A 57671-nucleotide genomic window follows, 5' to 3' on the forward strand; every position below is an offset into this window, starting at 1 on the left:
GGTTTACGAAGCAGGGTGAATACCTACAGGGCGAGAAGGCTGATGTCGATTTTTTCGTAAAAAATTCTGGACCGGATACTGCACCGGGCGTCGTCCTCGATGTGAATCCGTCGGGAATCACCGATCTGAAGGGGCCGGATGGTGAGCCGTGCACACGTAGCAATGCCGACGGGTCCGTAAAATGCCAGATCGGGGAAATAAAGACCGGAGAGTCGAAAAAAATTAGGGTTTCGGGAATTGTGGCAAATGTAGGGGATCTGTCAGTCGAGGGCAAGGTTTCGTCGAGTGCTGTCGGCCCGAATAATCCGCTTGGCTCGATAAAGTATAAAGGCGCTTCCACGAATGCGCTTGATCTCCGTGTGCATACCAAGATCCTGGACGGTGAAACCGGAGGCCAGCTGGAGGAGGGCAGTGCAGTGAAGCCAGGGCAAAAGCTACGGCTTGTCGTCGATGCTGATAATTACGGACCTGCGTCCACTGAAAATTTCTTGGTGAAGGTCCCACTCCCTCCGAACGTTAAGCTGAATGAGGACGTTGCCGGCTACGACAAGACTTCCGGAGTGTGGTCCATCGGGGCGATGGACGCCAAGAAGAAGGCGGCCTTGACGCTTCCGGTGACGGTGCCTGGCAACGAGAAGAAGATGACCCTCAGGGCAGACATCGACCAGGAGTCGTCGTACAAGGATCGCGTGCAGACGGGCAATCCGGTCAACACCTCCCAGACGTCCGTGAACGTCGCGCGGGAGGCTCAGTTGAAGGTGGCTGTGTCGGCGGTGCCATCTGCTAGTGGTGAGTCGGGGGACTATACGCCGGGTGAGGCGGTCACGTATGAGATCGATGTGGCAAATGAAGGTCCGTCAGATGCCCCGGGTGTAAAGATCGGGCACGTCATGCCAACGGGCATGACGATGGGTACATGGGCCGGTCCGGAGGGAACGCACTACGCGAAGGGGGTGTGGACCATCCCGACCGTCGAGGCCGGAGATACAGCCAGGTTGACGGTGAACGGGGTCGTCCCCGCTGATGAAGAGAAGACGGTGCACCGGGTGTGTGTCGTGGGGACCGATCCTGGTTTCCCTGGTGAGTACAAGCCGTGTGACGAGAACAATGACATTGCAGGCCATATGGCGGTCAGTGAGCTGAATGTCGTGCAGCGGGCAGGTGTGCGCCTGACGGTCGTTCCGGACGGGAGTGCGGGTGTGCGCCCGCTGCCGGGGCAGAAGGTGGCCTGGACGGTGAAGACCTCCAACACCGGCGTGTCGAAGGCGAAAGGTTTGGAGATCGAAGTTCCGGTTCCTGCCGGGGTTGGTGAGGTCCAGTCCGTGCTGACGGGCGGGGGCTCGTACGAGGACGGTCTATGGAAGCCGGCTGATGTGCCGACCGGTGGTACGGCGGGGTTGAAGCTGACCGGCACGGTGCTGCCGGACCATGACGTACTGGATTACCAGGCGACGCTGAAGAAGTCGGAGACCGCGCTGGATAAGTCCGAGCCGAACAACAAGGTCGGTGACCAGGTGAAGCACCCAGTCGAGGTCCGGCAGGTAGCGGGTCTAGATGTTGCGATCGCGGCGGTGGACGGCAAGGACTCGGTCAAGGTGGGTGAGCAGGCCAGGGTGAAGGTCACGGTCGCCAACAAGGAGGGTCCGTCCACGGCCCGCGGGACCGTTGCCGAGCTGAATATCCCGGCGGTGGAAGGTCTCACCCATGACGGCGGGGCTGATTTCAGCACGGACGGGACGTGGAAGGTCGGTGATCTGAAGCCTGGTCAGGAGAAGTCATTGACGCTGACGTTCACTCCGAAGGAGGCGAAGAAGTTCACCTTCGATGTGCTGGCGGTCCATTCGGATGCTGCCAACCCGCAGGAATGCCAGGACATCTGCGCGAGTACGCAGGTGAAGGTCGCAGCCGACGAGCCGAACGACGACCCGGACAAGCCGAACGACCCAGACAAGCCGAACGACCCCGACAAGCCGAATGACCCGGACAAGCCGAATGCCCCGGACAAGCCCGGTGATCAGACCCCGCCGCCGGGTGATGGTCAGAACCCGCCGGCCGATGACGGCGGTGGCAAGGGCGGGGACGACGGCGGGAAGTCCCTGGTCGATCAGGTCCTGGCCACCACCGGCAGCAACGCCCTGTGGTGGGGTGCCGGAGCGCTGGGCGCCGCCGGAATCGGAGCGGCCCTGATCATCGCAGCACGACGCCGCCGCTGACCCCTCTCTCGCGGGCACTGTCACGTTGTCGGTGGCGGTCTGGGATGATCTTCAGGTTGTCGGTGTCCTGAAAGGGCGGGGTTCGTGTCGTCTGTGGTGCCGTCGTACGCGAACCATCGCTACCCGGTGGAGATCATTTCGCACTGTGTGCGGCTGTACTTCCGCTTCCCCCTCAGCCACGGCAGCTGTAGTTCGGGATCACGGCTGGTCGTGGAGGTGGTGTCGTTGCTGGTGGCAGGCGGTGGCGACGGCTTGGTGGTGGCGCCGCCAGGCGATCCAGTGCAGGACGTGCTCAGTGTCTGATTGGATACCTGGCGATCATGTGGGGCGTTGCTCGGGTGGCCAGGTGAGGTACAGGTGGCCCCACCGGGCCCGCGCGGCGTCGGCGGTCAGCTCATACGGGCGGCCGACGTCCGCCCCCGTCGCCCCCGCCGCGCGGTCGGCGATGACAGCGACGCGGACCAGTTCCCGAGCCAGGTGCGCGGCATCGGCGGCGGCCGTGCTGTGCAGCCCCGGGGCCGGCCGCTGTTGCTCGGCCGCGTCGGCCAGGACGAGCTCCAGAACCTCACACCGGTTACGGATCTCTCCGGTGATCTGGAGCAACGCCACCCGGGCCCGGAACGTGGCCTTCGCCCTGCGCCGCCCGCGGTAGGCGGCTGCCTGCACAAACGAGGCCGCGAGCAGTACCGGCGCCGCGCCCTCCTCCTGGAAGCACTGCCCCGCACCACCCACATGTGTCGCGCATAACCGAAGGATTCCCCCGACACCAGGCGACAGACAGGACCGTTCTCGCCGTTCGGATTCAGCGTCACCGAGACGCCGAAACGGAACGGCGACTACTACCCCTGCTGTCACATCTCCGGCCTGACCTGCGGTTTCGAGGTATCCAATCAGGCACTCAGCTTGTCGTTTATCCAGTTCGGCGGGGTTTGGTCCCGATTTTGTGGTGTGCTGGTCGGGTGTAGGGCTCGCCGGTGGCGAGGACGCGTCCGACGTCGTAGCGGGTGGCGGGACGCTGGTTCTTCGAGCCGGGAGGTCGGCCGGGGCCCGGGCGGGTCGGTTTTGGTGCACGGGCTGGTGTGCCGGTCCGCGCGTGCAGGTTCCTGAACCCTCTGCGGACGCGGGCCGGTGTCAGCCTGTTCGGTTCCGCTGGCTTCTCCCACGGCCGGCGGAGGTCGGCGGCCAGCGGGCGGGCAAGGCGGAGCCGGGCATGTGCGGCCAGGATGATCCAGGTCCAGCGGTCTGCCGCGTCCGAGCTGCGGAGCCGGGGCTTGGTCCAGCCGAGGGTCTGTTTGAACAGGCGGAAGGTGTGCTCGAGGTCGAATCGTCGGAGGAAGGACTGCCAGCAGCGGTCGACGTCCGCGGTGGTGGCGCCGGTGCCCGACCACCACAGCCAGACCGGCTTGTTGACCCCGCCGCTGGGCAGTTTCTCCACGGTCAGGCGGATGACGGTCCCCTCGATCACGGGCAGTTCAGCCCCGTGGGCGAGCCAGGCGGCCCGCCGGGTCAGCCTGGGGTGCAGCCGGTCCCACGCCCGCGCGGTCGCATTCCCGTAGAGGCGGGTGTCCGTGGCCGTCACGACATGCTCAGAGCCCCAGGTCTCGGGCTGGCCGAAGACGAACTCGCCGCCGTGCCTCGGTGGGCGTCCGCCGGCGGGATGCTGCCTGTGGAACTCCTCGCGGGTGGGAGCCGGCCGGCACATCACCCGGTCCGAACGCATCCGTCCCAGGATCTCGACGGGCAGGCCGGCCAGCAGGTGAGCGATGCGCGGAGCGTCGTATCCGGCGTCCAGCACGACCAGGATGTTCGGGTCGCCTGGCTTCCACTGGCCCGCTGCAACGAGTCGCTCGAGGACCTCGCGAATCTGGAACGTGGTCACCGCTGCCACGTCAGCGCCGGGCCGGAGACGGACCGCATCGAGCACTGCCGTCCACGAGGTGCGGCCGCTCTCCAGCGCGGCCACTACCGAGTACGGCCAGCCGGGCACCATCTGGTGTTTGCCCACGCCACGGCCGAAAGTGTGGCAGAAGGCCCGGTCAGCGCAGGTATTGGCGTCCGGCCTCAGCCACGGCGAGACGTCCACCGCCAGGACCAGCCTGCCGTCCGCCGCCCTCGGCAGTGGCATCCCGGCCAGGGCCCGGCGCAGCCGGGCGACATCGATCCGGCCCTGGTTGAGACCGCCGTACAAACCACCGTGACCACGGCGGTGTTCAGGCGCGAGCGCGAGATCTACGAGCGTCCGCACCGGTCCGTCCGTGCACAGCAACGCGTCGCACAACTCGAACAAGGCATCGCCCCGCACGGTCAGACACGCGTACAACTCCGACCGGAAGTGTGACACTTCCGCGAACGCGTCCCGCAGGACGTCCTGCTCCATCAGACTCATGACCACGGCCTTCGCGCTGATCCGCTCTGTGACGGAGCCCAGGATCAAGCGAAGGCCGCCTTCGCGTCCGCTGAACTGCGAAAACGCCGACCAAGTGCGAGTCGCGTTCGACATCGGACCATAAACGACAAGCTCAGCGGTTCCTGTCCGCGTTCACCGGGATCTCACCCCACTTCCGACCCCACCGGCACCTGATGACCGCCGGCCGCCACCGCTTCGAGATGACCGTCAGGTTCACCATCTGGGACCAGATCACCGGTGCCACCGGCATGCCCGCCACAGCCTGAGCAGCGGGCCGCCGACGGCCCCCGCACAGCCTGACGCACAATCAAACGATCACACCACCGACAACGTGACAGCGCCCTCGGCACGCTCGGCTTGGCTCCCGAGCACCGTGGTGCTGCCATCTCGGGCAGTGTGTCGAGGGGCACTTCGAGGGGGCGGATGCTAGAGCACGGGGGGGGTGATTCCTGCCAGATTCCCGATGTTCCCGTAGCTCCTGGCGTCGTGTGGGTAGCGTCTGCGGTCATCACTCGGCCGGCGCGTGGACACCGGCCGGGGCTGTCCAGAACAGAGGGAGCGGGTACTGATGCTGAGTGTGGAGACGTCTCTGAAGGAGGCGATGACCTCGATCGAGGGGAGCGTGGCGGTCGCGCTGGTCGATTACACGAGCGGAATGGCGCTGGGAACGCTGGGAGGGGGCAAGGACCTCGATCTGACGGTGGCCGCGGCGGGGAACACCGACGTGATCCGGGCGAAGGTCCGCACGATGGAGATGCTGGGTCTCAAGGACGACATCGAGGATCTGCTGATCACCCTCGGCAGCCAGTACCACCTCATGCGGCTGATCAGGGGCCGCGGGGGCAACGGCCTGTTCCTGTACCTCGTCCTGGACAAGGGTCGGGCGAACCTGGCCATGGCCAGGCACCAGCTCAAGCGCATCGAGGCCGAACTGGAGCTATAGCCGTCGCCCTGCTTCCCGGCTCCGCATGCCCGTGAGTTGAAAGAGTCTTCAACTCGGCACATCTGAATGTGATCAGGCCGGGGCAGGCCGGGCCGGGAGACGGGAAGATGGCTGGAGCCGGACACCAAAGATCCGGCAGGTCAGCTGCCGGCCCTGAAATGGTCGAACCGCGGGTGGAGAGTGTCGTCGCATGCAGGTGCCGCTGTACCAGGCCAAGGCAGAGTTCTTCCGCATGCTCGGACATCCCGTCCGGATCCGCGTTCTGGAGCTGCTCCAGAACGGACCCGTACCTGTACGCGAGCTCCTCAACGAGATCGAGATCGAGCCGTCCAACCTCTCCCAGCAACTCGCGGTACTCCGCCGGTCCGGCATCGTGATCTCCATCCGCGACGGCTCCACCGTCAGCTACGCCCTCGCCGGCGGCGACGTGGCGGAACTCCTGCGCGCCGCACGCCGCATCCTCACCGAACTCCTCGCAGGACAGAACGAGCTCCTCGCAGAGCTCCGGCACACCGACGCCTCGGCGCAAGCGGGCCCGCCCGGGCCGTGACCGCCCGACCCGAGATCCCTGTGCCCACGGGTCTGTCCACCCGTCACGGCACACACCGCCGGCCCGCGCCATCCCGGCCGGGCGGAGGCCCGGCCAGGACCTCCGGGCGTGAGTAGGTGGCGTACACGAAATCCCGGTGAGAGCGAGCGCAAACGATTCTGCGGGCGCAGGAGCCACGGCTTCCTGGGCCACTGTCTGTTCAACATCAAGGCCAGCAGCCCAGGGGGCACTGTCACGTTGTCGGTGGGGTCTGGGGACGCCGACGCCCTCCACACCCAGCGCGAACACGCGAAATGGCTGATGGACGTGAAGAACGCCCACTACCTCATGGTCGTCAAGGGCAACCAGCCAGGCCTCCACGCGGCCATCAAGGCCCTGCCGTGGAAGTGAGGTCACCGCGCCGCTACGACCGCGAGCGCGGGCACGGCCGACGCGAGACCCGCTCGATACGCACCCTCACCGTCACCGGCCTCGACCTGGACTTCCCCCACGCCGTCCAGGCAGTGAAAATCCTGCGGCACCGCACCGACCTGAAGACCGGCAAGGTCACCCGCCAGACCGTCTACCCGACAGGAAGCGGGGCCGGGCACGTCCCGCTGAATCGGCCCCGGGGTCTACAGGTTCACCTCGATGTAGTCGATGTCGGTGAACTCCACGAGGAGGCCCGGGGCGCGGTTCCCACCGTCCTTGAAGTAGGCCTCCTGGAGGCCTTCCGCAGCTATCTTCTGGAGCTGCGTTTCGGGGGCGCCGGCGTCCTGGGCGGCGAGCAGCCGGGCCGCGTGTTCGGGGGCCAGGTGCTGAGTGATCCGGCGCATCCGGCCGTCGTCCGACGTGCCGGGGGCCGCGGTGAAACCGAACCGGGCGCGGGTCTCGATGACCATCCCGGTCTGCTTCGCGGCCTTGTCCCGTGCGCGCTTGCGCACCAGGGGCTGCCACCTGCGCCGCACTTCGGCCGCCAACCGCTCCGCAAGCCCCTGCTTGGGCTTCTTGATCTGGTCTTTGACGTACCGCTCCACGGTGCGCTGCGCGACGCCCAGGAGGGCCGCTACGGCCTTTGTCGAGCCCTTGTGTTGGCGGACCAGGTAGCGGACCTGGGCGCCCGCTGACTTCGGTATGGGGCGGGTGAAACCGGCCTGCGCGGCGCGGTCCAGGCTGTCTCCGACGATGCCCATGAGGTTCTTCACTTCCGTCTCAGATGTGCGCTTAGGCAACACGCGTTCGCACGGGCCCCACTGAGCGTCCATCAGGCACACGTCGGACCCGAGGGCCTGAGGTGCGCTGGCGGGCGCTCAGTGGGGCGTACAGCGGCTAGAACGGGGCGGGTGCGTGCTGCCCCTCGGCTGCCTCGACTGCTGCAACGGCTGCTCGCGCGGCGGCTTCCCACTCCGCCACGACCCGGGCCCTGACCCTCTCTGCCTCAGCGCGGCACCGGAAGCAGAGTCCCAGGGTGACGATCTGCCGCCCGCACGGTTCTGCCGCACCGTCAACTCCGGGGCAGGTGCCCTCCGGGGTCGGCGGTGCTTCCACCGCCGCGTGGTGCACCGCCAGGGCGCAGGGCTCGCACATCCTGCCGTGGCGCAGTCGGTGACCGCACGTTCCCTCGCAGCGAGGCCACCCCGCGCACTCCGCGCACAGCTCCTCGCCGTCCTCCGGCGGCCGGCCGCAATCGGAGCACTCGTACCCCGTTCGGTGGGCAGTCGCCTCGGCGACCGTCCGACCCGCTACCCCGGTACTGGAGTGATCCACCGGATTGTCAGCCGGCCCACCCTGCGCCGGTACCCAAGAGGCGGTCGGGGAGGGAACGGGTCCGCGCGCAGCCTCGCGCAGCCGTGCGGAGACGATCGCGCCGACCGTACGGGTCAGCGGTACGGGCAGGTCGCGCCCCGTGATCACCTGCCGGATGCTCGCGGCCTTCCAACCGGCCTCCAGCATCCCCGTCACCATCAGGCCCTGATCCGCCAGGGTCTGACCCGTCAATAGGTACTCCGGGTGCCACGCGCCGATCTCCGTCAGCAGCAGCACCCCAGGGCTCCCCACCACCGGCCCGCAGTCAGCAACACCACCCGGGCCCCGAGCAGCCTCGGCTGCTGCTGCGCTGTTGTCATTCAGCGGCGCGGCGTAAGCCGCTGCCGCTCCCCCGGCCGGCTGCGCCTGGTCCTGGTCCTCAACCACAACTCCGCCGCCGCCGTCCGTCCCTCCATCCGTGTTCGCGCGCACGCCTCCACCTACAGACACGGACGGACGGACGGACGGAGGTGCTGTCGGGTTCTAGAGAGGGGTTCTGGACCTTACTGACTTCGGCTTTTCAGGGTGAGGGTGGTGCGTCGAGGGTCAGGCCGGTGCCGGCTATGAAGCCGTCGAGGGTGTGGGGCCGGTATTGAAGGCGTTTGAGGCGGTTGCGGACGAGGGCTTCGAGGCGGTCGAGGGCCATGACGGCGAGGTTGGCGAGGCTGCGTTTGACGTGGGCCCATACCCACTCGACTGGGTTGAGTTCGGGTGAGTAGGCGGGCAACAGGAACACGGTCAGCCATTCACGCTCGGCGACGAAGTCGCGCATCCTGCGGGAGACGTGGGTGTTCAGCCGGTCCCAGACCAGCACGATCGGTGCCCTGACCAGCTGGTGGACTCCGTCGACGAGCGCGATGAAGTCCCGCTCGCTCATGCTGCGACGTGTTCCCTTGCCCGCGGGATGGGTCCGTAGGCGGTGACACAGCCGGGTCCTCGAGCCTGGCCGCATCGCGATCAGCCCGGCCACCGACAGCCGTCCCGACCGCCGGCCGCTGATGGTGACGACCGGAGTCACTCCTCGCCGGCCCCAGGTACGCCCCCGGGGCGGCCTGCGGGTGAACCCGGCTTCGTCTTCGAAGCAGACGTAGCCCCCGCAGGCCGCCCTCGCCCTTTTACCTCCGGCCAGGTCGCCTCCCGCCACATACTCACGGCCTGCTCATCGCGTTCGGCGACCCGCCGGGCGGGGACCTGCGGGCTGAAGCCGAGCCGGTGCATCAACCGGGTAGCGCCCGAGACGCTGTAGGTGACGTGGAACTTCCGGCCGATCAGCGTGGCCACCCTCGACGCGGTCCACACCTGGTCCTCCACCCAGCCATGAGCGGCCGGGCCCTGCTCCAGATACGCGGCCAGCTTCTCCAGACACCGCGGGGACAGACGGCACCGTGGACCGCTCGGACCGCGGGAGGCCAGAGCCTGAACACCACCATCCCGCCACAACTGATGCCATTGATAAGCCGACTTCACGCTCACCCGAAGCCGCCGTGCGACCTCCGACGGATTGATCTTCTGCTCGAACAGCTCAGCCGCCTGCATACGAACCGTCTCCCGGCGCCGACGTCCCGCAGGAGTCAGCCCGCCCCCATCCGCATATTTCACACACCACGGATACAGCCACCCACCCAGACCCATCAGGGACTTCGCAAACATTCACCCCAAAGAGCTGAAGTCAGTATAGCCGAGTTGGGATTCACGGCCGAGATCGCGCGTAAGGGCGTGCCAGCCCCGATCCAAGCCGGCAAGCGCTGGGTGGTCGAGCGCACGCACTCGTGGATGAACGACTACGGCAAGCTGCGGCGCTGCACAGAGAAGAGCGGCAGCATCGTGGACTTCTACCTGTACCTGGCCGCCGCCCTCGTCACGCTCCGCATGCTCATCCGTCGAGCAACGAGCCGCTACCGCTGGGCCGACCGCCCCACCACCCGACGCCTCAAGTGATCCATTTGCCGGTCGGTCTAAATCGAACGGTGTTTCTGGGGTTGTTGGGGGTTCAGCGGCGGCCGGCGGAGAGCCGGCCGTCGAAGGTGATCTCGAAGGCGTTGAGAGCGGCCTTCCGTCGCTGTGACCAGCGTTTGCGGCCCTGCCCGGTCGGGTCAAGGCTCATGATGGCCATGTAGACGCACTTGATCGCGGCCTGCTCGTTCGGGAAATGTCCGCGAGCCCTCACGGCCTTGCGGATCCGGGCGTTCACGCTCTCAATGGCGTTCGTGGTGCAGACAACTCGCCGTATCTCGGTGTCGAACTGCAGGAAGGGAACGAACTCGGCCCACGCGTTCTCCCACAGCCTCACGATCGCCGGATACTTCTTGCCCCCGGCGTCACAGAACTCCAGGAACCGTTCCTCCGCGACGTCCTGCGTGGGTGCTGTGTAGACGGGCTTCAGCGCCCGCGCGATCTTGTCCCAGTCCTGGCGGGCCGCATAGCGGAACGACGCCCTGATCAAGTGAACGACGCAGGTCTGTGTGATCGCCTGGGGCCAGACCGTCTCGATCGCATCCGGCAGGCCCTTGAGCCCGTCACAGACGACCATGCAGACGTCTTCCGTTCCGCGATTCTTGATCTCGGTCAGCACCTAAAGCCAGTACTTGGCGCCCTCACCGCCGTCGCCGGCCCACCATCCGAGGATCTCGCGGGTGCCCTCGACGGTGACCGCGAGCACTACGTAGATCGGACGGTTGGCGACCTTGCCGTCTCGCAGCTTCACGTGCACGCAGTCGATGAACAAGACCGGGTAGACCGCCCCGAGTCCAGAGGCCGGTTCTGCCATTCCTGCATGCCCTCGAGCACCTTGTCGGTGATCGTGGAGATGGTGGTCTTGGAAACCTCGGCGCCGTAGACCTCGGCCAGGTGGGCGGAGATCTCGCCGTGGGTCAGGCCGCGGGCGGAGAGCGACAGCACCATCTCATCGACACCGCTCAGCCGGCGCTGCCGCTTCTTGACGATCTGCGGCTCGAACGAGCCCTCCCCGTCACGGGGAACTTCATTCTCGACCGGGCCGACCTCCGTCGTCACGGTCTTGGCTCGGGTGCCGTTGCGGGGTGTTGCCCGAGGTCGCCTTCTCGTGCTTCTCATGCCCGAGGGGGTCGGTGATCTCGCCCTCGAGGGCGGACTCAAGGATCCTCTTCGTCAGCTGCTGGAGCAGTCCGCCCTCGCCGGTGAGCTTGATCCCGCCGGCCTGGGCCCGGTCGACCAGCTGGCTGATCAACTGGTCATCCAGAGCGTCCGGCACCAGCCCCGCTGGCTCCGCTTCTTCCACGGCCTCAGCCGACACGGTCACGTCAATCATCAGGTGTCACTTCACGTTCAAGATCCACCGTTGACCGTACAGACCCCTACCCGGTAGAGATCATTTCGCACTGCGTGTGGCTGTACTTCCGCTTCCCCCTCTCCTTGCGCGAGGTCGAGGAGATGATGCTCGAGCGCGGGGTGATCGTCTCCTACGAGACCATCCGCCGCTGGTGTCGGAAGTTCGGTCAGACCTATGCCGATGCCTTGCGCCGCAGGCGTCCGCGGCCCGGTGACAAGTGGCACCTCGACGAGGTCTTCATCAAGATCGGCGGGGTGCACAAGTACCTGTGGCGGGCTGTCGACCAGGACGGCAACGTCCTCGACATCCTGGTCCAGAACCGGCGAGACAATGCTGCGGCCAGGCGTTTCTTCCGGAGACTCCTCACCACCACCGGGCAGGTGCCCCGGGTGATCGTCACCGACAAGCTCGCCTCGTACGGGGCGGCGCATCGGGAAGTGATGCCGTCGTGGAGGACCGTGCACACAAGGGGTTGAACAACCGGGCCGAGAACTCACACCAGCCCACCCGGCAACGCGAACGCGCGATGAAAGGATTCCGCAGCCCCGGCTCCGCGCAGCGGTTCTTGTCCGCGTTCACCGGGATCTCACCCCACTTCCGAACCGGACGCCACCTCATCACCGCCGGCCGCCACCGCCTCGAAATGACCGTCCGCTTCACCATCTGGGACCAGATCACCGGCGTCGCCGCCATGCCCTTCGCGGCCTGAGCAACCAGCCGCCGAAGGCCCCCCCCCTACCCTCCTGCAGTCACACTCCGACAAGGTGACAGTGCCACCATCGACGAGCACCGCTGAAGAATCGATGTCGACAACGTGACAACGCCCGTTTGCGGTCGTAGGAAAGAGGCTCAGTTCCGTCTCAAGATTGCGCAGGGGAGATCTGCGGGGTGCCGCTGTAGCGATACGACGCGGGGGCGCTGGCCTTCATTTTCGACTGACCGATCGGAGTGAAGTTCACGGCTACATCGACTTGCGTTCCATGGGTTGCGGTAAATGTCGCCGTTTCGTCGAAGTGGACTTTCTTGTTTACTGAGTCAAGCGTGATACTTTCCGGCAGTGGAGGGGCGCCCACCTTCTTCAGAGGCGGATTGCCCCCACCAGCAGCAGGGTGATTTGCCCAATAAATATCCGGCCCGAGGACGTTGTACAGAGAGTCGTCAAATGTGAGCGGGAGGAATCCAATCATTATCCTTACACGGCTTACACCTCCGAGTTCGGCGCGGAGGGTCAGATTTCCACTACTTGTCACTCTCTGGAGTCTAGCCGTGACTGTGGCTTGGGTGTGTGCCGGGACCTTGATGTTCTGTGCAGGAAGCGTATAGATTTCAGCTTCTGTCGAGGTCTGCATGGTGGTGTCACTGTAAGTGATCGCCTGATGGAACTCGGCCTCACCTTTCACCAGGAAATTGAATCCGGCGGTCACTTTTACGCCGGTTTCAATGCCGCGAGTTACCGAGGTGCTCAGAGAATTCGTGATCGTTTTGGCAAACGACTGCGACCTGAGCGTCTGTTCCATGTCGCCGTTGTTCGTCAGTGTTGCCGTACCGAAGAACAGTGTGTCACCCAGCGTCGCAACTGTTTCCCCGACCTGCTTTACGGTGGGATTTGTGACAGTGATATCGCTGTTGTTTACGGACAATGTCACACCCCTCGGGATGGGGGAGAATACAGTAAAGTATGGGGCCTGCTCTGTTGTCACCTGGTTCAGCTGAACCATTCCCTGATCGGCGTAAGCCGATGGAGCCATCAAACCGGCTACAAGCAGCCCGGAAAACCCAAGCGTTCCAATAGTCCGAGAAGTGAACCGAGACGTTTTGGGCATTAGTTTTCTCCAACCACCTTGAGACGCGACACGTCACAGCGTCACGCACTGCGGGGGATGGAACAGGACGCACACTTCAACGAGTCGACACCTACTGTCACGCTCTTCAGCGCGAACGACTCGAAACTCAGACTGTCGCGCTCACGCCCCGCTGGGAACGGCCGACAGGACAGCCCTAGTGTCTCGTGATCCTGTTCATGTCAGTTCGAGTTGTTATTGACAAGTTTCTTCACGTTGGTCGCGACGAGTCTGACCTTCGCAAGGATCTCGCCGGCAGTCGCGGTCCAGGTGAACGGCTTCGCCGTCGCGTTCCAGGAGCTGATGTAGTCACGGATCTGCGCGATCAGGACGTTGACGCTGGAGAACGTGCCGCGTCGGATGGACTGCCGGGTCAGGATTCCGAACCAGATCTCGATCTGGTTCAGCCACGAGGAGCCGACGGGGGTGAAATGGAAGTGGACGTGCGGGTTCTTGGCCAGCCACTCCTTGACCTCCGGGGTGGTGTGCGTGGAGAGGTTGTCCAGGACGACGTGGATGTCCTGCCCGGCGTGCGGCTTCACCGCCTTCTTCAGGAAGGCCAGGAAATCCCTGCCGTTCCGGGTCGGCTTGCACTCGCCAAGTACTTCGCCGGTGATCACGTTCAGGGCGGCGAACAGATTCGTGGTGCCGTGCCGGACGTAGTCGGCGGTGCGCTTCTCGCTCGCCGCGAAGACGACCGGCAGCACCGGCTGGGTCCGGTCCAGCGCCTGGATCTGCGTCTTCTCGTCGATCGAGAGGACCACCGCGCCGCCCGGCGGGGCCAGATACAGGCCGATCACATCGGCCACTTTCGCCGCGAACGCGGGGTCTTTCGAAAGCTTGAAGGTGCCGGAGCGGTGCGGCTTCAGGTTCTCCTCCCGCCAGATCCGCGCGATGTAGTGCCAAGACACGGTGATGTTCTCGGTCCGCCTCAGGTACTTCGCCAACTCGCGCGTGGACCAGTGCGAAAGGCCGGTGCCGTCCGGCGGCGTCATGCGCGTCAGCGCGATCACGCGGGCCCGCACCCGCGCCGGCACTTGCTCCCGGGCTCCGCCGGGCCGGTCGCCTTCCAGCCCGGCCAGTCCGAGCTCGGCATAACGCCGCTTCCAGCGGTCCACCGTCGGCAGCGATACGCCAAGCAGTTCAGCAATGTCCTTGCGGCGACGGCCTTCGCTCGACCACAGCACGATCCGGCCCCGCGTCGCTATGTCGGCGGGTACATCCCGGCTGTTCACCAACTCCCGCAACACGGCGGCCTGTTCTACGGAGAGCTCCACACCAAGCAACCCTGCCACACAAGATCAAGTAACGCCGACGGAATCACGAGACACTAGGGCGTGTCCGCAATGTCAGTTGGGGAGCCATAGCCGTAGGCAGGCAAGGGTGACCAGGGCTTTGTAGTGGCGGGCTCGTTTGTCGTAGCGGGTGGCCAGGGCTTGATCAAGTTCCGTGGGTGTCCGGATCGTGGGTGATGCCCAGGATGCCGAGTGCTCGTTGCGGTTCGTGGCGGATGGCTCGGGTGGTCTTGGCGATGTTGGCGGCGCCGAGGGTTTTCAGGGCGCCGATGGCGAGGTTGCGGAGAGTTGCCATCGCGCGGGGTGCGGTTCGGGTGTGGACGGTGGAGGCGTCCTCGGCGAAAGTGACGTCCCTGGTGTGGTGCGAGGAGTTCTCGATGCCCCAGTGCCCGCGGATTGCGGCGGCCAGGTCGGCTGGGGTGGCTTGGTGGGCGTCGAGGCTGGTGACGGCGTAGACGCTCTCCCGGGTCTCGCGCTGGCCGGTCTGCTTGCAGCGCCGGTGGATGCGGATGGCCAGGCGGGCGTGGGGAAAAGCGATCCCGCCGAGTTGGTCGGGGACGGCGCAGGTCTTGACCGAGCGGGACTCGCGCCTGCCGTGCCCGGTGGCGGAGGCGGTGTGCTGGATGGAGATGTCCCGCCACGGCAGGGATGCGAGCTGGCGGTGAGCCGTCGGCTGGTTGGTCTTGATCACGGCGATGTAGTGGGCCTTCTTGGTCTCGACCAGCCAGGTGATGTTCGCTCGGACCGAGTGGAGGGCGTCGAAGGTGACGACGGTGCCGGCCAGGTCCAGCGGTGTCAGAAGCGGTTGGAAGTGTGTGGTCTCGTTCGTCTTCGCGCCGACCTCCACCTGGGCGATGGTGACGACGGTGCCGTGTGTGACCGCGGAGAGCAGGTGTCGGCGCTTCGCGGTGAGACGGGCTGATCCCTTGAGTGCTTTGCCGTCGACAGCGATCACACGCAGCCGCTCCGACGCCGAGGGTGGTGTCCGGGTGGGCTCGGTGGCAGCACGGTGCCGGTCGGCCAGGTAGGCGCCCACCGCCCGGTCCAGCACATCGCCGTCGACAGCCCCCAGCACACGACCGATCGTGGCCGGCGACGGGGCGCGCCGCCATCCGAGCAGGTGACGGCGGATACCGATCACTGTCAGGAGTGTGTCCGAGGCGCGCTGGCCCCACTCGGCGAGCTCGTCGATGCTCCTGGCTCCCGAGACGACCGCGCAGGCACACACCAGCAGGACCGCGGTCAGTGAGTACCAGCGGCCCCGCAGTGAGCGCGGATCGGGCACTGCATCGAAGTAGGGGCGCAGATCAGCGACCCGGTCAGCGTCCAGCGGACCCAGCCTCACAAGCACAGCCGGGACGGGAGAAGATATGGCAGCAGGCACGGGCCACCTCATGATCAACGGGCGTAGACACCCAAATGATCACGAAGCCCGCGCCTGCTCCTCTAACCACCCCAACCCGCCACAACACCGACCGGCTCGCACGACCCCGGAACTTGCAACCGCCCTGGCGGGTGGCGAGGGCCTTGTTCTGCTTGAGCCGGTTGAAGCAGCGTTCGACGACGTTGCGGCGCCGGTAGACCGCACGGTCGAAACGGCACAGGCTCTCGCCGCGCCGCCTACGCCCGCTGATCTGGTCGACGCGCTCGGGGATCGTGCAGGCGATGCCGCGTCGCCGCAGGTAGGAGCGGATCTTGCGGGACGAGTAGCCCTTGTCGCCGACCACCCGCTCCGGCCGGGTGCGGGGCCGGCCGGGCCCGCACCGTTTGATGCGGATGCGGGCCATGACCAGCTCGAACTGCGTGCAGTCGTTCACGTTCCCGCCGGTGATCGTGAACGCGAGAGGCCGGCCCTGCCCGTCGCAGGAGAGGTGGATTTTCGTGCTCAGTCCGCCGCGGGAGCGTCCGAGTGCTTCGCCGGTCCAGGGCCCCCTTTTCGGGCCCCGGCTGCGTGCTGGTGAGCTCGCACGATCGTCGAGTCGACGCAGACGATCGTCCAGTCGACCTCGCCGATCGCATCCGCGTGCTGCTGGACGTGGGCCAGGAGCCGGTCCCAGGTTCCGTCGGCTGACCAGCGGCGGAACCGTTCATAGACCGTCTTCCACGGCCCATACCGCTCCGGCAGATCCCGCCAGGCCGCACCCGTGGACAGCTTCCACAGGATCCCGTTGAGGACCTGACGCCGGTCTCGCACCGGACGACCCATCCGGGGCGGAGCCAGCAACGGCCCGATGACATCCCAGGCCTGATCAGTCAGTTCATGACCTCGCACCACGAACGGAGTAACGACCGATCGACATTGCGGACACGCCCTAGTGACCTGAGTCTGAGGTTTGTCGTTGGTTTGGGTATGAGTCGTCCTGGTCCGAAGATTCCGCCGTTGTCGGTCACTGATGCCTAGCGTGCTGTCCTGGAGGGCTGGTTGCGTCGTCGCTCGACGGCCCAGGCTTTGGCTCAGCGGTCGCGGATCGTGCTGGAGTGCGCGTTGGGGCACTCCGTGATGGAGGTGTCGCGGCGGCTTGGGATCGCGCCGGGCACGGTCCGCACCTGGCGGCGACGGTTCATCGAGCACGGCCTGGACGGGCTGGGCGACGAGCCGCGGCCGGGTGCCCCGCGGAAGATCACCGATGCCGATGTCGAGCAGGTGATCGTCAAGACGCTGGAGGAGACACCGAAGAACGCGACGCACTGGTCGACCAGGTCGATGGCCGCGGCGACGGGCATGTCGCAGTCGACGGTCTCCAGGATCTGGCGTGCGTTCGCGCTGGCACCGCACCGGTCACAGACGTTCAAACTGTCGACGGACCCGCTGTTCATCGACAAGGTCCGTGACGTTGTCGGCCTCTATCTGGACCCGCCGGAGAAGGCTCTGGTCCTCTGTGTGGACGAGAAGTCGCAGATCCAGGCCCTGGACCAGTCCCAGCCAGTGCTCCCGATGATGCCCGGTGTTCCAGAGCGCCGGAGTCACGACTACATCCCGGCCGGCACCACCACCCTCTTCGCGGCCCTCGAAGTCGCGACCGACAAGGTCATCGGACCTCTCCACCGCCGCCACCGGGCGGCCGAGTTCAAGAAGTTCCTGACCCACGAGTGCGTCGTGGCTGAACCTGGTGGGGCGGTGGTTCGCCGAGCTCGCCCAGAAGAAGCTCAAGCGCGGAGTCCGCCGCTCCGTCCAGGCCCTCGAACGCGACATCCGATCATGGCTCGCTGACTGGAATGACCAGCCCAAGCCCTTCGTCTGGACGAAGACCTCCGACGAATTCCTCGACAAGGTCGCCGCCTACTGCCACCGAACCTCTGACTCAGGTCACTAGGCGTCGGCATCGTGGCTGGTCACAGAGCTCCCGTGAACGCCCCCCCCCTCCCGACAATGCCGTAAAAAGTGGGTGTGATTTGCGATAGTTTACGACCTTTTGCGCGCCCATATCGGTGCAGCTCGATGCGATCGAGGTGCTCTGAGTGATCGGGTAGCGCGGCATCAACATCCCTGCATCGAAGGGGAACTTGGCGGCTGTCGAGGCGCTGACCAGCAGAAACGCTGACACCTAGAGACACGCCATCTCGCTGTGACTTGCGCATAGGCCCTGGTCAACCTGCATTTGTGACTCTAGGTGACGAGACTTCTGCGGAACCCGGGTACGGGTCCTGTCACCGGACCGTGTGCGGGAGGCGCTGCTGCGCCGCACTCGAGACCCGCCAGTTGGGGCGAGACCTTGGAGATCCTCCTCGCCGGCGGCGCCAAGGAAGCGGTGAAGCTGCTCAAGGTGTGGGGCCGCGACGATAGTGGATTCCCCGAATACGGCAGGGAACCGCTGCAGCGTCTGGCCCGGATCGCCACGTCCAAGCAGTGCCGGAGCGACGTCAAGGAGGTGTGGAACAAGTTCGACCGGCAAATGAACGAGACGCGTACGCCGAACCGGAAGCGCAAGGAGCCTCCGGTCCCGCCCCGTGTCACGCAGGACAAGGGGCCTTACAAACGCCCGCTGCGCCGCCCTGACCCCTTCGGCCAGCCGAAGAAGTTCGATACACGCTCCCCGGAGGAGGGCGCCTTTCTGCTCGACACGATCCGCACGAGGCACCACCTGAGCGGGGGGCTCGCTGCGGCGCCGATGCCGACGTGGGTCGAATGCCTAGAATTCCTCAAGGCGGCCTATCCCTCCCACGCGGTCCCGGCCTACCTGGCGCCCTCCGTCCAGCAGCAGGCCTTGGGCGCTCCGGCAGCCTGGCAGGTGACGCTGGACGTCGACTGGGACCAGTTCCGGATCGAGCAGGAAGGACGGTTCGACCCCGCTCTCCTCGGGTACGTGGCCGTGCTCGTGCACAGGGAAGGCAGCGAAGCGAAGTCGACTCCGTGCCTGCTCAAGGTCACGTGGAACGATGGGAGCGGTTACACGCCCTACCTCGAAATGCCGCAGTGACCCTGGGTAGCAGCTGCAGCGGTGAGGATCTGTGCCGGTGCGCTCACCGGCACTTCGGCCGGTACGCAGGCTCAGGCGACGGCCTCAATCGTCCCGTACACAGCTCGCGGTCAATCAAGCGGCCTGGTCGAGTCCGGCGGCGGTCAGGTTCTGCTCCCGCAGCGGGGTGAAGTCGACGTCGAGTTTCAGGTCGCACTCAGGTTGAACTCGTAGTCGCCTGGAGGGTGTTCGTTTCTTGATCCCTGCGGTACGCCGTGGTGATGAGGTATGCGCAGGTGGGTGGGTACACGCCCAGGGGCCCTGTCACGTTGTCGGGGCAGGGTGAGATGATCTTCGGATTGCCTGTTCGGTAAGGGGCCTGATCCGTTTCGTCCAGCACGCCGTCGTATGCGAATCACCGCTACCCGGCCGAGATCATTTCGCACTGTGTGTGGCTGTACTTTCGCTTCCCGCTCTCCTTCTGTGAGGTGGAGGAGATGATGCTTGTCAATGCTCCCGCAGAATTGGTTCTGACCCACTTTCAGTGCAGAGCCACGGAGCGTCACCAGAACCGCGATCATGAACGATCGTGGCTGACGAACTCCTCCAAGACCTCTGGTTCCACCAGGCCGCCGACGTCGCGGTCGAGGCCCTCACCGTCCACACCACCCCGCCCGCCGGCCCCTGCGCCGCAGCGCCCCGCAGGCCGGCCCGGCCACGTGAGCATGACCCGCATGCCGCCGGCCCCTGACCAGTACCGCTCGACCACCCGGACCTCCCCCAGCACCGCCACCGGGCCCGCCCGGCAAAAGGGCGCAGCGCACCGCTGAGACAATAGCGGGATGATCAGCAATGAGATCCGGTTCGACTGCAATCCCCGAGGCGACGGCGGCCCGCTCGTGGTGGTCCCTCACATCGACGGAGCACCACTCACCGGGCTGATCGACGGATTCGAGATCTCGGCCAAAATGGAACCTGCAGGTGATGCCTACGGCGGTCTGATCCCGGCGTTCTTCCGGTTCGGACCGATGCAGGACCACTTCCTCGGACGGTCCACCAGCGCCATGGGGCCCAAGACACCCGTCCTCGGTTGCGAATGCGGCGAGTGGGGATGCTGGCCGCTCATGGCCCGCATCACCGCAACAGCCAACCTCGTGACCTGGGACGCCTTCGAGCAACCACACCGCGAGACTCGCGACTACATGCCATTCGGCCCGTTCCGATTCGACCGTCACCAATACGACGATGCCCTGCGGGCCCTGATCGCGGCGATCGGCTCCGACAGCGACGACCCAAGTGCATGAGCACTGCCGTCAGCCCGTCCTACCGACCGCCGTGGCGTCGCAGCAGCGCAGAGCGAACCTCTGACGTACCTCTGAGCGCGGCCATTTCCTCCGGCCCCCGCACAACTCGACACACCCCCGTGTCCTGGTCGACGAGGATGGGCCAGCTCCCTCCGACCCTGATCTGTCGCCCCTGTTCGTCCTTCGCAGTGGGAGACCAGGTGAAGCCATAGACGCCCGTGACCGCCGGTGTCGCCCACAGGTCAAGCCTGAAGGCCCACTCGTCCCAACGGTCGGTCAAGGTTCGACCGAAGTCTTCAGCCAGCCTCCGTGCTTCGCTCTCCTCCAAGAGGCCCCTCCATCACTCGTCAACACTTGAGAGAGCAGACGTTACGGGACTCGAGCAGGCCACTGAACGGGAGCTGCTGCGGTGCACGTATCTCTGTACTTGGCGGTGCACGCAACACGGAGGAGTGCGCGGACGACTGGTTCAGAGAAGTGACCAAGCCAAAACTCACGGCCCCGTTCCATGTCGGTTTCAGGGACCTCCGTCACCGTAGCCGACCCCCTCCCCAGCGTCCCACCGGCGAGGACCTCCTGTGACCGAGCACGATGAGATGGCCCTGGAGGACAACTTCGATGCACAGTTCGTGGCCTGGCCCGAACCTCCTCCTCGCGCATGCGGCAGGGGCCGCTACCCGGTCAGGCGTAGCGACCCCTGGTCAAAGGGACTCGCAGACTCCGTACAGGTCAGGGATCTCCCACCTCCCGCCGATGGAGGAGCGTGTCTGAAAGATCGTGTAAGTCCGTGATGTGGAAGCCTGGCCCGGGGCTCGGCCTCGGGCCTGTGGGCCAGGCGGATCGGACGAGTCATGGCAGACAAAAACGAAGCGGCCGCGTCCGTGGCCAGCGATAATACGGTCGACGAGGTGGTCGAGCGGCTGCTCGACAAAGCTGACGCCTCGGGGGCGGCCCTGCTCGGTGAGGGCGGGCTCCTGACCGAGATCACCAAGGCCGTCCTGGAGCGGGCTCTGGACGGCGGCAGCGACCGCCAAGCGCATCCGCTGACCAGCACGTAGATGATCGCTGCGAACAGCGTCTCATCAAGCGTATCCGCAGTTCCGCCACCCTGCGCCCGCACCTTCGAGGGCGGGATCAGCGGCTCCGCGATATCCCACAGCCCGTCCGGAACAATCCAACTCCAAGTACCCCGCCCCATGCAAAGCTCAACGACGCCTCACCACATAGGACACGGTCTTAGACCCAGACGCCATCTACAACACCCAGGCACTTCCCCAACCAACCCGCAACAACCCCAGGTCAAGCCGCCTCTGATGCCGCAAAGCCGTTCTCACGCAGACCTGCAACACCCCATCTCACCAACCCACCGGTACCGCGTTGACCATCCCCGTCAGTGACATCGCGTCCTCCGTGCGCCGCCGGGCCCCATCAGGTCGAACACCCACGATCAGAACCAACCAGCCGTCTCGACAGACGAGAACGCTGCAGCCCTGCCGTGCCTCCTCGGCCCCGACCGTGCCGGTCGCGGGGGCTCGATCCCGCGTGGGCGGTCCTATTCGTGGGTGAGTACGAAACGGAACGGTGCGTCTCCGCTTCGCATGCGCTCGATCGCCCTGTTGATGTCCGACATCGGCACGACTTCCGTCTCCGCCCAGATCTGGTGGCGTGCTGAGAATTCCAGCATTTCAGTCGTTGTCGCCCGGCTGCCGGCCGCACTTCCGACAAGCGAATACTGGCCCATGATGAGCATTGCGGCCGGTACGCCGATCGGGCCCATCGAGGCACCGACGAAGCAGATTTTTCCGTCGGGTCGCAGAAGGTTGAGGTAGTCGAGCCAGTTGAGGTCGGCATCGACCGTGGAGAGGATGAAGTCGAGCGAGCCGGCCGCTCGGCGAAGTTGTTCGGCGTCAGAACTGGCCACGAAGTTGTGGGCACCGAACCGACGGGCCGCATCAGCCTTCCGCGGGCTGGTAGAAATCGCGGTCACCTCGCTGCCGCGTGCGGCAGCGAATTTCAGTGCCAGGTGTCCGAGTCCACCGATGCCGATGACGCCGACGTGGGATTCCGAGGTGGTGTGGCGGCTGATCGGGGCGTAGGAGGTAATGCCCGCACAGAGCAGGGGTGCGGCGTTCTCCGAACCGAGCGAGTCCGGGATCGGGAAGGCGTAGGCCGCCGGTACGTGGACGATGTCGGCGAACCCTCCGCGCCGTCCGCCGCCGATCGTGAACTCCACCTTCGAACAGACATTGTCCCGACCGCTTGCACAATATTCGCAGTTGAGGCAGGTGTTGCAGATCGGTCCGACTCCCACGCGCTGCCCCACGCGCAGATGGGTTACGGACGATCCGACAGCGCTGACCTGGCCGATGATTTCATGTCCTGCGACCAGGGGGTAGGACGATGTGCCCAGTCTGTCGTCCAGTGCGTCCAGATCGCTTCGGCAGAGCCCGCTGTGACTCACTTCGATGCGTACCTCATCGGGGTGGAGATCGCCGAGCTCGTAGTTAAGGATCTCGAGCGGGCGGCCGGGGCTCGTGGCGGCATAGGCGCGGACGGGAACGGTCATTCGTGGCCTCCGGAGATGGCAGGGAATAGGGAAGGCCACCAGCATGCACGATCCGAAGTCGGGAGCACTCGACGGAGGACCGGCAATAGACGATCGAATGAGAGCGGGCCGTCGAACGGCCTAGTACCAATGGCTTCGGCCGGTGCTGTCACGTTGTCGGTGGCGGGGTGGGGTGATCTTCGGAGTGTCCGTCTGGGGAGGGGTCCGCTAGTGTCGTCGAGTGCGCCGTCGTACGCGAACCACCGTTACCCGGTCGAGATCATCTCCCACTGCGTGTGGTTGTACTTCCGCTTCCCGCTCTGCTTCCGTGAGGTCGAGGAGACGATGCTCGAGCGCGGGGCCGTCGTCTCGTGCGAGAGCATCGGGCGTTGGTGCCTGAAGTTCGGCCAGACCTCCACCAACGCCCTGCGCCGCAGGCGCCCGCAGCCAGGTGACCAGTGGCATCTCGACGAGGTGCTCATCAAGATCCGCGGAGTGCGCAAGCACGTGTGACGGGCCGTCGACCAGGACGGGAACGTCCTCGACATCCTGGTGCAGAACCGGCGTGACAAGACCGCGGCCAGGCGTTTCTTCCGCCGGCTGATCAAGACGACCGGGCAGGTGCCCCGGGTGGTCGTCACCGACAAGCTGCGCTCCTACGAGGCCGCGCACCGCGAGGTGATGCTCTCGGTGGAGCACCCGCTCCCACAAAGGATTGAACAACCGGGCGGAGAACTCCCACCAGCCCACCAGGCAGCGCGAACGCGCGATGAAAGGATTCCGCAGCGTCGGATCGGCGCAGCGGATCCTGTCCGCGTTCACCGGGATCTCACCCCACTTCCGGCCAGGGCGGCACCTGATGACAGCCGGACGTCACCGCTTCAAAATAAGGGTGCGCTTCATCATCTGGAATCACATCACCGGCACAGCCGGCATGCCCGCCGCAGCCGGAACCACAGCCGCCGACAGCTCCGGAGCTCCGGCAGCATCGAGGGCGCCGTCAACCGCATCAAGTAGATTGAGCGCCAGCTCTACGGCCGAGCTGGATTCGAACTACCCCGAAAGATGATCCTGCTCCAGGTAACTGAGGGGCCTCGCGTTTTTCGGACAGGGATCTGACCGTTCATTTCACGCGGCTATTCGCAACCTTGCATACTCGGCGTGGACTTCCTGCGGAGGCCGGTAACCGACAGCCGAGTGAAGGCGTTTGCGATTGTACCAGAATTCGATGTAGCGAGTGATGTCCTGCCGGGCGGCCTCGAGGGTCAGGTAAGTCACACGTGAGACACGCTCGTTCTTCAGAGTTCCGAAGAACGATTCGGCCATCGCGTTGTCGAAACAGATCCCGGTGCGCCCAGACGATCTGCGGAGGCCGAGCCGGTTCAGCGCCTTCCCGAACTCGGCTGACATATAGTTACTTCCGCGATCGGAGTGAAAAATTGCCCCCTTGGTGAGCTTCCTGTTGCGGGCTGCGTTGCGTATGGCCCGGGATATCAAAGGCGTCTGGTAGTGGTCGTCCATCGCATACCCGATGACTTCCTTCGTGCAGCAGTCGATGACCGTCGCGAGATAAAGCCAGCCCTCGCCAGTCGGAATGTAGGTTATGTCTCCGACGAGCTTTTCACCCGGGGTGTCGGCGGTGAAGTTCCGGCCGACGAGGTCGGGCACTGCGCCCGCCGCAGCCTGGGTCAGGCTGAACCGCTTCGGGCGGGGCTGGCAGGGCATCAGGCCCAGTTCACGCATGAGCTGGCGCACGAGCTCCAGGCCGGCGGCGTGCCCCCAGCGCGCCAGCTGGGCGCGGATGCGCCGGTATCCGTACGTACTGTCGGACACCTCGAAGGCTTTCTTGACGAGCAGTTTCAATTCCTCGCGCCGCTGAGCCGTCGCAGAATCAGGACGGCGTCGCCAGTCGTAGTAGCCGGACTTGGACACGTCGAGCCGCTCACACATGAACTCGACAGAAAATACGTACTCCGCGGTGTCGAGTCGCATCGTTTCGATGAACTCGTACTTGCGTGCTACCGGGGATCCTTCGCGAAGTACGCCGCGCATTTTTTCAGGAAGGCGTTCTCCATCTCGACTTCGCGAATGCGGCGTTCGAGTTCCTTCAACCGGGCGCGTTCACTCACCGTCAGCTCAGCGTCAGCGGCCGGCTCACGCCGTTTCTGGAACTTTTTCACCCAGCCCCGGAGTGTCTCCGGGTTCAATTCAAGCTCTCGGGCTGTCTCCGAGACGGTCTTGCTGGAGCGGAGCGCGATCTGGACTGCTTCCTCGCGGAACTCCGGGGTGTACTTGCTGGGCGGTGCCACTTCGTGCTTCCTCATTCCCTTGACAGGACAACCCTATTGGGCCCCTGTCCGAGAACTTCGGGGCACCTCAAACGCCGCAACGTGCTGATACGGGCTGGGCGGCCCTACTTGGCCACCATCGAAGTCTGCCGCGCATAAACGTTCAGCCCGCACGGACGTGGGCAACTGCAGGCTCCGACTGCCACGAGCTCCGCCCGCAGGGCGTCCGAGGCATTGGGGTGATGAACGATGCGTTCGCGAAGAACGAACCATCTCGTGCCAGCCTCCTTCGCCCACAGATCTGCGAGCCGGCGCAGTGCGGTGTCCGGCAGGTTTGGGTTGATCAGCGCATTCCACTGAACCGACGATTCCATGTCCCGTGCGAGCCGATCGAATGCATCAGGCGGTGCCAGGGGACTGCGCCGTCCACAGCCGCACCGGTCGAATCTCATGGGCCTTGACCCCTGATTTTGCACACACGAGACACTGGATCCTGAGGATCTGAGAACGGACATCTCGTGGTCATGAAGAACTACCCGCCGGAGTTCAAGGCGGACGCGGTCGCGCTGTACGAGTCGCGGCCGGAGGCGACGATAACGTCGGTCGCCGCCGATCTGGGGATCAACCCGGAGACGCTGCGGAACTGGGTCCGGGCGGCCGGAGCGAGTCGGCCCCGCGGACGCCGGACGCAGGAACCGGCCCAGCCGCCGGCCCCGCTGGAGGCAGAGAACGCAGCTCTGCGGAAGAAGGTCCGTGAGCTGGAAGAGGAACGCGAGATCCTGCGGAAAGCGGCGAAGTATTTCGCCGGGGAGACGCGCTGGTGAACCGCTTCCAGTGCGTCGCCGACCATCAGCGCCGCTACGGCGTGAAGCGGCTCTGCAGCATCCTTGGTGTCAGCCGCTCGAGCTTCTACTACTGGCGCCGGACAGCCACGGGCCGGGCCGCCCGGCAGGCAGCCGACGCGAGGCTCACCGTCCGGATACGGGCCGTGCACAAGGAATCGGACGGCACTTACGGAGCCCCGAGGATCACCGCCGAGCTCCGCGAGACGAGCGGAGAAGCGGTGAACCACAAGCGGGTCGCCAGACTCATGCGGGCGTCCGGGATCGAAGGAGTCCGGTTGCGCCGCCGGCACCGCACCACCGTCCCCGACCCGACCGCGGCCAAGGCGCCGGACCTGATCGGCCGCGACTTCACCGCCGAAATCCCGAACACGAAGTACGTCGGCGACATCACCTACCTGCCCATCGACGGCGGGAAGTTCTGCTACCTGGCGACCGTCATCGACCCCGCCTCGAGCCGGTTGGCCGGCTGGGCGATCGCCGGCCACATGCGCGCGGACCTCGTCACCGACGCCCTGGCCGCAGCGATCCGCACGCGCGGCAGCCTTGCCGGATCGATCATGCACACCGACCACGGAGCCCAGGGCGGATTCAACTGGTCGTCGCAACACCTCGTGATCGTGGAGGTGTGGGGTGGTTCGTCGTCAGCAGGCAGCGGACAGGGCGGTGCGTCCGAAGTTGAGGTCTCCGGGGCATCCGAAGTACCAGCGTCATGTCGAGGCGGCGTTCTGGACGGAGATCGCCAAGGGCCTTCTTGCCGAGGAGGCCGCGGCCGTCGTCGGCGTGGCGCCGGCGGTCGCGACGCGCTGGTACCGCCAGTGTGGCGGCATGCGACCGTTCGATCCGAAGCCGCCTTCGGGCAGATACCTGTCGTTTCGCGAGCGGGAAGAAATCGCGCTTCTCAAAGCCCAGGGCAAAGGAGTGCGCGAGATCGCTCGAGATGTCGGTCGTGATCCTGGAACGAGTTCCCGGGAACTGAGGCGCAACGCGGCCACGAGAGCCGGCAGGCGTGACTATCGGGCGTCCGTTGCCCAGTGGAAAGCCGACATGGCTGCACGCCGCCCGAAAGCGGCAAAGCTCGTTGCCAACCCGCGGTTGCACGCCTACGTCCAGGAGCGACTGTCCGGTCAGATCAGCACGCCATGCGGCAGGGCTATCGCAGGTCCTGCAACAGGCAACTGGACGGGACGGAACAAGCCGCATCGCGCGGATCGGGCATGGGTCCAGGCTTGGAGTCCGGAGCAGATCGCGAACCGGATCAAGCTGGAATTCCCGGATGATGAGTCCATGCGCATCAGCCACGAGGCGATCTACCAGGCCCTCTACATTCAGGGCCGCGGAGCGCTGAAACGCGAGCTCATTCTGTGTCTTCGAACCGGTCGCGCTCTGCGTGCGCCGCGGGCGCGTTCACGCCGGAAGACCTGGGCGCACGTGACGCCGGAAGCGTTAATCAGCGAGAGGCCCGCCGAGGTCGAGGACCGTGCTGTTCCCGGCCACTGGGAAGGGGACCTGATCATCGGGCTGGAGCGTTCCGCGATCGGCACCGTAGTCGAGCGGTCGACCCGGTTCACGATGCTGGTCCACCTGCCCCGCGAGGAAGGGTTCGGGACAATCCCCCGAACGAAGAACGGCCCCGCCCTGGCCGGTTACGGAGCGATCTCCATGAAGAACGCACTCGCCAACACGATGTCGACGCTGCCCGAGCAGCTGAGGCGCTCTGTGACATGGGACCGCGGCAAAGAGATGTCGGCACACACGCAGTTCCGCATCGAGACCGGTATCCCTGTGTTCTTCGCCGATCCACACAGCCCATGGCAGCGAGGCACAAACGAGAACACGAACGGGCTCCTGCGTCAGTACTTCCCGAAAGGCACCGACCTTTCACGCTGGTCCGCCGAGGACATCGAAGCTGTCGCCCACGCACTGAACACCAGACCACGCAAGACACTCGGCTGGAAGACCCCAGCCGAGGCACTCAACGAGCAAGTACTGTTGCTCCAACAGGCCTGTGTTGCAACGACCGGTTGAGTCCAAGCAGTACACGAGCAGGGCATTCGCCGAAGCCTGCAGGTCAGCAGGGGTCCGGCGAAGCATGAGCGCGGTCGGGTCCAGCGCGGACAACGCACTCGCCGAGTCCTTCAACGCGACCTTCAAACGCGAAACCCTGCAGGGACGAAAGAGCTGGCCAGACGAGTGCGAAGCCCGACTCGACGCCTTCCGATGGCTGACCCGATACAACACCCGACGCCGACACTCCCGCCTCGGACAACGATCACCGATCGCCTTCGAAAACGCCCTCCACCTCACACCAACTACGCTGACACCAGCCGCATAACCCGTGTTCAGGATTCGGGGTCAAGGCCCCATCGACCGCGAGCGAACGCAGACGCTCAGCGGTCACGTCCGGACTCCTTGCCTCAAGGACGCGGCGGTATCCACTAAGACGTTCGACCTGGGTTCGCACAACTCGTCCTCTCACGGGCCTGATGATGCCACGGGCCATCGGCCGCAAACGCAAGGGATCACCGATCCGGAGATCGAACGCCGATATGACGCTCCGCCCGACCGCTCCCCAAGATATGTGCCAGAACCAAGACCTGAGAGCGTTTGTTGACGAGCTTGGAGAACGGTTGCCGGCGGGCGGGCTGGGTAATGTCGCCGAGAACCGAGAGCACCGTGTCGTTTCGGGGGCGCGTTTCGGGGGCGTTTGGGGGTGTCAGTGGCTTCCGTTTGTATTGCTCTGTGACCGTCTATGAAGTGATCGCGCAGCTGCCTGCTCCCGAGATCGTCCGTGCCCGCTCGCAGGCAATGGCCATGTTGGATGCCGTCCTGAGCCCGGGGTGGGAATTCCGGTACTACTCGTATGACAGGCAGTGGGCGCCGTCTGAGAAGCTGGCCTCGATGAAGGACGGAAGCGGCAACAACCACGTCATCGTCTTCTCCGAGCCCGGGGTCTACGCCCAGGCCACCTCCCACGAGTCACCGATCAACGCCTACCGGGTGTCGCCCCCGGCGCCATGGCCCGGTCTGTTCGACTCGCTGCCGCAGACCTTGCGGCCCTTCGCCCAGGAGGTCGCCTTCCTCGATCCCCACGGTGTTCAGCGGGCCACCGTGTGCTTGTGGCGCGAGGTCACGGACTCCGAGTGGAAGTGCGGCGACGTTCAGGTGCCGAGCGAGGACGAGGAAGACGCGGACGGTGCTGAGTGGCTGTTCGGTCTCCTGTTGGAAGGTGGCGCCGAGGCCTATCTGGAGTTCGCCGCGGACTACTACGAGGTGGCACCGGACTTGGATGCAGTCCAGCACATCTATGACCTCAAGCCGCTGACGCAGGAAGTCGTCTCGACTCTGAACCCCGCGGTTCGGCTTGAGGACCTTGCCGACGACATCAACCAGATCGGCTATCCGGGGTAGCGGTGACTGTCGCGCGCTGGTCAGCCGGCTGCTTGCTGTTCGGCGCGGGTAGTGGCGAGACGGCAGGAGCCGGTGCCGGTCTCGATGATGTTGCCGCCGAAGGGAACAGATAGCAGCGGGTGGGCACCCCGGCCAGCACGATGTGCACGTCCCCAAAGTCCACCGCGGCCTCCGCGCCCGGGGATGTGCGACTGCGGGATGAACACCGACTCCTGCCCCCGGCCGGCGAGCAGCAGGACCTGCAAGAAGCCGTCGATGATCCGCTTGTAAGGGTCCAGCCGGGTCGTCCGGGGACGGTGTTTCTTGCGCGGTTCTGGCCACTGAGAATCCAGAGATCTGCGAACCGTCCACCAGGTCACGCCGTACTTGTGCTCCAGCGCACGCATCGAAATGCCGCCCGGACGGTGGTCGCGACGGATCGCCGCGTACAGCCCGACCTTCGACTTCGGCATGCGCATGGAGACCCCCAGCAGGAGAAGCACACCCAGAGTCCCACCACAAGACTTCAACTGCCGTCAAAACAAAGCAACATCAACAGGCTCGGTCAGGACTGCCTTCCGCACCGTCAACAAACGCCTCCCCCAATCATCGACATAGCCACAGGCGCGACCGGCACCTGATGGCTGCAGGCCGGTACCGCTTCGAGATGACGATGCGCTTCACCCTCCGACACCACATCACCAGCAGTACCAGCCTGACCGCCGCGGCCTGAATCGCAGCCCCATCCGGGCCTGACCTACTGGGCGCAGACCGCCACCGCTTCGAAGGTCGCCTGCGTGTCCGAAGGCCCGACCGTCACCGTCCAACCGTTCTGCATCGGGTCCAGGTGCGATGCCCGAACCGTTGAGTTGCCCTGAAAGAACCGATGGCCGCCGCCGGTCACCTTGGTTCCGGAAGGGCAGAGTGCGGTGACCGTGGTGTCGCCTTCGGTGTTCGTGACGGTCTGGAGACTGGGGACCCTCTGCACGGAGGCGGGTCCTGCCGGTCCGGGTGGACCCTGCGGACCGGGGAGACCTTGCGGGCCCTGAGGCCCCGACACTCCGGGCAGGCCCTGCGCTCCCGGAGGGCCGGGCACACCCTGGGGCCCCGCCGGACCGGCGGGCCCCGGAGGACCCGCAGTCCCGCAGCCCTTGTCACCCGGCTCAAGCGCGGGGCGGTACTGGCCCGGAGCACAGTACGTGTTCGCCGCCGTGGCCGGACCGTCCGTAAACGGAGCCGCCGCGGCGGGCACGGCCGCGGCGAGTACCAGAGCTGCCGAGAACAGGGCCCCGGCTGCCCGCCACGGCGTCGGACCCGAGGGGCGTGGTGAGGTGAAGTCCGGTGAACGAAGCATGCGCAAAGACCTCCCATGGTCAAGGGTGGGGGTGAGCCCCACCCCGATGGATGCCTCGCGAAGGTCGCTGCGTCCCCCGATGGCCAGGAGACGCCCCCGAAGGAGCAACAGCTCGCCCTGTTCGGCCTACGCCCGCGCCGCAGGCCGGCCTGACACCCGGCGGCGGGCTCACGGCGTAGTACGTGTTGCGATCCCCTGATTTGGCTGCTCGGACGGCCTAGTGGTGAGCGTTGGTGCCGGGGGTGTGATGAGGCTCTGACGCCGTGGGCCGGTCCGGGTGCGGTGTTGCGCCCTTCTGCTTGTCGTTCCAGGTCATGGCGTCGTCAGCAGAAGCGGCTCGCGGCGGTACGAGACGGGGGCCGGCATGGTGGAGTGCACCGTCTGTGGGTCCGGGTGGATCGCCGGGTTGGACCGGCGGTCGAATGCCTTGTACTGCTCGGAGCGGTGCAAGGTGAGGGCCTGGCGAGCCGGAACGAATCGTTCGGCGAACGGTCACGGTAACCGGCAGGGCGAACGCCCATCCGGTCACGCTATCTCCAATTCCGTTCATCTACACGAGGTTTGTTGCGATCAGAGATTTTCCGGTCTGACGCTGTGAGGGCGGCGGACCGCGTCCCGTCAGGGTCTTGAGAGCCGTGCCCGGTCCGCTCGGGGTGGTGAAATCCAATGCCCGAGAATCACAACGAGGTCGGAAGCGTCAGCCAACAGCGATACGAGCAGATCGTCGCTGAGCTGCGTGAAGTGGTCGAGCAATAGTCCCGGGGATCGTTCGTCATCAGGGACCGAGCTCTGGAGATCGAGCCGATGCGTGAGATCGGCGGACGGACTGCGGGCCCCGCTCCAAGGAAGTGGCACCGTCCCGCTGTACGCGTACCGCAGGAATGACGGGGTGACGCGCCTGAGCAACAACGCGAACCTCCCCCTGGGATCGGCCTGGAGCCGCGCGACCCTCGCCGGCTACGTCCCCATCACACCGACCACCGGAACCACCCCACTCCACGAATTCGTCCGGGCCGGCCAAAAACCCGCCATCGTCGACATCATCTACACCAGCACCCAGAACGAAATCGACACCCTCCAGGGCCGCGGGTACACAGCGAACGGCGTCATCGCCAACGTGTACACCGCTCCCATCGAGCTGTAACCCCGCACCAGACACGGGCGGGCCCGGTTCGCCAGCCCCCGGCGGCACGGCCTCGGGAGGTCAGACGCCGCGCCCAGACGCACAGCGCGTTCGTGGCGGCCACGGACCAGTGGCCGGCCGAACTGGCAACCAGCTCCCGCCCGCCCGCCTTTGCCGGCCAGCCGGCATACGAGTGCCCTCCGGCGGGCCCTCTGCCTCCAGGCCCTCACCTGCGCCCAGGACGCCCCGGCGCCGAGCCCCTCCAGCTGCTCGAACACGCCGCGCGGGCGTTGGGCCCGACTTCGGTGGCCGGCGCAAGCGCTGGCAGCGCACCCGGCTCGTCTTCGACGTACTCGCCCGCAGCTTCGGCGACGAGCCCGTACCCCTGGAGGGACATTTCACCGTCCTGTTCAAGTACGTTGAGGGCGATATCTACGGGAATCGGTTCGGAGGCTCCGTGAACGGTCCAGGTATAGCCCGCCGCAGTCTCCTCAAGACCGCCGCGGCTACAGGCATCGGAGCGGGGATCGGCGCGTTGACCGCCCCGACCGCATCCGCGTCGGCAGCGACTCCCCTGGTGCGCCACGAGTTCACCGACCGCGCGGAAGCCTTCGCCCAATGGGGACGACGCGACGAATGCATCCGTGCCCTCCTCCAGGCCGAGTATTGGGCCCCCAAGAGACCCACGCCCGCCCCGCCGTGAAAAGCCTCATCTCCGGCCTTCTCATTTCGGGGCGCACCACACCCGAACTCCGAGGCATCGCCGCCCGTACCGGCGTCCTGCACAGCTAGGGCGTGCCTCTTGGTGGGTTGGCCAGTTGATCGGACATGTCTGTCCGATTAGTGATTACTGATGCGATGTGGGCTCGGATCGAGCCGCTGATACCGGCCGATCTGGTCCGGGGGCGGCGGTGGGCTGACCACCGCCGCACTCTTGAGGCCATCACGTGGAAGTACCGCACCTGCTCGCCTTGGCGAGACCTGCCGGACGAACTGGGCTCGTTCCAGACAGCTCACAAGCGGCTTACCAGGTGGGCCGTCGACGGCACCTGGGAACGGATCTTCACCGCCGTTCTGACGACGGCCGACGCTGGCAACGACATCGGCTGGACCGTCTCGGTGGACTCCACCGTCTGCCGGGCCCACCAGCCTGCCTCCGGGGCCAGGAAAGGGGGCGCCCGGCCGGTCGGAACCAGACCATCATGGACTCGGACGCTCCCGCGGCCCTGAGTACGAAAGTTCATCTGGTCGGCGACAGCCGTGCCCGGCCATTGGGCTTCCACGTCACCGCAGGTCAGGCTGGTGATGCGCCAGCCTTCGAGGCCATCATGGCAAGGCTCCGGGTCCCGCGGAGCGGCATCGGGAGACCCGGAACCCGACCGGTCGCTCTTCTTGCAGATCGCGCCTATTCGTCCCGCGCCATTCGCGGACATACTCCGGTCGCTGATGATCGCTGCACGAGCCCCGTCCCCCACCGCACCAACATGATCAGGGATCAAGCCACGGCGTCGCACCGCCAACCATGCACGAGCTCGTTAGACCAGCGGGAGCGCGAGGCCCGCCGGCCGCAGTGGAACACTGCATCGAGGACGCGACTCGGCACCGTCATCGGCGGGAGCACCATCGCGTAGGTACGCTCCGCCCCGCGCAGGCTCGGCGAGGGACGCAGCTCCGCCAGATCTGATCGGTCAGTCGCAGTCGGCCTCGTCATCGCGGAGTCGGCGGGCATGGTCGCCGAACCAGAGTTGCGCCCACGCCCACAAAGCGTTCGTCGCATTCGCGTCCAGGCCGTAGGCGGTGAACTCTGCGTCGTCGATCCAGTCGGCGCCGGCCAGGCGGCTCTGGAGGTCCTCGGGGCTGAACCGGCCTCTTGCGTGGCGGCGGCCGAACTCTTCGAGACCAGTAGTGGTCCACCTCGGGAAGCGGCGTACACGTCGAGGAAGTCGCGGGCAGCGCCTCGGTCAGCGAGGGGCCGCCAGAACACTTCCTTCAGGACGTCGACCTCGCACACGTCGGCGGTGAGCGGGTCGGTGACCTGGAAACGAGCAGCCAGCGGCGCGATCTCAACGTCGGCAACCCGCCAGCCGCGTTCCGTGGGCCCGTCACGCACGGCCTGGGCAATCCCTTCCATGGGCGTCGCGGACTCGGTGGCAACGTCCAGGTCCTGGCTGACCCGCTCCAAGAGCCGATGAGCCTGCACGGCGTAGCCGCCAGTCAGCGCGAGAGGGAAGGGGGAGCCGAGCGCGAGCACGTCGGCGAGGAGCCGTGCGTGCAGGTCGGGCATCTTCACGCCGCGGCCCGCTCCTGGAGCTCGGGGAACGGGCTGCCGCTCTCACTCGGCATCTCGGGCGCGAACATGCACGACAGCCTCGGTCTTGTACCGCTTGCAGCTCCTCGAGTTGCCGCCGTTCCTGCCCGCCGGATCGTGCCGGTTACAGCCGAGATGGTCCGTCATCTCGCCCTCCAGAGCGGACTCCAGCAGCGGCTTCGTCAGCTGCTGGAGCAGCGCGCCTTCGCCCGTCAGCTGCATGCCCTCGGCCGGGGCCCGGGCCACGAGCGCATTCAGAAACCGGTCATCCACGCCCGCCGCCGCGGCCTCCGCCTAACTGATCGTTTCAGAATGAGATTGGTTGCGGGGCTTGGCAGTTGGGTGTGGTGTCGGCAGGATTTGGTGTGTGTCTGCTGATCTCGTGCCTGATGACCTGTGGGAACGTGTGGCCCCATTGTTGCCGGAGCGGCCGGCCAGGCGGTTTCGGTATCCCGGGCGGCTGCCGGTAGACGATCGTGCGGCGTTGAGGGCCATCGTTTACGTGCTGTGCAAGGGCGTGAGCTGGCGGGACGTTCCCGCTGAGCGGTTCGGCTGCAGTGGTGTGACGGCCTGGCGCCGGCTTCGGGACTGGACCGAGGCAGGCGTGTGGCCCCGCCTCCACGAAGTCCTCCTGGCCGAGCTGCGGGCCGCCGGGCTGCTGGACATGGATGACGCCGCGATCGACGCCTCGCACGTCAGAGCCCTCAAAGGGGGGCTCACACCGGACCTTCGCCAGTCGACCGCGCCCGCCCGGGGAGCAAGCACCACCTCATCGTCGACCGGCACGGAACCCCACTCGTCGTCTCCCTGACCAGCGGAAACCGTCACGACGTCACCCAGCTCATGCCTCTGCTCAACGCGATACCCCGCATCCGCGGGCTTCGAGGACGGCCACGTCACCGACCCCGCCGACTCTTCGCCGACCGCGGCTACGACTTCGACAAGTACCGGCGCCTGATCCGGGCCCGCGGGATCACCCCCAGGATCGCCCGCCGCGGCACACTTCACGGCTCCGGCCTGGGCAAGACCCGCTGGGTCGTCGAGCGCACCTTCGCCTGGCTCCACCAGTTCAAACGCCTTCGAATCCGCTACGAGATACGAGCCGACCTCCACCTCGGACTCCTCCAACTCGCCTGCAGCATCATCTGCTTACGGCGACTCCGAACCTCATTCTGAAACGATCAGTAAGGCCGTGTCCTATGTGGTGAGGCGGACGAGCCGTTTGTAGCAGCAGATGGCTGCGGCGAGGCCCAGAAAGGCCAGGTAGTTGCGGGGGTGGCGTTCGTAGCGGTGGTTGAGGCGGCGGTAGCCGGTCAGCCACGACATGGTCCGCTCGATCACCCACCGGCGCCGGCCGAGTCGTTCCGATGACTCGACGCCCTTGCGTGCGATACGGACCCCGATCCGTTTCCCGCGTAACCATTTTCGCAGGTGGGGAATGTCGTAGGCCTTGTCGGCGTGGAGGCGCCGGGGCTTGAAGTAGCGGCCACGATGGGGGTCGTGTCTCGTTTGGTGGCCCGTGATCACGGGCTTGAGCGCGAGGCTGTCGTGGGTGTTGGCGGCGCTGATGCCGACGAGGAGGGGCAGTCCGTTCGCATCCGACAGGACGTGCATCTTGGAGCCCGGCTTGCCCCGGTCCACGGGGCTCGGACCTGTGAGTTCGCCCCCTTTTAGCGCGGACGTGGGCGGAGTCCAGGACTGCGCGGGAGAGGTCGAGGAGGCCGGCGTCGTCGAGGCGGTGCAGGATCTCCTCGTGTAGCCGGCCCCACACTCCAGCCCTCGACCAGACCAGGAACCTGCGGTGGGCGGTCGACTTCGATATCCCGAAGCACGGCGGCAGCGACCGCCAAGCGCATCCGCTGACCAGCACGTAGATGATCGCTGCGAACAGCGTCTCATCAGGCGTATCCGCAGTTCCGCCACCCTGCGCCCGCACCTTCGAGGGCGGGATCAGCGGCTCCGCGATATCCCACAGCCCGTCCGGAACAATCCAACTCCAAGTACCCCGCCCCATGCAAAGCTCAACGACGCCTCACCACATAGGACACGGTCTAAGACGGCGTGACTATGTTCTCGCTGGTCACAGGTGCAATCCTCCATGATCGGCGACGGTTGAGCGCTGAACGGGTCTAGTGCAGCTTTGGCTGACAGTGCCTCATCAGTCAGGATGGAAAGGGCTCATTGTCGGGTGTCGGACGCCATCAAGGTCCGCAGCAGGAGTTGAAAATCCTCCGAGGAAACGCTGAATGCCCCACGGAATGGGTTGTCCATCGCCACGACGAGCGCCAGGACGAGGCTGCTGAGCACCGCGTATGCCACTGTGATGAACAGATGCGCCTTGACGCTCTCGACGGGGAGGAACCAGACGAGGGCGATGCTGATCAGGATGCCAACGGTCAGAACGGCCCACAATAGGTCGGGGAGGCGGTCGGTCACCGCATCGAGCCTGTCGCGCCGGGCGTCGGCAAAATTGTTGAACTGTGCAATCGCAGCTTCAGTGAGGGCTCGGTCGCCTTCGGCGGGCTTGTAGGCCAACAGGGTGTTCTGGAACTCTGTTGTCCGGGCCACTCCCTCTCGCGGAACGACCCCTCTCTGCTGCTCAGGCCAGGCCTCGTCCACGGCGTAGTGCGTGTAGTCCTTGAGCTCCTGCTGGAGAGTAGAGCGGGTCGGCTCCGAGAAACCGGAGACGTCCCGGTAGAGGACACTCAGAGTCGTCGCTTCGCGGGAAACAGTCCGCTGTGTCTCGCTGTAGCTCTCGTACGCCGCGACTGCGAGCAGTGCGAGCAGCAGACTGTAGAAGATCGTTGCCAGGTGGAGCGTGAGGGTGAGGACCTCAGCCCAGTGTCGCTCCTCACCGAAGAGCCGCTGCGCCATTGCCCTGCCGGCCCAGAGGCCGGCCGCTCCGAAGGCAGCGAACGCACCGACGAAGATGATGGGCATCAGCCAGATCGGTAGATCGTAGACCCACCCCACTTGTGATGGCGAAAGCGGCTGACCAGCCCTACTGGTACCGACAAGCCGCATGACGCAGGCCCCAGGACCCCACGGCGCAAGACAATGCGATGGTGAGCGCCCCGAACTTTCCGGACTGGGGCCCTGTTAGGGCCGGGTAACGGGTCAGCAGGTGATGTTGAGCGTGTAGATGCCTCCGGTGGGGGCTCCGTTTTCGACGTGTACCTCGCCGCGGGCGTTGGCGTACTTGTCGGTGCCGCCGGTGATGGCGTTCTTGGTGTCGGAGGGGGGCTGGTTGTTGGGGAAGGTCTGCATCGAGGAGAAGGCGATCTGTCCTTCTTCGAGCTGGAAGATGCCGCCGCCGACGGTGGTCTTGTCGTTCGGGTCCTGCTTGATCTTCGTGAAGGTCATGCCGAGGGTGCCGGCGGGCTTGCCGTTCTCGAGGAGGTCGGCGGTGATGACGCTGAGGTCGCCGATGCCCACTCCCGGCGTTCCGTTGTCGACGAGGGTGAACGTCCCGTTAACCGTGGTCAGGTGAAGCGTCTCGGAGCATCCCTTGTGGGGGGACGTGCCGGTGGGCGCGGCCGCGGCGGTGCCGGTCAGGAGCAGGATGCCGGCCGTCGCGGCCGTCATCGCGGTCGAGGAGATGCGCATGTCGTTGCTGCCTTTCGTGCGGAGGGCGGCTCCGTGCTCGGCGTGGGAGGCAGGTTTCGCCCTTCATGCCCAGCCGCGTCGGGTGCCGGTGTGGAAACGGCACGGTTTCACCCCGGCCCGGCTTCTGTCGTGGCGCCTCGCCTCTGGTGGGGCTGCTGTCACCCGATCGGCAGGACGTCGCGGTGAAACGCGACAGAACAGCGCCCCAAGGCTTATCCCTGGCCATTCAGCGGAATTGGCCGGGTTGACGTCCTGACCGCAGAAAGGGGCGCTGTTGACTTCTGTCCCTCCGGTACTACTCAGGTTGAACTCGTAGTCACCTGGGGGTGTCCGTTTCTTGGAGTTTCCCCGTGATCCTGGGCCCTCGACGTCTACGCCGCGAGGGCGTGCTGATGCCGCTGCCTGGTCCCGGCCGGGCGTTGTCACCTTGTCAGTTCCAGGATCGCTTGATGGTGCGTCAGGGTGTGCGAGGTCCGGTGGGGGCTGTGGTTCAGGCCGTGGCGGGAGGCCGGTGCTGCCGGTGGTGTGGTTCCAGGTGGTGAAGCGGAGGCTCATTTCGAAGCGGTGGCGGCCTGCGGTCATGTACTTCTGCACTCCGTTGATCTTGATGAAGACCTCGTCCAAGTGCCACTTGTCGCCAGACTGCGGGCGCCGCCGGCGCAGCGCGTTCGCTTAGGCCTGGCCGAACTTCAGACACCAGCGGCCGTCTCGTACGAGACGATCACGCCCCGCTCCAGCATCAGCTCCTCGACCTCACGGAAGCCGAGCGGAAAGCGGAAGTACAACTACACACAGTGCGAGATCACCTCGACCGGATACCGATGATTCGCGTACGACGGCGACACGGACGACACGACAGACCCCCACGGACAACCCGAAGACCATCCCACCCCCACCCCGACCCATCGCCGCGCCTGCTTGTCCGGCGTCCTGTTCGGAAGCCCTGCGTGAGGATGCCGCGTGGGGTCACGTCCGCAGTCTGGTTGCCGAGATCGAGTCGCTCACCGATCCGCGTGGAGCCGACGGAGGGCACTACCGGCTCTCTGCCCTGCCGGCCTGGTGGCCTGCGCGATGACACCTGCGGTCCGGGACTCAATAGCCGCGGCAGCGCAGTGGTGCCGGCCGACGAGCCCCAGCAGATCCGGCGGCTGAACGACCCCTCAAACTGACGACCCCTGCGAACCGGCACCGCGTACCGCCCGCCGACGGCCTGTACTCCAGATGGTGGATCTGACGTCATTTCGAAGCGGTGGCGGCTGGTGCCGGCACGCGGGCGGAGCCGGACCCGCGCTCACTCGCTGCTCCTGACTCCCTGGACGGCGCCTTGGTCTGCGTCAAGAACCGTCGATTCGGTGTTCGGGCAGGTGCCACCGGTGCGGCGTCGCCAGCTCCCCGATGCTGTCTGGTCCCCAGCTGCCGGGGGCGTAGAAGTGGACGGGCGGGGGCTCCTCCAGCAGGGGGGCCGACACCTCCCACAGGCGTTCGATGCCGTCCGAGCGGGTGAAGAAGGACTGGTTGCCGAGCATGGCCTCCAGGAGGAGGTGCTCGTAGCCTTCCAGGGAGTTCTCCGAGGCGAAGGACGTGCCGTACTGGAAGGACATGCCCGCCTGAACCAGCCGCATCGTGGAACCCGGCTCCTTCACGAGAAGGCGGGCCGTGAGCGAACCGGGGTCGGCGAAGTCGATGACCAGCATGTTGCCCCGCCCCTCCCCTGCGTCCAGCGCATCGAGCGGGAACATCTGCAGGACCGGCACGCGTAGGCCGATCGTGACCCGGTGCCGGCTTTCAGCGAGTGCCTTGCCCGTGCGGAGCTGAAAGGGCACACCGGCCCAGCGCCAGTTTTCGATGCTGACCCGCAGGGCCACGAAGGTCTCGGTGTCCGAAGCGGGATCGACGCCACGCTCGGCCCGGTAGCCCTGGTACTGGCCCCGGATGACCTGTGCCGGGTCGAGTGGCCGCATGCTGCGGAAGACCTTCGCCTGCTCGTCTCGCAGCGACTGCGCGTCCAGCACGACCGGAGGCTCCATGGCAACGAACCCGAGGAGCTGGAAGAGGTGGGTGACGACCATGTCCCTGAAGGTTCCGGTGCCTTCGAAGAACTGCGCCCGGCCCTGGATGTCGATCTCTTCGGGCACGTCGATCTGCACATGGCTGATGTGCTCGCGGTTCCAGACCGGCTCGAAGAACCCGTTGGCGAACCGCAGGGCGAGAATGTTGTCCACCGCCTCCTTGCCGAGGAAGTGGTCGATGCGGAACACCCGGGACTCGTCGAAGACGGCATGGATGGTCGCGTTGAGCGCACGCGCGGACTCGAGGTCGCTCCCGAAGGGCTTTTCGACGATGACCCGCGCATCGCGGGCGAGACCGGTGGCGCCCAGTAGCTCGATGACGGAGGCGAACGCGACCGGCGGGACAGCCAGATGGAACAGCCGCCGCGGCGTGCCGCCCACGGCACGTTCGGCTGCGCGTACCGCCTCCACGAGCGGCTCGGTTGCTCCCGGATCCGCCGCGCCGAAGGACAAAGCGGACTCGAACTGCTGCCACGCGGCACCGGTGGGCTGCGCGCGCCCGAACTCCACCACCGCCTGTCTTGCGTGCGCGATAAATTGCTCGTCGGTTAGTGCGGAGGCCGCGGGCGTGGTGCCGACGATACGGAAGTGCTCGGGCATCAGGCCCGCCCTGGTGAGGTGGAACAGCCCCGGCAGCAGCTTGCGCCGGGCAAGGTCCCCGGTGGCGCCGACGAGCACCAGGACGTGGTCGTCGGGGCGCGGGGCAGCTGCGGACCAGGTGGTTCCTGGCGTGCTCATTGCTCCGTCCCCGGCTTCTCGTCGTGCCCGCCGAACTCGCTGCGCATCGCGGACAAGACCTTCGCCGCGAATTCGCCGAGGCCCCTCGACGCGTACCGTTCGTACAGGGAGGCGCTGATCACCGGGGACGGCACGCTCTCCTCGATGGCCGCGAGTACCGTCCAGCGGCCTTCTCCGGAATCGGATACGCGGCCCGCGAAGTCGTCGAGCCCCGGGGAACGTGCCAGTGCGTCGGCGGTCAGGTCGACCAGCCAGGAGCCCACGACCGAGCCACGGCGCCACACCTCGGCGACCTCTGCCACGTCGATCTCGTACATGTAGGCCTCGGGGTCTGACAGCGGGGCCGTTTCGGCATCGGTCCTGCGCGTCCGCAGACCGGCGTCGGCGTGTTTGATGATGCTGAGCCCTTCCGCGAGGGCGGCCATCATCCCGTACTCGATGCCGTTGTGGACCATCTTGACGAAGTGGCCTGCGCCGCTGGGCCCGCAATGGAGGTAGCCCTGCTGCGCGGTCCCGTCAGCGCGCGTACGGCCCGGGGTCGGCTCGGCGCTGCTAGCCCCCGGTGCGATGGTGCGGAAGAGCGGATCGAGCCTTCGGACAGCCGCGGCTTCGCCGCCGATCATGAGGCAGTAGCCCCGTTCGAGGCCCCAAACCCCTCCAGAGGTACCACAATCGACGTAGTGGATTCCGCGCCGGGTGAGGTCCCGGGCGCGGCTGATGTCGTCCCGGTAGTAGGAGTTGCCGCCGTCGATCACGGTGTCGTCCGCCTCGAGCAGGCCGACGAGCCGGTCCAGTGTCGGCTGCACCACCCCGGCCGGAACCATCAGCCATACCGTGCGCGGCGGCTCCAGGCGCTGAACGAGCTCGTCGAGAGAGTAGGCGGCTGTCGCCCCCTCGCTCTCCAGCCTCCGCACGGCGTCGGGCGTGACGTCGTTGACCACGCATCGGTGTCCGTCACGCATGAGCCGGCGTACGAGGTTGGCACCCATGCGTCCGAGTCCGACCATGCCTAGCTGCATCGGAGCTTCAGAAACCATCATCGTCTCCCTCGCCCGGCCGCCTTCGGCAGCGCTCAGTCCCCCAGTCCACTGTGCAGGTTCCACGCCGGTGTGGCACGCGGGGACTCGTCCGCCGACCGTAGGGCCCGCTGTGACGCGGGGCTGGCGCCGATGCGGCGGGGCGGAGCGCGGCAACCGGGGTCCCCGCGGTCACGACGGGCAAAGATGCCGCGAAACGGGTGCCCGGCCGCAAGCGGGGACTGTCCGTGGACGTCCTTGGCCTGGTCATCGCCGTCATTGTGGTGGCCGCGAGTGTCCACGACAGCGCCGCCGGTGTCGCTCTGCTCGACCAGGTCGCCGTCGCGGCGGGCGGCTCGGTCAGCAAGGCCCTGTGCACTGTTGACGTGACAACGCCCGCCGACCTCGCCCTGCACCCCGTCCTCATGCGTTCTCTCGCACCGGATGTCGCTGTCGACCGGGCCCCGGGTCGCACCGCCCCCGTGATCAGCCTCGCCGGCCACCGCCGCAAGGGTGCCCGCCTGCAAGCCCTCTGACCGGCCCCACGAGGAATTTCAGGCCGAAGGCATGGACACCCTGGCGGGTGCAGGCCAGGGGGACCTTGACCCCGGATTTTGGACACCGGAGACACTTAGATCTTGATGTTCCAGGAGAACCGAGTTCCTGTGGGGATGATTCCTAATACCGTTTGTCAAGCCTCCAGGCCAACGGGCGGCACGGGTTCGTAGCGCCGTTCATCCCTCAGTAGAGCCCAGAGGACGTTGACGCGGCGGCGGGCGAGCGCGAGGACGGCCTGGGTGTGGCGCTTGCCCTCGGCGCGTTTGCGATCGTAGAACTGGCGGGACTCCTCGCTGTGCTGAATGCTGAGTAGGGCGGAGTAGTAGAAGACGCGTTGAAGTCGGCGGTTGTATCGCTGGGGCCGACGCAAGTTACCGCTGATCTTCCGTGAGTCCCGCGGAGCCGGGGCAACACCGCCGAAGCCGGCGAGCCGGTCGGGAGTACCGAAGACGCTCATGTCGCCACCGGTGGCGGCCACGAATTCGGCGCCGAGGGTGACGCCCACTCCGGGCATGCTGGTGATCATGTCGAAGTGTCGGTGGTCGCGAAAACGGGCCTCGATGAGCTTGTCGAGCTCGGCGATGCGCTGGTTGAAGGTCATCACGTCCTTCGCCAGCGTCTGGACCATTTGAGCGGTCAGCTTCTCCCCGGGCAGGCTGGCGTGCTGACGTTCGGCGGCCTGGAAGGCGGCCTCGGCAAGCTGGTCGGGGTTGCGGACGCTGCGGTTGCGGAGCCAGGTGGTCAGGCGCCCGGCGCCGAGCCGCCGGATGCCTCCGGCGGTTTGGTAGCCGGTCAACAGGGTCAAAGGACCGGTGTGGGTGAGGTCCATGGCCCGCTCCAGGCCAGGGAAGATGCCAGTCAGCTGACCTCGGAGCCGGTTGACGGTGCGGGTGCGATCGGCGACCAGGTCCAAACGCCGACCGGTGAGGATCTTGAGATCGGTGGCAGTCGCATCGCCAAGCCGTAAGTGCTGAAGATCCCGCCGGACACGGACCTGGTCAGCGATGACGGCTGCATCTTTGGCGTCGGCCTTGCCTTCACCCCGGTAGCCCTCCGACGCACGGTTGATGGCACGCCCGGAGAGGTAGAGCACCGCTTGCTCGTGGTTGAGGAGGATCGTGATGGCCAGGGCAGCTCCGCCGTCGGCCAGGTCGATGCCCCAGGTCACTTCGTCGCCCAGTTCCAGGACGTCTGCGAGGAGAGCTAGCAGTTCGGGTTCGTCGTTGGCGACGCGTCGGGACAACAGCTGACGGCCGCTCTCGTCGATCGCGACGCAGTGGTGATGAGTCTTTCCCGCGTCGATGCCGGCCCAGATCGCGGCCATGTGGTGCCTCCGTACGGTTGGGTGCTGGTACCTCCCGACGGACGACCTCGCTGTCGATTCCCTACGGTGCGATCATTCGCAATTCCTAATTGGCAGCCGAGTCGTCGTGGGGCGACGGGCGGCCAATCATCCATAGCCATCGAAGGCAAAGCATTACAAGCCACGCCCGTCGCCCCTGGGTGGGAGAACCATACGAAGGGCTCGCCCTGTCCCGCAGAACAACGTAGGGAAGCATTACCCGGCCGAGTTCAAGGCGGACGCGGTCGCGTTGTACCGCTCGAGGCCGGGAGCGACGATCAAGTCCGTCGCCGATGATCTCGGGGTGAACACCGAGATGCTGAGGAACTGGATCCGGGCCGCCGACGGCCGCCGACCTGGCGCCCACTCCGCACCGCCAGCCACCTCGCAGGCCGTCGGCGACGCCGTTCAGGCGGAGCTGGCCGCCGCCCGCAAGAGGATCCGTGAGCTCGAGGAAGAACGGGACATTCTACGCAAGGCGGCCCGGTATTTCGCGACGGAGACGCGCTGGTGAGGAGCCGTAAGGGAACTATTGCTTGATCTGGGCAAGTTACCTGGTTTCGTATGATAGTTGCCTTGTATGGCGATTACGGATGAAGTCCTTGTGATGTTGGATGTGAAGTTCGCGGCGGTGTTACCGCATCTGGATGAGCGGCAGCGCCGTCTGTATCTGGCTTCCGAGGCCGAGGCGCTGGGCCATGGGGGAACCGGGGCCGTGGCCAGGCTGGCGGAGGTCTCTGAGTCGACCATCGCGCGGGGGCGTGAAGAACTGGCGGGTGGAGCGAAGGCGCTGGGACGGGTGCGCCGACCCGGCGGCGGACGGAAGTCTGCGGCCGAGCGTGACCCTGGGCTGGTGGCGGCTCTCGAGTTGCTGATCGAGCCGCGGGTGGTAGGTGATCCGGTATCGCCGTTGCGCTGGACCACTGCCTCGCTTCGGGATCTGTCACGGGAGCTCGGTGATGCGGGACATCCGGTCAGCGCCCCGGTGGTCGGCGGGCTGCTGCGGGCAAGGGGCTTCAGTCTGCAGGGCATGGCCAAGACCCGGGCCGGCAGCCAGGTGCCCGACCGGGACGCGCAGTTCCGGCACATCAACACCGCCGCCGAACGCTTCCCGGAGGAAGGGCTGCCGGTGGTGAGCGTGGATGCGAAGCAGAAGGAACCGATTGGTGACTTCGCCCGGCCCGGCCGCACCTACCGCCCCAAAGGCGAGCCGATCAGCGCCCCCGACCACGATTTCATCCGACCCGATACCCCGCTCGCCATCCCGTACGGCATTTACGATCTGGGGCGCGACAGCGGCTGGGTGAACGTGGGAACCGACCGGAACACCGCTGCCTTCGCGGTGGAATCCCTGCGCCGCTGGTGGAAGGCCCAGGGGCGCAGGGACTATCCCGCAGCGGACCGTCTGCTGGTGACCGCGGACTCCGGCGGGGCCAACTCAGCCGACTCCCGCCTGTTCAAGATGGGCCTGGCCGGCCTCGCTGATGAGTCCGGCCTGGCCATCACCGTAATGCACTTTCCACCGGGTACTTCAAAATGGAACAAAGTCGAACACCGGTTGTTCTCCCGGATCACCCACAGCCTGCGCGGGCAACCTCTGACCAGCTACGAAGTGCTGCTGGAGACCATCTCGGCCACCCGCACCCGCACCAGCGCCGGCCTGACCGTCACGGCTGCACTCGACGAGAACGCTTACCCCACCGGCCGTGTCCTCTCCCGGGCCGAACGCAAGAGCGTCGACCGGCGCGTCAGACGAGACGACTTCCACGGCGAATGGAACTACACCATCGCCCCACGAGCCCCTGACCAGATTCTTTCAGAAGGCCCATACGACGAGTCGGGACCGCCGATCCCGGCCGAGGCCACCTTTCTCCTCGCCCATCCCGTTCTGACTGGCCTGACACGCGAAGAATTTGACGAGCTCCTCCTCAGGCTCGAACCGTGCCGCCAAGTCCTTGCCGAAGCCCAACGCCAAAGAGAGGGGCGAGATCGGCGAGGTCGTAATCCCGGCTTCGGCATCCTCGACCACCTCCACCGCATCCTGGTCGCCCTGCTCAGAAGCCGCAACACCGTGACCCTGACCTTGATGGGCAAGATCCTCGGCTACGACCGCAACACCTTGAGCTACCACGCCAAGACAAGCAGGCCACTGCTGGCCTTCGCCGGAAACGATCTCACTCCCACCCTCACCTCACGAACGCACCCGCCACGAACGCTTGAAGCTCTGAAGCACGTGATCGAACACCACGACAACAACATCAACTCAGGCAGTAGTTGAATTACGGCTCCTGAACCGCTGCCAGCTCGTTGAGGACCACCAGCACCGACACGACGTGAAGCGGCTCTGCACCATCCTCGGCCTGGCCCGCTCAAGCTTCTCCTACTGGCGCCGCACCGCATCTGCGAGAGCGGCCCGGCAGAGCGTCGAAGCCGGGATCGCTGCCCGGATACGCAAGGTCCACCAGGACTCCGACGGCACCTACGGAGCCCCCAGGATCACCGCCGAACTCCGCGACGAGTGCGGCCCGGCGGTCAACCACAAGCGCGTCGCCAGGATCATGCGGGCCATCGGGCTCGAGGGGGTGCGTCTGCGCCGCCGGCACCGCACCACCGTCGCGGACCAGACCGCGGCGAAGGCACCGGATGTGCTCGGACATGACTTCACCGCATCCGAGGAGAACATGACGTACGTAGGCGTCATCACCTATCTGCCGGTCAGTGGCGCGAAGCCGCCCTATCTCGCGACCGTCATCGACCTCACCTCGCGCCGGCTGGCAGTTGAAGAACCGCGGCGTCGAGGACGTCTTGGATGCTGGTCTGCGACGGGCTGAAGGGCCTGGCCGACGCGGTCGGCGAGGTCTGGCCCCAGACCGTCGTCCAGACCTGGGTCGTTCACTTGCGGCGGGCCTCGTTCCGCCATACCGGCCGCCAGGACTGGGACAAGATCGCCAAAGCCTTGAAGCCGGTCTATACCGCTCCGACCGAGGACGCGGCCACCAGCAGGTTCCTCGAGTTCTGCGAGGAATGGGGACAGAAGTACCCGGCGATCGTCCGGTTATGGGAGAACGCCTGGCCGGAGTTCGTCCCGTTCCTGCAGTTCGACGCCGAGATCCGCCGGATCGTCTGCACGACCAACGCGATCGAGTCCGTCAACGCCAGGATCCGCCGCGCGGTCCGTGCCCGCGGCCACTTCCCTTCGGAGAACGCGGCCCTGAAGGGTGTCTACCTCGTGGTGATGTCCCTGGACCCGACCGGCGCCGGCCGCAATCGCTGGACCACCCTCTGGAAGTGGGCCCTCCAAGCCTTCGACATCGCTTCGACGGACGCCTCACCAACAACCGCATCTGACCCACGAGCCAACCACGGTTACACCGTTTACTGGACAGACCCACAGTCCCGCCGAGCTGGCCGGCCGGTCTCATGCGAGCACACACGGGACTGACCCGTTCCCCACGAGGACTACCGACTGCGTCTCCGGGAGATCTTGGCACTCCGGTCTTGTCCCGGTACGTTTCTTCGGCCTTCTGCCCGTCGGGCGAATCCGAGCACCCAGATTGTCGCTACTTTCTTCCCGTGTCTCGCATTCTCCCAGCTGGAGCAAAGAGGATCGCGTATCCCGTTGCTTCCTTGGGATGGCCCCTGATTGCTCGGAGGGCCAGTGTGTGAGGAGGCCGTCCGAGGGAACGTGAGTAGGCCACACCTGACGAAGCCCGTTGGGTGATGTCCGGCACGAGATAGTCGGCTTCATGACTTCACTGGAAGCGGTCAAGCCCTGGAACGACGTCCGTGCCGGTCGGCGTTCCTTCCTCACGGCCATGGGTGCCGTCGGTGCCAGCATCGCGACTGGCGTCCCTGCGTACGCGTCGGACGACGCCCGGGACGTCACTAAGGCCGACGGCTACGTGGATGTCCAATTGGTGAACATCACGGATCTGCACGGCTACCTGGCCGCGGCGCCGGGCAGCAACGCCACCATCCACGGCAACGGCGGCCAGACTTACACGGTCGGCGGAGTCGCCTACATGGCTGCACATCTGAAGGAGCTCAGGGACGGCAGGACGAACTCCATTTTCTTCAGTCCCGGCGACAACTTCTCAGGGTGGGAGTTCGATACGGCGGTCTTCGCTGACGAGCCGACCATCGAGGCGCTCAACCTGATGGGGCTCGATTTCTCCACAGCAGGCAACCACGAGTTCGACAAGTCCCCCGCCATGATCACGAGGCACATGGAACAGGGCATCCCCTTTCCCGTGGTGGGTCAGGACACGTCGTTCATCGACTCGACGGGTCACCGGTTCCGTGGGGCGGACTTCCTTTACTACACGGGGAACGTGGAGTGGCGTAGGGATGGTGCCGACGTGCTCCCGGCATACAACATCCGGCACGTCACCGGGCCCGGGGGAAAGAAGATCCCCATCGCCTTCATCCACTTGACAGCCATCGGCACGGAGGTCAGTAGCACCGCCTACTTGCCCGCGGTGAAGACGCGTGACGAGATCAGGACCGTCAACCGCTTGGCCGCGATGCTCAAGAAGCGTGGAATCAACGCGATCGTGCTCAGCATGCACGATGGGGCGGTCGCAGGCGCTGATTTCAACGCCGGACGGAATCCCTCAGGACCTGCCTACGAGCTCGCCCTGCACGCCTCGCCTGACATTGACGTTATCGTCACCGGCCACTGGCACACCCGGTTCAACATGATGCTGCCCGACCCCAACGGGGTCCCCAGGCCCTTTGTGGAGGCCGGATGCTACGGCCAGCTCATCAACGAGATCAACCTCAAGCTGGATCCGCGGACCGGGAAGGTGGTGCGAGAGCTGACGGTGTCCACGAACCACCCGAATACGCGTACCGGCATCGCGCCAGACCCTGAGATGCAGCAGGTCGTGTCCTACTGGAACGTACAGGCGACCGCACGGGCTAATTCGACGATCGGCAGGCAAAGCGGCTCGTTCCTCCGCGCGCGGAACGCTGCCGGGGAAAGCACCATGGGGGACCTTGTCGCTGACTGGGCCCTGTGGGCCGGCAGTCAGCCCACGGACAAGAACTTCAACGGCAACCGTTACCCGAACGTGCCGGCGCAGCTGGCGATGGTGGCCATCGCCCCCACGATCGGGCAGACAGTCATCGCCGGAGACCTCGTCTACAACGCAGCCACGAACGGCGCCGTCCAGTTCGTGCATGCCTGGCGGGGTGTGGGCTTTGGCGACCCGGTCGTCAGCGTCTGGGTCACCGGACAGCAGATCCACGACGCCCTGGAACAACAGTGGACGACGAAGGAGGGCGGAGGCATGCAGTACGCCCCGTTCGCCGTGTCCAAGAATGTACGCTACAGCTTCAACTCGGTTGCTGGGGTGGGGTATCGGGTCGACCCCTACGACGTCTACATCGATGGCAAGCGCCTCGGCCTGAAGAAGCGCTACCGGCTCGCCACGCTGGCCTACACTCTGCTTGGGGCGGATGGGTATCCCGCTCTGACCGAGTTCGAGGAACCGTTCACCCACCAGCGGGACTTCGAAAGCTTCGTGAATTTCGTCAGGCAGGCGGGGACTCTCGTTCCGGCGCCGGCCAACCGTGTGTCGGTGATGTCGTCCGGGGAACTGGAATCTGAGCTCGGGGAGATCGTAGATCCGGTGGAGCCTATCCTCTCCGACGGGACGCCCATGCCGCGGCCAGAGGCAGCAATCGTGACTGCGGCAAGGCCTGACGACCAGCCATATCCGCCCTGCTGACGGGCCGACTGGCGCTAAGAGGCTTCTGGTTCATGTAGTTCGTAGGTGGTTGTGGTTTATGCGTCTCGCCAGGTCGGGGTGATTTCACCGGTTGCGCGTTTGGCGAGGGTGGAGATCGCGGCGAGGCGGATCATGCTTTCGGAGTGTGAGGCTTTGGTCTCGTAGTCGCGGGCGAGTCGGCGGTGCATCATGATCCAGCCGAGGGTCCGTTCAACCACCCAGCGTCGGGGTAGTACGGAGAAGCCCTTGACCTGGGTGTTTCTGGGGACGACGTCGATGCCGAGTTTCGCGCCGCGTTCGACGGCCGGTTCTTGTAGTCGGCGTCGGCCCAGCCCTTGGTGATCTTGGGATGGGCGGCCGCGGTGCGGGTCAGGAGCGCTTGTCGGCCTCGTTGTCGGCGACGCTCGCCGCGGTGACCGTGACCAGAAGTAACAGGCCGAGCCGGTGCGATTTATCGCCCGGTTTGTTCAACCCTCGTGTGCACGGTGCTCCCGGCGACGCACCAGCCCGCGGTGCTGACGCGAAGGCTACTTGATCAGACAGATGCTGGCAGACTGACGGCACATCGAAGCTCCCGTTGGCGCAGGCGACTTGGCAAGGTCACCCGCATCACGGGAGCTTCCTTGCGTTGTAGCGCCTCCGCCGGACACCGTCACACTGCCATGACCAGCACACCTACAAGATCAATCCCACTTTGGCTGGAGGTCCTTGCCGATCCGCGTCGGCGGCAGGGGCGTCGGTACCGTCTCGGCGCGCTGTTGCCTCCGTGTGCCGTCGCTGTCCTTGGCGGTGCTGCCGCGCTGGTGTCCATCGCCCGGTTCGCGGCCGGTGCCCCGCCCGAAATCCGGACCCGCCTCGGCCTGGAGGGGAGTCTCCCGGGGGCGCGCACGCTGGGGCGGCTGCTGACATGCATCGACGCCGACGCTCTGGACCGGGCCCGTCGGTGACTGGCTCGGCGGTCAGCTGCAGCCCGCCGACGGACTGCGGGCCCTGGCCGTGGACGGCATGTCCCTGCGCAGCTCGCGGACGCACGCTCACACTGCGGTCCACCTGCTTGCTGCGGTCCTTCACGGGGAGAAGACGGTGATCGCCCAGCGTCCGGTCGACTCCAAGAGCAACGAAATCACCGCCCTTTCGCCCCTTGCTTGCCCCGCTGGAACTGGTCGGCACCCGTCACGTTCGACGCGCTGCTGACCCGAACCGATCACGCCCGCTTCCTCGTCGAGGAGAAGAAGGCTCAAGAAGCTGCCCTGGCCGGACGTTCCCCTGCTGGACAAGACCCGCACCGCCGGCCATGGTCGGGACGGGATCCGCCGGCTCAAGGCCGCCACCATCACCGGCCTCGCCTTCCCCCACACCCTCCACGCCCTCCAGGCAGTACAGATCGTGCGCCGCCGACGAGATGTCCGCACCGGCAAAGCGACCCTCGAACGCGTCTACGCGGTCACCAGCCTGCGAGCCGGGCAGGCCAGCCCTGCCCAACCCACCGCCGCCGTCCGCGGGCACTGACAGATCCCTGCACCACATCCGCGACACCACCCTCCGCGAGGACGCCTGCCGGGTCCTTACCAGCAACGCTCCACGCGCCCCGGCCGCCCTTGCGCAACCTCTCGATCACCCTGGCCCACCTCACCGGCCGGACCAACCACGCCCACGCCACCGATCACTACCAGTCACACGCCGAACACGCACTCAACCTGATCACGCCCACCACCTGAGAACGCTCGCGCCGTGACCAACAGCGTGCGCCGGCGACGCCCGCAGCCCGCGATATATGGTTCTAGACGAGGTCTTCACCAAGGTCAACGGGGCGTGGAAGTACTTGTGGCGGGCCGTCGACGCCGACAGTAACGTCCTCGACACCCTGGGTCCATAACCGGCGTAACAAGGCCGCTGCCAGGCGTTTCTTCCGCCGACTCCTCACCACGACCGGGCAGGTGCCCCGGGTGATCATCACCGACAAGCCCGCCTGCTCACAGACCGCCCGCGGCCTCTCCCTGCCCTCAAACAATCACACCCCCGACAACGCGACACTGCCGTACGGAAGGCTCGCGCGCGACAGATCGGTCGGTATCCGTGACCGGATCGTCGCGCCATCCCCCGGACCGCCGCCGGATCGCGGTACTGGCAGCGTCACCGAGTCTGCTCCAGGCTCGGCTGCCCGGGCTTGCGAGGTGCGGCGTCATCGCTGTCAGGCGTGGGTTCGGTGATTCGGTGACGTGGTCACCACCGGGCTCCACCTGGGCGCCCTCCGACCGCCGGGCGGGCGGGCGGGAACGCGCCGCGACATCCGGTCGGTGGACGGGAGACGGCCCCCTGCAGTGGGCCGCTCGCCCGATGAATCGATCCGATGCCGTCCTTAGCGTGGGTGTACGACCAGGCGCCCCCTGTGCCCAGACGCTCACCCGACCCGCGAACGACGGGAAATGTTGTGGAGAAGAAGCTCGCCCGGGCACTTGTAGGTGCCCTCGCCGTCGCGGCCGCGGCCGCGGTTGCCGTCCCGGCGTTTGCCGCGGGGCAGTCGCATGGACCCCGGCCCTCGGACATCACCTGTACGTCGCCGGGCGGCAAGGGCCCGGGGACCTCTCCGTACGGCCACCCGCTGGAAAAGAGCCTCCAGAAGGACATCGCGCGCGCCATCGGCACCCACAAGTACGTCGCGGTCGCCCTCACCGACCCCACGGCCGGTGTCCAGTGCGCGTTCCGCGCAAACAGCGAGTACGACAGCGCCAGCATGGTCAAGCCCTCCATCCTGGCCGCGTTGCTGTACGCCGAGCACGGAAAGCTGACGCCGGGCCAGCAGGCAGAGGCCACGAACATGATCGAGAACTCGGACAACACGGCCGCCACCGCACTGTGGAAGGATTTGTCCGACCTCGCGAACCCCCATCAGGCCAACACCGAGAGTTTCCGCGCGTTCCTCACCGCGGCCGGGATGCAAGAGACCACGCCGGCCCCCGACCAGCTCTCTTGGGGCCTGACCCGGACCACGGCGTCCGACGAGCTCAAGCTGCTCGACCTGCTGAACGGGACGGACAACAAGGTTCTGGACGGCGCGTCCCGGGCGTACATCCTTGACCTCATGCGCTCGGTCCGGCCGGACGAGCGGTGGGGAAGCACGGACGAGGTCCCCGCGGCGGCGTCGACAGCTGTCAAGAACGGCTGGCTCCAGCGATCCATGACAGGCCCGGATAACGCCTTCGACCGCGGCGACTGGAAGGTCAACAGCATCAGTACGGTCAGCAGCCCGAAGGGCGGACCGTACCAGTCGAGCCTGGTGGTACTGACTGAGGACAACCGAGTCCCTGCGGGCAAGAAACCCTTCTACGGCTTCAAGCGGGGAGTCGACGAGATACAGGCGGTCGCAAGCGCCGTCAACAAGGACTTGTATCCGAAGCTTGCCGACAGCCAACGCTACACGCCGCAGTCGGTCCAACCGTCCACATAGGAGACCGACACGTCACCGACCGTCACCGCGGAGCGTCAACACCGCGCCTCGCCCGGATTTTTATTCGCACAACCATTCGTGGACCCGATGCCGGTGATCGGCACCTCGGCCGGCGCCCTGTTCCTCTTGATCCCGAACGCAGGCAGGCAATCACGGCCGCGCTGCGGGCCGCCGTCCAGCAGGTCTCCGTCCCGTCCCCGGCCGACAGCCCCGCCGCTCGGACCACAGCCGCTGCGGATCCTGAGCTGCGGCAGGCCGTGGCAGCCTCCTACGCGGGTCGCCCTACGGCCGTCAGTGCTCTGGGCAGGTTGATGGCCACGCGCCCCGATAATGGTTCCCACCTGGAGCAGGTCCGCCAGAGGGTGGATGAGGAGTGGCCCGCGGAGGATCTGCCCCCTAGTGGCCCGCGAAGTGTCCGCGGCGAGGTTCCGCTGTTCCTCGCGGTGGCCAGCTCTTCGGCGGCTGCCAGACGCACCGGTCCTGCCTCCGTTGGTGGAGAGCAGCACATCGACGGCGGCTACCGATCTCTCCTCAACTCCGGCCTCGCCCACAGCGCCGGCACTGTATGGGTGCTGGCGCCGGCGGGGCTGGGGCCTTCACTCCGGGGCACTGTCACGTTGTCTGGGGTGTGATTGTTTGAGGGCAGGAAGAGGCCGCGGGCGGTCTGCTGCTCAGACGGTGGTGGGTACGCCGGCGGCCCCGGTGATCTGGTCCCAGATCGCGAAGCGGACCCTCATTTCGAAGCGGTAGCGGCTGGGGCTACGCCCGGTTGTTCAACCCCTTGTGCGCACGGTGCTCCACCGAGGGCATCACCTCACGATGCGCCGCCCCGTACGAGGCGAGCTTGTCGGCGACGATCACCCGGGGGCACCCCGCCCGGTGGAGGTGAGGAGTCTCCGGAAGGAACGGCTGGCCGCAACCTTGTCACGTCGATTCTGGACGAGGATGTCGAGGACGTTGCCGTCGGCATCGACGGCCCGCCACAGGTACTTCTGCACCCCGCCGATCTTGATGAAGACCTCGTCCAGGTGCCATTTGTCGCCGGCTGCGGGCGCCGCCGGCGCAGCGCGTTCGCGTACGACGGCGCCACAAACGACACGAACCCCACCTATCCCGCACACCGACAGCCCAAAGATCGTCCCAGACCGCCGGACAAGGTGACTGTGAGCTCCCCACAGCTCCCCAGGCATCGACTTTGAATTAGCCCTGGCCCCAGGGACTCCCGAGCTGCGCGCGGGAGGTGACCCCGTTTCACGGGGTCCGGGCGTACGGCCCGTTGGGCGGGTCCCCCGCGCTCTGCGCGGGCTGGCCTCGATTGGCGCGTTCGGCCAACAGGCGCTGGCACTGTCAACCGATAGAGGCACGAGAGACGCCAGCCAGCCGATCCCAGCAGGCCGATCTTGCTCCACGATGCTCCGATGACTGTGTCTCGCAGCGATCAGCTCCAAGACGCGCTGACACGGTAGTCGCCGATAACCGTTGAGCGCAGAAAGGACTTGTCGCCGTGCCGAAAATCAGCAAGGAACACACAGTCCATGCCTCCACACCGGACTGTCCGGCGCGCAGTCGCGCTCACCGCATGCATCCTCGCGATCCTCAGCACCCCCGCCGCAGCCTCCGGACCGCTACCCACCCCTGAGGCCCCGGGCCAGTCGGACAAGACCACGGCCACTCCAGCCGAACCACGTGCCGCCATCTTCACTGAAGGCTTCGGCCACAACCAGGGAAACACTCCCAGCCTGCTGACCGACTACATCGGTCGCCCCCGCGGAAGGCGGTTACATCCTGTTCGGGGTAACTGCCGGGGTCGCTCCCCTACCGGATCGGTCCCAGCAGCAGCCACATGGTGGAAACACGGGGACAGCGCACCACCCACACCACCGGCATCCCAGTCGGTTACCCACCGTGACCGATCCGGCAGTCCCGGCGCAGACGAGGATGCGAGTGTGATCCCTGAGACCAGGAACTGCCTTGATCGCCGCCAAAGCGATCACACACCGTAAGCTGCTTTCTCCGCCACCGCGATCAACATCATCAGGCTCGACGCCCACCGGGCCAGCCGAACGTTCCGACGACCGGGACGATTTCGGACGGAACACGTCCATCCGGCTTTGGGCAGGGTGGTTGCTGTTTGTTGGAGGGCGTTCTCGTAGGCGATCGGCGACCGCTGACCCAAGCCGGGAGTTTCCTGTCTGCGGCGGGTGTGGAGTCAGCCAGCGGAAGGCGTCGAGCCGGGCACGCCCAGTCACCGGGATACACGATAGCGAAGGCACGCACCCCGCCTCCCGGTCCCCTGGTCGGAGGAGGGGCGGGTGGGTGCAGCGGATGCGAGTTTTGAGTATTGGTGCTGGTCACACCCCCTGAGAGAAGCGGCTCGGGGTGAAGTGGCGGATATCGGGCTTGTCGGGAGGGGGGCTGCTTGGGGGGTGGGAGGAGGGGCCGGGGACGGGCCGGACGGGTGGGTGCGCACCGTTGACGCTTGGGGTTGTGTGAAGGGGTGGGAACGGAAGCGGAAGTCGATGAGCTGCCGCAGCTGGAAGGGATTCCGGTTCTTTCCGTTCCTGGACAGCCCCCGGGTGTCACAAGGCGTCACCACCGCCGGGCAGGGCGTCCTCCCCCAGTGAGAGACAGTTGATCATGTTGGTTTGGACCCCTCGGTTGCGCACGGCCACGGTCCTGCTCGGCTTTGCCGGTTGCCTTGCCTCCGGCGCCGCGTTCGCTCCCTCGGCTTTCGCTGCTTCTGTGCCGAGTACGGCGCCGGTTGCCCAGGAGCAGGCGTACGCACAGCACATCGTGAACGCCCAGTTCCCCGGGCAGCCGGGCGAGGCCCATGCCTTCGACAATGTCATCCAGCAGGAGAGCACCTGGAATCCGAGAGCGGTGAATGACACGAACCCCACAGCACAGGGCCTGGGCCAGCTCGAACAGGGTCCTCGCGCCGGCACCGACTACCAGACACAGCTCAACGCTGCACTGCACTACATGCTCCAGCGCTACGGCACCCCTGACGGCGCCTGGGCACACGAGACCACCTCGGGCTGGTACTGAGCCCGGCACAAGAACCGTGCCGCACGACACGCCCCCAGCCGCGAGCAGCTGCGGCCACGCTGCGCAGGCGAAGTCCCCCTGAGACGGACTCGGCGGCGAACCGTCGAACGGGGAGACGAACCTCGCCTCGGGCGCCCGCATCGACCTCTACGCGCCCTCCGTACCCGGGTTTCGGGGTGACGCCGACATCGCCTCCAGGATTACGCGTCAAGCACCTCAGAAGCGTCCGGATCTCCTGACGCGGTCAGGCCATTTTCGGCAACGTGACAGTGCCTCTTCGTCCAGGCTCCAGCAGTCTTGGCACGGCACATCAGCCGAACATAGCCGCGGCGTAGAGCTGCAGGTCTGCAGGCTCGGTCATGGCGACCGGAGGGAGCGCCGGGTGCGCCAGGAGCGGGAGCAGGAGGACCTGATCGACCCGCCGCCTGCACAAGGCCTTCCCGACGCCCGCCCGGTCGAGATCCCCGGCAAAGCCCACGACCCTTCTTCACGGGCCCGCACGCCCTCGCCGACGCCGTCACCGCCTTCGCCGCCGACCTGCCGCACTGACTGAAGTCGACGCCCGGCTTTCACAAACGGTCATGTCGTCGACGGTGTGACGACGCCGACACGACTGTCGTCGCTCCCGCAAGAATGGCTCCGTGCGGGACGGTGTCGACCCCGAGCGCCCCCAGAACCGGACCTGATCGCAGTCAGGCGGTGGAAAGAGCCACGTACCGGTTACCCCCTGCATCGCCTGGTGTGACGACGACTCGGCCGTAGGGGAAACCGACGCTGGTTGATGTCGTGGCCTGTTGCCAGGTGGTCCATGCGCCGTCAGATGTGCGGGTGACGTACCAGATATTGCCGTCTTGACCGACGATGGCGAGCCGGACCGAGTTCCGCTGGTGGTACGTGTCGAGGGCGATGTCGACCGAGCTTGCGGCCATGGTCGTGCTGTTGGAGCCTCTCACCCGGACGAATCCGGTGAACCGCCCGTCCGGGTAGCGGATCTGGTGGTAGACGAGTCCGTCGAGGCCGATGGCGACGATCTGGGTCGAGCCGTCGGACACTGCGACCATGGACAGTGCCGGACCGGCGAAAGTGGCGGCCCCGCCGTAGCCGGCCAGGCGAGTCCATCCGGCCCAGGCACCGCTTGCGCTGCGAATGTTGAAGTAGAGGCTGCCGTCGAGGCCTGAAGCCAGCACCTGTGTGGTGCCGTCGGGCATCCCTTCGGCAGCGACCTTGGTGGCCCGCCACGTCGGCGACCCGTCCGTCCCAGGCACAGGCTGGAATCCGCTGAAATGCCCGATGAGTCCCGCCATGCCGGGATCGCGGCTCTGGTGGTAGAGCGTGCCGTCCGTGCCGATGGCGAGGTACTGGGTGGAGCCGTCGGGCATCCCGGCGACGTCCGATGCCTGGAACTTGAGGTCGGCCGCGCCGCCGGGGTTGGGCACTTGGAGCCACTTGGCCCACAGGCCGTTCCATCCCATGGATGTGAAGTAGAGGCTCTGGTCGTCACCGACGGCCAGGGCCGTCTTCTGGCCCCCGTACGCAGGAGTGGCGATCGACACGTTGGCCGCGGCGAAGGGCGCGCTGTAGTCGGTCAGACCCGGCAACCGCCGCTCGCTGGTACCGCTGGTGCCGAACGGTATCTCGGGCGTGGCCTGCCCCCGGGGGCGGACAGCGGGAACCTTCGGGTCGTTGACAGTGGGGGTGCCGTAGAACCAGACGGGGTTGGTGAAGGCAACCATCTGGCTCAGCACGGTCCATGCTGGAACCATCCTCCGGACGTCCACTCGCGCGAACATCGAGGCCTTGCCCCAGCCGCGCCAACGCAGCTCGCCGCTACCGCTGGCGCCGATCTGGATGGAGGCCATGACGCCCCACTCCGTGATGAGGGTGGCCACGGTGTTCGGCGCGCCAGAGACCTTGGCGACCACGTCAACGGCGTCGAAGAAGCCCAGGGGGAGCACCTCACCAGGGCCGGCGGTCTTCCCCCCGGCGCTGGCAGCGAAGTCCACGGTCACCTGGGAGGACTCCGCCACGTACACCCTGCCCCTGCGCATCGAGTCCAGCAGCGCGGCCGTGGAAAGGGTGTTGGCACACACCACGTTCTGAGGAGTGCCCACCGTGCCATCGCCGAGTGAGTGGGCATCGCTGTTACCCAGCGCGGGAACGCGCTTGCCCGCGCACAGCATGACGTGCCAGGCGATGAGGTTGAGCTCGTCGTCGCCCGTCCA

38 protein-coding genes and 25 pseudogenes (2 of these 63 only partly in view) are annotated in these 57671 nt (G+C 66.2%); 35 read left to right on the forward strand and 28 right to left on the reverse strand.

The features are described 5' to 3' along the window. On the forward strand, positions 1 to 2213 hold the 3' portion of the coding sequence (locus tag OG435_RS01110; RefSeq protein ID WP_266874822.1) for a hypothetical protein. 925 nt of this gene lie to the left of the window's left edge; the window shows 2213 of its 3138 coding nt (coding positions 926–3138); its start codon lies beyond the left edge, outside the window; it ends in the stop codon at positions 2211 to 2213. 84 nt (positions 2214 to 2297) lie between these two features. Then, a pseudogene (locus tag OG435_RS01115) lies at positions 2298 to 2390 on the forward strand (IS6 family transposase); the annotation flags it as partial. A gap of 141 nt (positions 2391 to 2531) precedes the next feature. On the opposite strand, the gene OG435_RS01120 reads toward OG435_RS01115, so the two are convergent. Continuing rightward, positions 2532 to 2945 (reverse strand): hypothetical protein, encoded by a 414-nt coding sequence (locus OG435_RS01120; protein WP_266874823.1) that lies wholly within the window; start codon positions 2943 to 2945, stop codon positions 2532 to 2534. Positions 2946 to 3123: 178 nt separating this feature from the next. Continuing rightward, a complete protein-coding gene (locus OG435_RS01125) occupies positions 3124 to 4599 on the reverse strand; it encodes an NF041680 family putative transposase (protein WP_266881490.1) in 1476 nt (491 codons plus the stop codon). 131 nt (positions 4600 to 4730) lie between these two features. Between OG435_RS01125 and OG435_RS01130 the strand changes: the two are divergent. The 4 genes and pseudogenes from OG435_RS01130 to OG435_RS01145 form a co-directional block, all read left to right on the forward strand. Next, positions 4731 to 4886 (forward strand): annotated as a pseudogene (locus OG435_RS01130) (IS6 family transposase); the annotation flags it as partial. Between the two features lie 302 nt (positions 4887 to 5188). After that, positions 5189 to 5563, forward strand: coding sequence for a hypothetical protein (locus OG435_RS01135; RefSeq protein WP_266874824.1), 375 nt, complete (start codon positions 5189 to 5191; stop codon positions 5561 to 5563). 190 nt (positions 5564 to 5753) lie between these two features. Next, a complete protein-coding gene (locus OG435_RS01140; RefSeq protein ID WP_266874825.1) occupies positions 5754 to 6113 on the forward strand; it encodes an ArsR/SmtB family transcription factor in 360 nt (119 codons plus the stop codon). Between the two features lie 243 nt (positions 6114 to 6356). Next, positions 6357 to 6503: a hypothetical protein gene (locus tag OG435_RS01145; protein ID WP_266874826.1), complete on the forward strand. Its 147-nt coding sequence runs from the start codon at positions 6357 to 6359 to the stop codon at positions 6501 to 6503. Positions 6504 to 6727: 224 nt separating this feature from the next. Here the strand turns inward: OG435_RS01145 and tpg are convergent, their stop codons facing one another. Both tpg and OG435_RS50630 read right to left on the reverse strand, forming a co-directional pair. After that, the gene (tpg, locus tag OG435_RS01150) at positions 6728 to 7285 is read right to left on the reverse strand and encodes a telomere-protecting terminal protein Tpg (RefSeq protein WP_266874827.1); all 558 of its coding nucleotides are present in this window, start codon (positions 7283 to 7285) and stop codon (positions 6728 to 6730) included. Positions 7286 to 8418: 1133 nt separating this feature from the next. Next, positions 8419 to 9497 (reverse strand): IS630 family transposase gene (locus OG435_RS50630; RefSeq protein ID WP_430625547.1). Its coding sequence is split into 2 segments (ribosomal slippage): positions 8419 to 8996 and positions 8996 to 9497, totalling 1080 coding nucleotides; the frame shifts between segments, so codons are not numbered across the junction. 78 nt (positions 9498 to 9575) lie between these two features. On the opposite strand from OG435_RS50630, the pseudogene OG435_RS01165 reads away from it, so the two are divergent. Further along, a pseudogene (locus tag OG435_RS01165) lies at positions 9576 to 9836 on the forward strand (IS5/IS1182 family transposase); the annotation flags it as partial. Between the two features lie 52 nt (positions 9837 to 9888). On the opposite strand, the pseudogene OG435_RS01170 reads toward OG435_RS01165, so the two are convergent. Further along, positions 9889 to 11184 (reverse strand): annotated as a pseudogene (locus OG435_RS01170) (IS256 family transposase). Between the two features lie 59 nt (positions 11185 to 11243). On the opposite strand from OG435_RS01170, the pseudogene OG435_RS01175 reads away from it, so the two are divergent. Beyond that, positions 11244 to 11914 (forward strand): annotated as a pseudogene (locus OG435_RS01175) (IS6 family transposase). Positions 11915 to 12065: 151 nt separating this feature from the next. Here the strand turns inward: OG435_RS01175 and OG435_RS01180 are convergent. From OG435_RS01180 to OG435_RS01200, 5 genes and pseudogenes are all read right to left on the reverse strand, one after another. Further along, positions 12066 to 12851, reverse strand: coding sequence for an ETX/MTX2 family pore-forming toxin (locus OG435_RS01180; protein ID WP_266874828.1), 786 nt, complete (start codon positions 12849 to 12851; stop codon positions 12066 to 12068). A 377-nt stretch (positions 12852 to 13228) separates the two neighbouring features. Then, positions 13229 to 14296 (reverse strand): IS630 family transposase, encoded by a 1068-nt coding sequence (locus OG435_RS01185; protein WP_430625738.1) that lies wholly within the window; start codon positions 14294 to 14296, stop codon positions 13229 to 13231. A 99-nt stretch (positions 14297 to 14395) separates the two neighbouring features. Continuing rightward, positions 14396 to 14488, reverse strand: a pseudogene (locus OG435_RS01190) (IS5/IS1182 family transposase); the annotation flags it as partial. After that, positions 14487 to 15692 carry an ISAs1 family transposase gene (locus OG435_RS01195; RefSeq protein WP_266874829.1) on the reverse strand — a complete coding sequence of 402 codons (1206 nt, stop codon included), beginning with the start codon at positions 15690 to 15692 and terminating at the stop codon, positions 14487 to 14489. The pseudogene OG435_RS01190 and the gene OG435_RS01195, both read right to left, overlap by 2 nt. Next, positions 15661 to 16616, reverse strand: a pseudogene (locus tag OG435_RS01200) (IS5 family transposase). The gene OG435_RS01195 and the pseudogene OG435_RS01200 overlap by 32 nt, the downstream one beginning before the upstream one ends. A 135-nt stretch (positions 16617 to 16751) precedes the next feature. Between OG435_RS01200 and OG435_RS01205 the strand changes: the two are divergent. The 6 genes and pseudogenes from OG435_RS01205 to OG435_RS01230 all read left to right on the forward strand — a co-directional run. Further along, a pseudogene (locus OG435_RS01205) lies at positions 16752 to 17655 on the forward strand (IS630 family transposase). A 399-nt stretch (positions 17656 to 18054) separates the two neighbouring features. Continuing rightward, a complete protein-coding gene (locus OG435_RS01210; RefSeq protein WP_266874830.1) occupies positions 18055 to 18759 on the forward strand; it encodes a hypothetical protein in 705 nt (234 codons plus the stop codon). Between the two features lie 386 nt (positions 18760 to 19145). After that, a pseudogene (locus OG435_RS01215) lies at positions 19146 to 19241 on the forward strand (IS6 family transposase); the annotation flags it as partial. Positions 19242 to 19327: 86 nt separating this feature from the next. Beyond that, the gene (locus OG435_RS01220) at positions 19328 to 19489 is read left to right on the forward strand and encodes a hypothetical protein (protein WP_266874832.1); all 162 of its coding nucleotides are present in this window, start codon (positions 19328 to 19330) and stop codon (positions 19487 to 19489) included. A 91-nt stretch (positions 19490 to 19580) separates the two neighbouring features. Then, the gene (locus tag OG435_RS01225; RefSeq protein ID WP_266874833.1) at positions 19581 to 20042 is read left to right on the forward strand and encodes a hypothetical protein; all 462 of its coding nucleotides are present in this window, start codon (positions 19581 to 19583) and stop codon (positions 20040 to 20042) included. 851 nt (positions 20043 to 20893) lie between these two features. Further along, positions 20894 to 21058 (forward strand): annotated as a pseudogene (locus OG435_RS01230) (IS256 family transposase); the annotation flags it as partial. On the opposite strand, the pseudogene OG435_RS01235 reads toward OG435_RS01230, so the two are convergent. Next, positions 21058 to 21240, reverse strand: a pseudogene (locus OG435_RS01235) (transposase); the annotation flags it as partial. The pseudogenes OG435_RS01230 and OG435_RS01235 sit on opposite strands and share 1 nt — an antisense overlap. Positions 21241 to 21594: 354 nt before the next feature. Next, on the reverse strand, positions 21595 to 22608 hold the full coding sequence (locus tag OG435_RS01240) for an NAD(P)-dependent alcohol dehydrogenase (protein WP_266874834.1): 1014 nt from the start codon (positions 22606 to 22608) through the stop codon (positions 21595 to 21597). Positions 22609 to 22818: 210 nt separating this feature from the next. Here OG435_RS01240 and OG435_RS01245 point away from each other — a divergent pair. Next, positions 22819 to 23536, forward strand: a pseudogene (locus tag OG435_RS01245) (IS6 family transposase); the annotation flags it as partial. 179 nt (positions 23537 to 23715) lie between these two features. On the opposite strand, the gene OG435_RS01250 reads toward OG435_RS01245, so the two are convergent. Continuing rightward, positions 23716 to 24911 (reverse strand): IS3 family transposase gene (locus OG435_RS01250; protein ID WP_266874684.1). Its coding sequence is split into 2 segments (ribosomal slippage): positions 23716 to 24632 and positions 24632 to 24911, totalling 1197 coding nucleotides; the frame shifts between segments, so codons are not numbered across the junction. Positions 24912 to 25399: 488 nt separating this feature from the next. Here OG435_RS01250 and OG435_RS50635 point away from each other — a divergent pair. The 5 genes and pseudogenes from OG435_RS50635 to OG435_RS01270 all read left to right on the forward strand — a co-directional run bounded on the left by OG435_RS50635 (position 25400) and on the right by OG435_RS01270 (position 29128). Further along, positions 25400 to 25699: a transposase gene (locus OG435_RS50635; RefSeq protein ID WP_430625550.1), complete on the forward strand. Its 300-nt coding sequence runs from the start codon at positions 25400 to 25402 to the stop codon at positions 25697 to 25699. Between the two features lie 41 nt (positions 25700 to 25740). Then, a pseudogene (locus OG435_RS50640) lies at positions 25741 to 26241 on the forward strand (IS3 family transposase); the annotation flags it as partial. 109 nt (positions 26242 to 26350) lie between these two features. Continuing rightward, a complete protein-coding gene (locus tag OG435_RS01260; protein WP_430625551.1) occupies positions 26351 to 27745 on the forward strand; it encodes an IS30 family transposase in 1395 nt (464 codons plus the stop codon). Positions 27746 to 27752: 7 nt separating this feature from the next. Beyond that, a pseudogene (locus OG435_RS01265) lies at positions 27753 to 28052 on the forward strand (transposase); the annotation flags it as partial. Between the two features lie 407 nt (positions 28053 to 28459). Next, positions 28460 to 29128, forward strand: a complete 669-nt coding sequence (locus OG435_RS01270) for a hypothetical protein (protein ID WP_266874835.1) — start codon at positions 28460 to 28462, stop codon at positions 29126 to 29128. Between the two features lie 20 nt (positions 29129 to 29148). Here OG435_RS01270 and OG435_RS01275 read toward each other — a convergent pair whose 3' ends face one another. Both OG435_RS01275 and OG435_RS01280 read right to left on the reverse strand, forming a co-directional pair. Continuing rightward, complete coding sequence (locus OG435_RS01275) at positions 29149 to 29610, reverse strand: hypothetical protein (RefSeq protein WP_266874836.1); 462 nt, start codon at positions 29608 to 29610, stop codon at positions 29149 to 29151. A 254-nt stretch (positions 29611 to 29864) separates the two neighbouring features. Further along, positions 29865 to 30095 carry a hypothetical protein gene (locus OG435_RS01280; protein ID WP_266874837.1) on the reverse strand — a complete coding sequence of 77 codons (231 nt, stop codon included), beginning with the start codon at positions 30093 to 30095 and terminating at the stop codon, positions 29865 to 29867. A 1032-nt stretch (positions 30096 to 31127) separates the two neighbouring features. Here OG435_RS01280 and OG435_RS50645 point away from each other — a divergent pair. The 3 genes and pseudogenes from OG435_RS50645 to OG435_RS01295 all read left to right on the forward strand — a co-directional run. Then, positions 31128 to 31283 (forward strand): annotated as a pseudogene (locus OG435_RS50645) (DUF6192 family protein); the annotation flags it as partial. A gap of 67 nt (positions 31284 to 31350) precedes the next feature. Beyond that, on the forward strand, positions 31351 to 31605 hold the full coding sequence (locus OG435_RS01290; RefSeq protein WP_266874838.1) for a hypothetical protein: 255 nt from the start codon (positions 31351 to 31353) through the stop codon (positions 31603 to 31605). Positions 31606 to 32412: 807 nt separating this feature from the next. Then, positions 32413 to 33017 (forward strand): annotated as a pseudogene (locus tag OG435_RS01295) (IS5 family transposase); the annotation flags it as partial. A gap of 255 nt (positions 33018 to 33272) precedes the next feature. Here OG435_RS01295 and OG435_RS01300 read toward each other — a convergent pair. Continuing rightward, a pseudogene (locus OG435_RS01300) lies at positions 33273 to 33874 on the reverse strand (hypothetical protein). An 81-nt stretch (positions 33875 to 33955) separates the two neighbouring features. Then, positions 33956 to 34165, reverse strand: a pseudogene (locus tag OG435_RS01305) (IS256 family transposase); the annotation flags it as partial. A gap of 94 nt (positions 34166 to 34259) precedes the next feature. Here OG435_RS01305 and OG435_RS01310 point away from each other — a divergent pair. Further along, a protein-coding gene (locus OG435_RS01310) for an IS5 family transposase (protein ID WP_266874839.1) occupies positions 34260 to 35068 on the forward strand; the annotation gives its coding sequence in 2 pieces (ribosomal slippage) (positions 34260 to 34599 and positions 34599 to 35068; 810 coding nt in all). A 21-nt stretch (positions 35069 to 35089) separates the two neighbouring features. Here OG435_RS01310 and OG435_RS01315 read toward each other — a convergent pair. From OG435_RS01315 to gnd, 6 genes and pseudogenes are all read right to left on the reverse strand, one after another. Further along, a protein-coding gene (locus OG435_RS01315) for an IS5 family transposase (RefSeq protein ID WP_266874840.1) occupies positions 35090 to 35906 on the reverse strand; the annotation gives its coding sequence in 2 pieces (ribosomal slippage) (positions 35090 to 35564 and positions 35563 to 35906; 819 coding nt in all). Positions 35907 to 36070: 164 nt separating this feature from the next. Continuing rightward, the gene (locus tag OG435_RS01320) at positions 36071 to 36832 is read right to left on the reverse strand and encodes a DUF4239 domain-containing protein (RefSeq protein WP_266874841.1); all 762 of its coding nucleotides are present in this window, start codon (positions 36830 to 36832) and stop codon (positions 36071 to 36073) included. A 177-nt stretch (positions 36833 to 37009) separates the two neighbouring features. Continuing rightward, entirely contained in the window at positions 37010 to 37498 is a 489-nt protein-coding gene (locus tag OG435_RS01325; RefSeq protein ID WP_266874842.1) for a hypothetical protein, read from the reverse strand. Positions 37499 to 38077: 579 nt separating this feature from the next. Further along, positions 38078 to 38352: pseudogene (locus OG435_RS01330) on the reverse strand (IS6 family transposase); the annotation flags it as partial. Between the two features lie 480 nt (positions 38353 to 38832). Then, positions 38833 to 40305 (reverse strand): glucose-6-phosphate dehydrogenase, encoded by a 1473-nt coding sequence (gene zwf / locus OG435_RS01340; protein ID WP_266874843.1) that lies wholly within the window; start codon positions 40303 to 40305, stop codon positions 38833 to 38835. Further along, positions 40302 to 41312 carry a phosphogluconate dehydrogenase (NAD(+)-dependent, decarboxylating) gene (gnd, locus tag OG435_RS01345; RefSeq protein ID WP_430625553.1) on the reverse strand — a complete coding sequence of 337 codons (1011 nt, stop codon included), beginning with the start codon at positions 41310 to 41312 and terminating at the stop codon, positions 40302 to 40304. The genes zwf and gnd overlap by 4 nt, the downstream gene beginning before the upstream one ends. A gap of 179 nt (positions 41313 to 41491) precedes the next feature. Between gnd and OG435_RS01350 the strand changes: the two are divergent. After that, a pseudogene (locus tag OG435_RS01350) lies at positions 41492 to 41695 on the forward strand (transposase); the annotation flags it as partial. A 317-nt stretch (positions 41696 to 42012) separates the two neighbouring features. Here the strand turns inward: OG435_RS01350 and OG435_RS01355 are convergent. Continuing rightward, positions 42013 to 43203 (reverse strand): IS110 family transposase, encoded by a 1191-nt coding sequence (locus OG435_RS01355; protein WP_266874844.1) that lies wholly within the window; start codon positions 43201 to 43203, stop codon positions 42013 to 42015. Positions 43204 to 43393: 190 nt separating this feature from the next. On the opposite strand from OG435_RS01355, the gene OG435_RS01360 reads away from it, so the two are divergent. The 5 genes and pseudogenes from OG435_RS01360 to OG435_RS01380 all read left to right on the forward strand — a co-directional run bounded on the left by OG435_RS01360 (position 43394) and on the right by OG435_RS01380 (position 48953). Beyond that, a complete protein-coding gene (locus tag OG435_RS01360; protein ID WP_266881492.1) occupies positions 43394 to 43735 on the forward strand; it encodes a transposase in 342 nt (113 codons plus the stop codon). Positions 43736 to 43801: 66 nt separating this feature from the next. Further along, on the forward strand, positions 43802 to 45499 hold the full coding sequence (locus OG435_RS01365; protein WP_430625543.1) for an ISAzo13 family transposase: 1698 nt from the start codon (positions 43802 to 43804) through the stop codon (positions 45497 to 45499). Between the two features lie 55 nt (positions 45500 to 45554). Beyond that, positions 45555 to 45809 (forward strand): annotated as a pseudogene (locus OG435_RS01370) (IS3 family transposase); the annotation flags it as partial. A 187-nt stretch (positions 45810 to 45996) separates the two neighbouring features. Further along, positions 45997 to 46569: pseudogene (locus tag OG435_RS01375) on the forward strand (IS256 family transposase); the annotation flags it as partial. 398 nt (positions 46570 to 46967) lie between these two features. Then, positions 46968 to 48953, forward strand: a complete 1986-nt coding sequence (locus OG435_RS01380) for a bifunctional metallophosphatase/5'-nucleotidase (protein WP_266874845.1) — start codon at positions 46968 to 46970, stop codon at positions 48951 to 48953. Positions 48954 to 49009: 56 nt separating this feature from the next. Here the strand turns inward: OG435_RS01380 and OG435_RS01385 are convergent. Continuing rightward, a pseudogene (locus tag OG435_RS01385) lies at positions 49010 to 49394 on the reverse strand (transposase); the annotation flags it as partial. Positions 49395 to 49615: 221 nt separating this feature from the next. Here OG435_RS01385 and OG435_RS50320 point away from each other — a divergent pair. From OG435_RS50320 to OG435_RS01395, 4 genes and pseudogenes are all read left to right on the forward strand, one after another. Beyond that, the gene (locus tag OG435_RS50320) at positions 49616 to 49900 is read left to right on the forward strand and encodes a transposase family protein (RefSeq protein ID WP_353962768.1); all 285 of its coding nucleotides are present in this window, start codon (positions 49616 to 49618) and stop codon (positions 49898 to 49900) included. Between the two features lie 827 nt (positions 49901 to 50727). Beyond that, positions 50728 to 50829 carry a DDE-type integrase/transposase/recombinase gene (locus OG435_RS50650; protein WP_430625554.1) on the forward strand — a complete coding sequence of 34 codons (102 nt, stop codon included), beginning with the start codon at positions 50728 to 50730 and terminating at the stop codon, positions 50827 to 50829. Positions 50830 to 50875: 46 nt separating this feature from the next. Next, positions 50876 to 51163 (forward strand): annotated as a pseudogene (locus tag OG435_RS50655) (hypothetical protein); the annotation flags it as partial. A gap of 221 nt (positions 51164 to 51384) precedes the next feature. Next, positions 51385 to 52401 (forward strand): serine hydrolase, encoded by a 1017-nt coding sequence (locus OG435_RS01395; protein ID WP_266874846.1) that lies wholly within the window; start codon positions 51385 to 51387, stop codon positions 52399 to 52401. 671 nt (positions 52402 to 53072) lie between these two features. On the opposite strand, the pseudogene OG435_RS01400 reads toward OG435_RS01395, so the two are convergent. Further along, positions 53073 to 53444: pseudogene (locus OG435_RS01400) on the reverse strand (IS6 family transposase); the annotation flags it as partial. A 1699-nt stretch (positions 53445 to 55143) separates the two neighbouring features. Here OG435_RS01400 and OG435_RS01405 point away from each other — a divergent pair. Next, positions 55144 to 55449: a transglycosylase SLT domain-containing protein gene (locus OG435_RS01405; protein ID WP_266874847.1), complete on the forward strand. Its 306-nt coding sequence runs from the start codon at positions 55144 to 55146 to the stop codon at positions 55447 to 55449. Between the two features lie 310 nt (positions 55450 to 55759). Here OG435_RS01405 and OG435_RS01410 read toward each other — a convergent pair whose 3' ends face one another. Together OG435_RS01410 and OG435_RS01415 are read right to left on the reverse strand one after the other, a co-directional pair. Beyond that, positions 55760 to 55927, reverse strand: coding sequence for a hypothetical protein (locus tag OG435_RS01410; RefSeq protein WP_266874848.1), 168 nt, complete (start codon positions 55925 to 55927; stop codon positions 55760 to 55762). Between the two features lie 214 nt (positions 55928 to 56141). Beyond that, positions 56142 to 57671, reverse strand: the 3' portion of a protein-coding gene (locus tag OG435_RS01415; protein ID WP_266874849.1) for a CehA/McbA family metallohydrolase. Its footprint extends 1020 nt past the window's final position; only the last 1530 of its 2550 coding nucleotides appear in the window; its start codon lies beyond the right edge, outside the window; it ends in the stop codon at positions 56142 to 56144.

It is taken from the genome of Streptomyces sp. NBC_01264, from assembly GCF_026340675.1.
Lineage (GTDB): Bacteria > Actinomycetota > Actinomycetes > Streptomycetales > Streptomycetaceae > Streptomyces.

Coding starts and splice junctions, on each gene's coding strand:
- OG435_RS01125 (WP_266881490.1), bottom strand. CDS start 4,599: ATGAGTCTGATGGAGCAGGACGTCCTGCGGGACGCGTTCGCGGAAGTG.
- OG435_RS01135 (WP_266874824.1), top strand. CDS start 5,189: ATGCTGAGTGTGGAGACGTCTCTGAAGGAGGCGATGACCTCGATCGAG.
- OG435_RS01140 (WP_266874825.1), top strand. CDS start 5,754: ATGCAGGTGCCGCTGTACCAGGCCAAGGCAGAGTTCTTCCGCATGCTC.
- tpg (WP_266874827.1), bottom strand. CDS start 7,285: ATGGGCATCGTCGGAGACAGCCTGGACCGCGCCGCGCAGGCCGGTTTC.
- OG435_RS01225 (WP_266874833.1), top strand. CDS start 19,581: ATGATCAGCAATGAGATCCGGTTCGACTGCAATCCCCGAGGCGACGGC.
- OG435_RS01240 (WP_266874834.1), bottom strand. CDS start 22,608: ATGACCGTTCCCGTCCGCGCCTATGCCGCCACGAGCCCCGGCCGCCCG.
- OG435_RS50635 (WP_430625550.1), top strand. CDS start 25,400: ATGAAGAACTACCCGCCGGAGTTCAAGGCGGACGCGGTCGCGCTGTAC.
- OG435_RS01320 (WP_266874841.1), bottom strand. CDS start 36,832: ATGCCCATCATCTTCGTCGGTGCGTTCGCTGCCTTCGGAGCGGCCGGC.
- OG435_RS01325 (WP_266874842.1), bottom strand. CDS start 37,498: ATGCGCATCTCCTCGACCGCGATGACGGCCGCGACGGCCGGCATCCTG.
- zwf (WP_266874843.1), bottom strand. CDS start 40,305: ATGAGCACGCCAGGAACCACCTGGTCCGCAGCTGCCCCGCGCCCCGAC.
- gnd (WP_430625553.1), bottom strand. CDS start 41,312: ATGGTCGGACTCGGACGCATGGGTGCCAACCTCGTACGCCGGCTCATG.
- OG435_RS01355 (WP_266874844.1), bottom strand. CDS start 43,203: ATGGCCGCGATCTGGGCCGGCATCGACGCGGGAAAGACTCATCACCAC.
- OG435_RS01365 (WP_430625543.1), top strand. CDS start 43,802: ATGGCGATTACGGATGAAGTCCTTGTGATGTTGGATGTGAAGTTCGCG.
- OG435_RS01380 (WP_266874845.1), top strand. CDS start 46,968: ATGACTTCACTGGAAGCGGTCAAGCCCTGGAACGACGTCCGTGCCGGT.
- OG435_RS50320 (WP_353962768.1), top strand. CDS start 49,616: ATGACCAGCACACCTACAAGATCAATCCCACTTTGGCTGGAGGTCCTT.
- OG435_RS50650 (WP_430625554.1), top strand. CDS start 50,728: ATGGTTCTAGACGAGGTCTTCACCAAGGTCAACGGGGCGTGGAAGTAC.